The sequence below is a fragment of the Flavobacterium sp. LHD-85 genome (genome assembly GCF_030929595.1).
Lineage (GTDB): Bacteria > Bacteroidota > Bacteroidia > Flavobacteriales > Flavobacteriaceae > Flavobacterium.
In genome coordinates, this window is the sequence record NZ_JAVFVR010000005.1 from 115344 (window position 1) to 173014 (window position 57671).

General features: G+C 29.4%; 58 protein-coding genes (2 of these 58 cut by a window edge). All 58 read left to right on the forward strand.

Translation table 11 applies throughout. The features are described from left to right. Positions 1-185, forward strand: partial view of a UDP-glucose 6-dehydrogenase gene (locus RB618_RS10390; protein ID WP_308068663.1) — the 3' end only. The gene continues 1207 nt to the left of window position 1, outside the view; 185 of the gene's 1392 nt are visible here — the last part of the coding sequence; its start codon lies beyond the left edge, outside the window; it ends in the stop codon at positions 183-185. 64 nt (positions 186-249) lie between these two features. After that, positions 250-714 (forward strand): UpxY family transcription antiterminator, encoded by a 465-nt coding sequence (locus tag RB618_RS10395; protein WP_308068664.1) that lies wholly within the window; start codon positions 250-252, stop codon positions 712-714. Between the two features lie 283 nt (positions 715-997). Then, positions 998-2287, forward strand: coding sequence for a nucleotide sugar dehydrogenase (locus RB618_RS10400; RefSeq protein ID WP_308068665.1), 1290 nt, complete (start codon positions 998-1000; stop codon positions 2285-2287). Between the two features lie 31 nt (positions 2288-2318). After that, positions 2319-3326: a mannose-1-phosphate guanylyltransferase gene (locus RB618_RS10405; protein WP_308068666.1), complete on the forward strand. Its 1008-nt coding sequence runs from the start codon at positions 2319-2321 to the stop codon at positions 3324-3326. A gap of 16 nt (positions 3327-3342) precedes the next feature. Beyond that, on the forward strand, positions 3343-4389 hold the full coding sequence (gene rfbB, locus RB618_RS10410) for a dTDP-glucose 4,6-dehydratase (RefSeq protein WP_202005546.1): 1047 nt from the start codon (positions 3343-3345) through the stop codon (positions 4387-4389). A 50-nt stretch (positions 4390-4439) separates the two neighbouring features. Continuing rightward, complete coding sequence (locus RB618_RS10415; protein WP_308068667.1) at positions 4440-6944, forward strand: SLBB domain-containing protein; 2505 nt, start codon at positions 4440-4442, stop codon at positions 6942-6944. A gap of 25 nt (positions 6945-6969) precedes the next feature. Continuing rightward, entirely contained in the window at positions 6970-8025 is a 1056-nt protein-coding gene (locus tag RB618_RS10420) for a Wzz/FepE/Etk N-terminal domain-containing protein (RefSeq protein WP_308068668.1), read from the forward strand. Between the two features lie 143 nt (positions 8026-8168). After that, the gene (locus RB618_RS10425) at positions 8169-9602 is read left to right on the forward strand and encodes a lipopolysaccharide biosynthesis protein (protein WP_308068669.1); all 1434 of its coding nucleotides are present in this window, start codon (positions 8169-8171) and stop codon (positions 9600-9602) included. Further along, positions 9599-10681, forward strand: coding sequence for a DegT/DnrJ/EryC1/StrS family aminotransferase (locus tag RB618_RS10430; RefSeq protein ID WP_308068670.1), 1083 nt, complete (start codon positions 9599-9601; stop codon positions 10679-10681). Before RB618_RS10425 ends, RB618_RS10430 begins: the two co-directional genes overlap by 4 nt. A 10-nt stretch (positions 10682-10691) precedes the next feature. Next, a complete protein-coding gene (locus tag RB618_RS10435; protein ID WP_308068671.1) occupies positions 10692-12215 on the forward strand; it encodes an amino acid adenylation domain-containing protein in 1524 nt (507 codons plus the stop codon). Further along, entirely contained in the window at positions 12215-13039 is an 825-nt protein-coding gene (locus tag RB618_RS10440; protein WP_308068672.1) for a GNAT family N-acetyltransferase, read from the forward strand. Before RB618_RS10435 ends, RB618_RS10440 begins: the two co-directional genes overlap by 1 nt. Then, positions 13032-13262 (forward strand): phosphopantetheine-binding protein, encoded by a 231-nt coding sequence (locus tag RB618_RS10445; RefSeq protein WP_308068673.1) that lies wholly within the window; start codon positions 13032-13034, stop codon positions 13260-13262. The genes RB618_RS10440 and RB618_RS10445 overlap by 8 nt, the downstream gene beginning before the upstream one ends. Further along, complete coding sequence (locus RB618_RS10450; protein WP_308068674.1) at positions 13262-14326, forward strand: ketoacyl-ACP synthase III; 1065 nt, start codon at positions 13262-13264, stop codon at positions 14324-14326. Before RB618_RS10445 ends, RB618_RS10450 begins: the two co-directional genes overlap by 1 nt. 11 nt (positions 14327-14337) lie before the next feature. Beyond that, positions 14338-14550, forward strand: coding sequence for a phosphopantetheine-binding protein (locus RB618_RS10455; protein WP_281633904.1), 213 nt, complete (start codon positions 14338-14340; stop codon positions 14548-14550). 7 nt (positions 14551-14557) lie between these two features. After that, positions 14558-15316, forward strand: coding sequence for an SDR family oxidoreductase (locus RB618_RS10460; RefSeq protein ID WP_308068675.1), 759 nt, complete (start codon positions 14558-14560; stop codon positions 15314-15316). Positions 15317-15320: 4 nt separating this feature from the next. Further along, entirely contained in the window at positions 15321-16070 is a 750-nt protein-coding gene (locus tag RB618_RS10465) for an SDR family oxidoreductase (protein ID WP_308068676.1), read from the forward strand. 6 nt (positions 16071-16076) lie between these two features. Continuing rightward, complete coding sequence (locus RB618_RS10470; RefSeq protein WP_308068677.1) at positions 16077-16709, forward strand: MBL fold metallo-hydrolase; 633 nt, start codon at positions 16077-16079, stop codon at positions 16707-16709. Continuing rightward, the gene (locus RB618_RS10475) at positions 16706-17365 is read left to right on the forward strand and encodes an acetyltransferase (protein WP_308068678.1); all 660 of its coding nucleotides are present in this window, start codon (positions 16706-16708) and stop codon (positions 17363-17365) included. Before RB618_RS10470 ends, RB618_RS10475 begins: the two co-directional genes overlap by 4 nt. Positions 17366-17367: 2 nt before the next feature. Next, a complete protein-coding gene (locus RB618_RS10480) occupies positions 17368-18327 on the forward strand; it encodes a glycosyltransferase family 2 protein (protein WP_308068679.1) in 960 nt (319 codons plus the stop codon). Positions 18328-18482: 155 nt separating this feature from the next. Next, positions 18483-19325 (forward strand): glycosyltransferase family A protein, encoded by an 843-nt coding sequence (locus RB618_RS10485; RefSeq protein WP_308068680.1) that lies wholly within the window; start codon positions 18483-18485, stop codon positions 19323-19325. Between the two features lie 34 nt (positions 19326-19359). Continuing rightward, complete coding sequence (locus tag RB618_RS10490) at positions 19360-20196, forward strand: glycosyltransferase (RefSeq protein ID WP_308068681.1); 837 nt, start codon at positions 19360-19362, stop codon at positions 20194-20196. Positions 20197-20270: 74 nt separating this feature from the next. Beyond that, the gene (locus RB618_RS10495; protein WP_308068682.1) at positions 20271-21581 is read left to right on the forward strand and encodes an O-antigen polymerase; all 1311 of its coding nucleotides are present in this window, start codon (positions 20271-20273) and stop codon (positions 21579-21581) included. Next, positions 21578-22276 carry a glycosyltransferase gene (locus RB618_RS10500; protein WP_308068683.1) on the forward strand — a complete coding sequence of 233 codons (699 nt, stop codon included), beginning with the start codon at positions 21578-21580 and terminating at the stop codon, positions 22274-22276. Before RB618_RS10495 ends, RB618_RS10500 begins: the two co-directional genes overlap by 4 nt. After that, positions 22276-22875, forward strand: coding sequence for a DapH/DapD/GlmU-related protein (locus RB618_RS10505; protein ID WP_308068684.1), 600 nt, complete (start codon positions 22276-22278; stop codon positions 22873-22875). The genes RB618_RS10500 and RB618_RS10505 overlap by 1 nt, the downstream gene beginning before the upstream one ends. Positions 22876-22881: 6 nt before the next feature. Further along, complete coding sequence (locus tag RB618_RS10510) at positions 22882-24015, forward strand: NAD-dependent epimerase/dehydratase family protein (RefSeq protein WP_308068685.1); 1134 nt, start codon at positions 22882-22884, stop codon at positions 24013-24015. Further along, positions 24012-25052 carry a hypothetical protein gene (locus tag RB618_RS10515; RefSeq protein ID WP_308068686.1) on the forward strand — a complete coding sequence of 347 codons (1041 nt, stop codon included), beginning with the start codon at positions 24012-24014 and terminating at the stop codon, positions 25050-25052. The genes RB618_RS10510 and RB618_RS10515 overlap by 4 nt, the downstream gene beginning before the upstream one ends. A 6-nt stretch (positions 25053-25058) precedes the next feature. After that, complete coding sequence (locus tag RB618_RS10520) at positions 25059-26030, forward strand: glycosyltransferase family 4 protein (RefSeq protein ID WP_308068687.1); 972 nt, start codon at positions 25059-25061, stop codon at positions 26028-26030. Then, the gene (locus RB618_RS10525; protein ID WP_308068688.1) at positions 26020-26442 is read left to right on the forward strand and encodes a WxcM-like domain-containing protein; all 423 of its coding nucleotides are present in this window, start codon (positions 26020-26022) and stop codon (positions 26440-26442) included. The genes RB618_RS10520 and RB618_RS10525 overlap by 11 nt, the downstream gene beginning before the upstream one ends. Further along, positions 26442-27575, forward strand: a complete 1134-nt coding sequence (locus tag RB618_RS10530; RefSeq protein WP_308068689.1) for an aminotransferase class I/II-fold pyridoxal phosphate-dependent enzyme — start codon at positions 26442-26444, stop codon at positions 27573-27575. Before RB618_RS10525 ends, RB618_RS10530 begins: the two co-directional genes overlap by 1 nt. A gap of 9 nt (positions 27576-27584) precedes the next feature. Further along, positions 27585-28133 carry a dTDP-4-dehydrorhamnose 3,5-epimerase gene (gene rfbC, locus RB618_RS10535; RefSeq protein ID WP_308068690.1) on the forward strand — a complete coding sequence of 183 codons (549 nt, stop codon included), beginning with the start codon at positions 27585-27587 and terminating at the stop codon, positions 28131-28133. Further along, positions 28133-28978 (forward strand): dTDP-4-dehydrorhamnose reductase, encoded by an 846-nt coding sequence (gene rfbD, locus RB618_RS10540; protein ID WP_308068691.1) that lies wholly within the window; start codon positions 28133-28135, stop codon positions 28976-28978. Before rfbC ends, rfbD begins: the two co-directional genes overlap by 1 nt. 69 nt (positions 28979-29047) lie before the next feature. Continuing rightward, positions 29048-29932: a glucose-1-phosphate thymidylyltransferase RfbA gene (gene rfbA, locus RB618_RS10545; RefSeq protein ID WP_308068692.1), complete on the forward strand. Its 885-nt coding sequence runs from the start codon at positions 29048-29050 to the stop codon at positions 29930-29932. A gap of 84 nt (positions 29933-30016) precedes the next feature. Next, a complete protein-coding gene (locus RB618_RS10550) occupies positions 30017-31984 on the forward strand; it encodes a nucleoside-diphosphate sugar epimerase/dehydratase (protein ID WP_308068693.1) in 1968 nt (655 codons plus the stop codon). A 122-nt stretch (positions 31985-32106) separates the two neighbouring features. Continuing rightward, positions 32107-32982, forward strand: a complete 876-nt coding sequence (locus RB618_RS10555; RefSeq protein ID WP_374121114.1) for an ABC transporter permease — start codon at positions 32107-32109, stop codon at positions 32980-32982. Between the two features lie 27 nt (positions 32983-33009). Continuing rightward, the gene (locus tag RB618_RS10560; protein ID WP_308068694.1) at positions 33010-34290 is read left to right on the forward strand and encodes an ABC transporter ATP-binding protein; all 1281 of its coding nucleotides are present in this window, start codon (positions 33010-33012) and stop codon (positions 34288-34290) included. Between the two features lie 2 nt (positions 34291-34292). Then, the gene (locus RB618_RS10565) at positions 34293-35099 is read left to right on the forward strand and encodes a class I SAM-dependent methyltransferase (RefSeq protein WP_308068695.1); all 807 of its coding nucleotides are present in this window, start codon (positions 34293-34295) and stop codon (positions 35097-35099) included. 11 nt (positions 35100-35110) lie between these two features. Continuing rightward, positions 35111-36034: a glycosyltransferase family 2 protein gene (locus RB618_RS10570; protein ID WP_308068696.1), complete on the forward strand. Its 924-nt coding sequence runs from the start codon at positions 35111-35113 to the stop codon at positions 36032-36034. 3 nt (positions 36035-36037) lie between these two features. Then, complete coding sequence (locus tag RB618_RS10575) at positions 36038-36859, forward strand: hypothetical protein (RefSeq protein WP_308068697.1); 822 nt, start codon at positions 36038-36040, stop codon at positions 36857-36859. Positions 36860-36868: 9 nt separating this feature from the next. Then, positions 36869-37771, forward strand: a complete 903-nt coding sequence (locus RB618_RS10580; RefSeq protein ID WP_308068698.1) for a glycosyltransferase — start codon at positions 36869-36871, stop codon at positions 37769-37771. Next, positions 37768-38709 carry a glycosyltransferase gene (locus RB618_RS10585; protein ID WP_308068699.1) on the forward strand — a complete coding sequence of 314 codons (942 nt, stop codon included), beginning with the start codon at positions 37768-37770 and terminating at the stop codon, positions 38707-38709. The genes RB618_RS10580 and RB618_RS10585 overlap by 4 nt, the downstream gene beginning before the upstream one ends. After that, positions 38706-39842: a glycosyltransferase family 4 protein gene (locus tag RB618_RS10590; RefSeq protein ID WP_308068700.1), complete on the forward strand. Its 1137-nt coding sequence runs from the start codon at positions 38706-38708 to the stop codon at positions 39840-39842. The genes RB618_RS10585 and RB618_RS10590 overlap by 4 nt, the downstream gene beginning before the upstream one ends. 40 nt (positions 39843-39882) lie before the next feature. After that, positions 39883-40752, forward strand: a complete 870-nt coding sequence (locus RB618_RS10595; protein WP_308068701.1) for a hypothetical protein — start codon at positions 39883-39885, stop codon at positions 40750-40752. 4 nt (positions 40753-40756) lie between these two features. After that, a complete protein-coding gene (locus RB618_RS10600) occupies positions 40757-41602 on the forward strand; it encodes a glycosyltransferase (RefSeq protein WP_308068702.1) in 846 nt (281 codons plus the stop codon). A gap of 62 nt (positions 41603-41664) precedes the next feature. Next, complete coding sequence (locus RB618_RS10605; protein WP_308068703.1) at positions 41665-42801, forward strand: glycosyltransferase; 1137 nt, start codon at positions 41665-41667, stop codon at positions 42799-42801. Next, complete coding sequence (locus tag RB618_RS10610) at positions 42798-43820, forward strand: glycosyltransferase family A protein (RefSeq protein WP_308068704.1); 1023 nt, start codon at positions 42798-42800, stop codon at positions 43818-43820. Before RB618_RS10605 ends, RB618_RS10610 begins: the two co-directional genes overlap by 4 nt. After that, positions 43817-44617, forward strand: a complete 801-nt coding sequence (locus RB618_RS10615) for a hypothetical protein (protein ID WP_308068705.1) — start codon at positions 43817-43819, stop codon at positions 44615-44617. Before RB618_RS10610 ends, RB618_RS10615 begins: the two co-directional genes overlap by 4 nt. Then, positions 44614-45690, forward strand: a complete 1077-nt coding sequence (locus RB618_RS10620; RefSeq protein WP_308068706.1) for a glycosyltransferase — start codon at positions 44614-44616, stop codon at positions 45688-45690. The genes RB618_RS10615 and RB618_RS10620 overlap by 4 nt, the downstream gene beginning before the upstream one ends. Before the next feature lie 29 nt (positions 45691-45719). After that, on the forward strand, positions 45720-46814 hold the full coding sequence (locus RB618_RS10625; protein ID WP_308068707.1) for a glycosyltransferase family 4 protein: 1095 nt from the start codon (positions 45720-45722) through the stop codon (positions 46812-46814). Continuing rightward, positions 46814-47473 carry an acylneuraminate cytidylyltransferase family protein gene (locus RB618_RS10630; protein ID WP_308068708.1) on the forward strand — a complete coding sequence of 220 codons (660 nt, stop codon included), beginning with the start codon at positions 46814-46816 and terminating at the stop codon, positions 47471-47473. The genes RB618_RS10625 and RB618_RS10630 overlap by 1 nt, the downstream gene beginning before the upstream one ends. A 2-nt stretch (positions 47474-47475) precedes the next feature. Next, positions 47476-48516 carry an N-acetylneuraminate synthase gene (gene neuB / locus RB618_RS10635; protein WP_308068709.1) on the forward strand — a complete coding sequence of 347 codons (1041 nt, stop codon included), beginning with the start codon at positions 47476-47478 and terminating at the stop codon, positions 48514-48516. A gap of 5 nt (positions 48517-48521) precedes the next feature. Beyond that, complete coding sequence (neuC, locus tag RB618_RS10640) at positions 48522-49643, forward strand: UDP-N-acetylglucosamine 2-epimerase (RefSeq protein WP_308068710.1); 1122 nt, start codon at positions 48522-48524, stop codon at positions 49641-49643. Next, positions 49643-51040 carry a UDP-glycosyltransferase gene (locus RB618_RS10645; RefSeq protein ID WP_308068711.1) on the forward strand — a complete coding sequence of 466 codons (1398 nt, stop codon included), beginning with the start codon at positions 49643-49645 and terminating at the stop codon, positions 51038-51040. Before neuC ends, RB618_RS10645 begins: the two co-directional genes overlap by 1 nt. 34 nt (positions 51041-51074) lie before the next feature. Beyond that, on the forward strand, positions 51075-52508 hold the full coding sequence (locus RB618_RS10650) for an MBOAT family O-acyltransferase (protein WP_308068712.1): 1434 nt from the start codon (positions 51075-51077) through the stop codon (positions 52506-52508). Next, the gene (locus RB618_RS10655; RefSeq protein WP_308068713.1) at positions 52508-53383 is read left to right on the forward strand and encodes a hypothetical protein; all 876 of its coding nucleotides are present in this window, start codon (positions 52508-52510) and stop codon (positions 53381-53383) included. Before RB618_RS10650 ends, RB618_RS10655 begins: the two co-directional genes overlap by 1 nt. Positions 53384-53422: 39 nt before the next feature. Next, entirely contained in the window at positions 53423-54304 is an 882-nt protein-coding gene (locus RB618_RS10660) for a hypothetical protein (RefSeq protein WP_308068714.1), read from the forward strand. A 2-nt stretch (positions 54305-54306) separates the two neighbouring features. After that, positions 54307-55470 carry a glycosyltransferase family 4 protein gene (locus RB618_RS10665; protein ID WP_308068715.1) on the forward strand — a complete coding sequence of 388 codons (1164 nt, stop codon included), beginning with the start codon at positions 54307-54309 and terminating at the stop codon, positions 55468-55470. Beyond that, positions 55467-57005, forward strand: a complete 1539-nt coding sequence (locus RB618_RS10670) for a glycosyltransferase family A protein (RefSeq protein ID WP_308068716.1) — start codon at positions 55467-55469, stop codon at positions 57003-57005. Before RB618_RS10665 ends, RB618_RS10670 begins: the two co-directional genes overlap by 4 nt. Before the next feature lie 3 nt (positions 57006-57008). Continuing rightward, positions 57009-57671 carry the 5' portion of a glycosyltransferase gene (locus RB618_RS10675; RefSeq protein ID WP_308068717.1) on the forward strand. The gene runs 342 nt beyond the window's last position, so only the first 663 of its 1005 coding nucleotides appear in the window; the start codon lies at positions 57009-57011; the stop codon falls past the right edge of the window.

A 57671-nucleotide genomic window follows, 5' to 3' on the forward strand; every position in this document is an offset into this window, starting at 1 on the left:
ATAAAGCATGTAAAGATGCTCATGCAATTGCAGTCTTAACAGAATGGGATGAATTTACGACTTACGATTGGAAAAAGATTTATGATTCTATGCATAAGCCAGCTTTTATTTTTGATGGAAGAAATATTCTAAATGCTAAACAATTAGAAACAATCGGATTCGTTTATAGAGGTATTGGATCATAAACAGATTTTTGTGTTTATAAATAAAATGGAGCAAAATGCCTTGTTTCATGCTAAATGAAAAAGAATGAATTGGTACGTAGTTTATACAAAACCTAAATGGGAGAAGAAAGTTGCAGATAAACTTAATCAGTTGGGAATAGAATGCTATTGTCCATTGATTACTCAGATAAAACAGTGGTCAGATCGAAAAAAGAAAGTTGAAACGCCTCTTTTTAATTCTTATGTTTTTGTTCATTTGTCAGATTCCGATCGTAATTTGGTTTTTCAAGCGCAAGGAGTAGTAAGGTATTTGTTTTGGTTGGGAAAGGCTGCAATTGTAAAGGATCAAGAAATTGAAATTATTAGAACAAGTTTAAAAGATCCCAATTTGAGTGATGTTTCAGTTGCGGCTATTCAGGTTGGAGATAAAATTAAATTAGAGTCTGGTGCGTTTATCAATCAAAATGCAATTGTTCAGGAAGTCTCTAATAATTATTATGTGCTAGTGCTGGAAGCTTTAGGGTGTGTCTTGAAAATAAAATATAAATAACAGCGTTATTCAATAAAAAGTAAACAGAAGGGAAGTCTTTTTTTAGATATTTTTCTTCTGTTTTTTTTATAAAGTAATTATTTACAGCCTGATTAATAACGTATTGTGGTTAAGTGTTTTTTTATTAACAATTTGTTTTTGAGTATTACGGGAAACCGTATTGATTAACTAGAGTTATTATACTATATTTGCGCGAAAATGATTAATTTAGGCATCTGAGTCAGATATTGTGACTTGGAACGGCGAAGCCGTGAATTTTTAAAAGCCTAAAGAAATTAAGAAGATGAAGTTAGAAAAAAATATTAAAATTGCAGTTATTGGTTTAGGTTATGTCGGATTGCCATTAGCACGACTGTTTGCAACAAAATATTCTGTAATTGGTTTTGATATAAATGAATCGAGAGTTAGTTCTCTGAAATCAGGAACAGACACTACTTTAGAAGTAGAGGATGATGTTTTACAAAGCGTTTTAGTAAATAAAACTGATGTAAAAGAAGGATTATATTGTACTACCTCTATAGCTGACATTGCTGAATGTAATTATTATATAGTTACAGTTCCTACACCAGTAGACAAAAACAATAGGCCAGATTTAACGCCTCTTTATAAATCTAGTGAAACCGTTGGTAAAGTTTTAAAAAGAGGAGATATAGTTATTTACGAATCTACAGTTTATCCTGGAGTTACGGAAGAACAATGTGTTCCGGTTTTAGAGCAGGTTTCAGGATTGAAATTTAATGAAGATTTTTTTGCAGGATATTCGCCAGAAAGGATTAACCCAGGCGATAAAGAGCATACAGTTGAAAAAATCTTAAAAGTAACATCAGGATCAACACCAGAAATAGGTTTAAAAGTTGATGCTTTATATAAGTCTGTAATTACTGCCGGAACTCATTTGGCTCCAACAATAAAAGTAGCGGAGGCAGCGAAAGTTATTGAGAACTCTCAGCGAGACATTAATATTGCTTTTGTTAACGAATTAGCCAAGATATTCAACTTAATGAATATTGATACCCAAGAAGTATTGGCTGCAGCTTCGACAAAATGGAATTTTTTGCCTTTCAAACCAGGTCTTGTTGGAGGACATTGCATTGGTGTAGATCCATATTATTTAGCACAAAGAGCACAAGAATTTGGATATCATCCAGAAATAATTTTAGCAGGAAGACGTCTAAATGACAGCATGGGTGAGTATGTAGCTTCACAAATAGTGAAGTTAATGATTAAAAAAGGTATTTCTGTTAATGGTGCTGAATTGCTAATGCTTGGAATTACTTTCAAAGAGAACTGTCCGGACGTTAGAAACACTAAGATTGTAGATGTTGTAAAGGCTTTAAAGGAATATGGAATTTTAGTAACCATATTTGATCCCCTTGCAGATGCACATGATGTAATAAAAGAATATAATTTAGTAACATTAAACTCTATTCCAAACAATAAATTTGATGCAATAGTTCTTGGAGTTTCACATGCTGAATTCTTAGAGCTAGATTTTGCTAAATTGCAAAAATCAAATAGTTTATTATATGATGTAAAAGGAGTTTTAGGGACTATAGCAGATAATAGGCTATAGAACTAAAAGTCTTTTTTTATTTTTAGAGAAAATGGAAACAAAAAAATCAATAGTACATGTAGTTTTGACAGGTGGAGTAGGAAGTAGATTATGGCCACTTTCTCGTAAAAGTCAACCTAAACAATATTTAGAGATATTTGAAGGAAAATCTTTATTTGAAATGACTATAGAACGAAATAGTCATTTGGCCGATAAAGTAATGGTAGTAGGGAATGTAGATAATCATCATTTAAGTGGAAAAGTGATGGATAAAACTAAAACTTCTTACACAAATATTGTTGAAGCGACACCTAGAAATACGGCAGCGGCGATTGCTTTTGCGGCTTTTGCTTCAAATCCAGATGATATATTAATTGTTACGCCTTCAGATCATATAATAGATAAAATGGAGGGATATAATAATGCGATCCAAGAAGCTATTTCTAAAGCTCAAGAAGATTATATTGTTACTTTCGGAATTATTCCAACGAAACCAGAAACAGGTTACGGTTATATTGAATCTAAAGGAGATGAAGTTTTGTCATTTCGGGAAAAACCAAATGAAACTACTGCAAAAGAATTTATTGCAAAAGGAAATTTTTTATGGAATAGTGGTATGTTTTGTTTCAAAGCAAGTGTACTATTAGATGAATTAAAACAATTTCAACCAGATGTTTACGAAAAATCTAAAATAGTTTGGGAAGCTTCTAAAGAAGGATTTTTAGATTTAGATTTATCAATGCAAATCCCGTCAATAAGTATTGATTATGCTGTGATGGAAAGGAGCAAAAAAATTAAAGTAGTTCCAGCATCTTTTTCTTGGTCTGATCTCGGTTCTTTTGAATCAGTATACGAATACTTAGTTTCAAAAGGACATCCTGTAGATTCTAATGGCAATATGGTAATAGGTTGTGATAGTCATACAACTTTCTTAGGCTTAAGAAATACTATTTTTGTACATACAGATAATGCTAATTTGATTTTACAAAAAGAAAACTCGCAGGATGTAAAGGATATATACAACGAATTGGAAAAACAAAACTCGGATTTATTAAATTAATAAAAAGCATTTTAAAATGAAAAAAATTCTAATAACTGGCGGAGCTGGTTTTATTGGTTCTCATGTGGTAAGACGTTTCGTAAACAAGTATCCGCAATATCAGATTTTTAATTTAGACGCTTTAACATATGCAGGAAATCTGGAAAACATAAAAGATATTGAAAATAATTCAAATTATACCTTTGTAAAAGGAGATATAGTAGATGAAAGTTTTATAAATGATCTTTTTAAACTTCACGATTTTGATGGAGTTTTACATTTAGCGGCAGAATCACATGTTGATCGTTCAATTGAAGATCCATTAGCATTTGTAAAAACAAATGTTATTGGAACAATGAATTTGTTAAATGCAGCTAAAAATCAATGGAAAGATAATTTTGCGGGTAAAAGATTTTATCATATAAGTACTGACGAGGTTTATGGCTCATTAGGAGCAACAGGATTATTTACAGAGGAAACGCCTTATGATCCAAATTCACCATATTCAGCTTCAAAAGCAAGTTCTGATCATTTTGTTAGAGCTTATGGAGAAACTTATGGACTTCCATATGTTTTAACTAATTGTTCAAACAATTACGGATCATATCATTTTCCTGAAAAGCTTATTCCTCTTTTTATTAATAATATTATAAACAATAAGTCATTACCTGTTTATGGAGATGGAAATTACACGCGTGATTGGCTTTTTGTGGAAGACCATGCAATAGCGATAGATTTAGTTTTTCATGAAGGAAAGAATCATGAGACGTATAATATTGGCGGATTTAATGAATGGAAAAATATAGATCTGGTTAAGTTACTATGTAAAATAATGGATGGAAAATTAGGACGAGAACAAGGTACTTCGGAAAAACTAATTACTTATGTAAAAGATAGACCAGGTCATGATTTACGTTATGCGATTGATGCTTCAAAAATTAATAGAGAACTAGGTTGGAAACCTTCAGTTACTTTTGAAGAAGGGTTAGAAAGAACTATCAATTGGTACCTGAATAACCAAGAATGGCTTCAAAATGTTACTTCAGGAGCTTATAAGGATTACTATCAAAAACAATACTCATAAAAGAAGATATTAAAATAATAAAAATTCTTTTAAATAATTTTCTCATAAACATGAAAAAAATAATATACGTTCTTGCTCTATTTTTTACTTTATTAATTTCTTTTAATGCAAATGCTCAGGATATTATAAAATCTAAAGACCTTAGTACTGTAAAAGTAGATTATTTATCAGATGATGAAATTGGAAAAATTGTTTCTCAACTAAAAAGTAATAAAGCAACAATTAATGATGTTGAATCGATGGCTCTATCAAAGGGAATGAGTCAAGTGGAATTTGATAAGTTAAGAGCTCGTGTTAATGAATACGAAAGAAAGAATACTTCAGATAAGGATAAAGATAAAAGTAAAAAGGATCAAGATAAATTAAAAAAGACAGATAAGGAATCGGAGTTTGGAAGAAAGCAAGAAAAAATAAAAAATGAAAAAATAAAAGATTCTTTAAATGCTTTAATTTTTGGTTCAGAACTATTTGATAATCCTACATTAAATTTTGAACCAGATTTAAACTTAGCCACTCCTATGAACTACGTTTTAGGCCCTGGTGATGAATTGCAGATAAGTATATATGGTGTCCAAGAATATAATGCCAATATACCAGTAAGCGTTGAAGGGAAAGTAAGTATTGATTATGTGGGACAAATATCCGTTTCAGGAATGTCTATTGAAGCAGCAACGCAGAAAATAAAAGCTGCTATTGCTAAAGTGTATAGCACTGTTCGCTCTGGACAATCTCAGGTGAGTATCAGTTTAGGAAAGATACGTACCATAAAAGTAACAATCGTTGGGGGGAAACAACCTGGTAATTATTCAATATCTTCTTTGGCAACTGTTTACAATGCGTTGCACTTAGCAGGTGGACCTGGAAAGAATGGCAGTTATAGAAATATTGAATTGATACGAAATAACAAGGTTTACAAGAATATTGATATTTATCGATTTTTAGTTAAAGGAGATCAGTCTGATAATGTCAGTTTAAAAGAAAATGATGTAATTAGAATCCCAGCATATACTCAAAGAGTTACTGTTGAAGGTGAAGTAAAAAGACCAGGGATTTTTGAAATGAGAAAAGGGGAGAAATTTTCTGACTTATTGAATTTTGCATCTGGGTTTAATGAATTTGCTTATACTGCTTCGGTTAATGTTCTTCAAAAAACAGGAAAAGAGTTTAAAGTTCACGATATAAACGAAAGTGAATACAGTTCTTATGAGCCTCAATCGGGAGATGTCTTTAAAGTTACAAAAATTTTGAACCGATTTGAAAATCGTATTAAGATTGAAGGTGCCGTTTTTAGACCAGATTATTATTCTTTTACTGAGGGAATGAGAATTTCAGATCTTATTATTAGAGCAGAAGGATTAAAAGAAGACGCTTATAGCAAACGAGCAAGGGTTATTCGTTTAAAAACAGATCTAACAACAGAAATTGTTAATGTAGATTTAGGTGTTGCCTTATCAGGTGATTTAAATGCAGATATTGAATTAAAAAGAGAAGATATAGTAACTGTATATTCTATTTTAGAATTTAGAGAGGAGTATAAAGTTACGATAGATGGTGAGGTAAAAAATCCTGGAGAATATGAATATTTCGAAAATCTTACTTTAAATGATTTAGTAGTTCAAGTAGGAGGCTTAACAGGTTCTGCTTCAAAAAGAGTTGAAATTGCAAGGATGATTAAATCTGATGCTATTGATGATGCTGATCCTAAACGTATAGAATTAGTTGAACTAGAGATAACAGCAGATAATAATGAGCAAATAAAGAATTTTGTCTTAAAACCTTTTGACGTTATTAATATTCGTAGAATGGCAGTTTATGAAAAACCTGAAATGGTTAAAGTAAGCGGAGCTGTTACATATCCAGGAAAATATGTTCTAGCAAATAAGAAGGAGAGAGTTTACAATGTAGTAATGAGAGCGGGTGGATTAACATCTATTGCAAATTTGGATGGTATGAAAATTAAAAGGCCGATCAAAGAAGAACAATTAGAACAATTGGAAAGCATAAATCTTAATTTGGAGAAAAAAGAAACATCAGATAAAAAAGAGGGAATTGAAGAAGAATCAAATTTTAAAACTAAAGATACGCTTAAATCTAAGTTGTCAAAAAAATTAAGAGATGAATTGAAATACACAACGATTCCTGTTAATTGGGAAAAAATTGTAAAAGATAAAAATCACTATTCTAATGTTACTTTATTTCCTGGTGACGAGATTGAAGTTGCCGTATATAACGAAGGAGTAAAAGTTACAGGGAATGTGTTGCTAACTTCTGAAATTCCATATAGAAGTGGGAAAGGATTTAAATACTATATCAACTCGGTGGGAGGTGCTGATAATAAAGGATGGACGAGAAAAGCTTATATAATATATCCTAATGGTAAAGCAGCGGTAACAACTTCATTTTTGTTTTTTAGATCTTATCCGAAAGTAGAACCTGATTCACAAATCGTTGTACCTGAAAAGCCTGAAAAGAAAAAGATGAGTGCTGGAGAATGGGCTGGGCTTGGGACTGCATTTGCTAGTTTGGCATTGTTAATTGTGACAGCTTTTAAATAAATAGTTTTTATACATAATATATTCAATGGAAAACGACGAAATTTCATTAAAAGAATTAATTAATAAGGCAAAAGAATGGTATTGGTTTTTGCTTAGCAAATGGAAGATTATTATTTTGGTAGGAATGATTGGTGCTTCCATAGGGGTGGTGTACTCCTTAGTCAAGAAGCCTACTTATAAAGCAACGTTGTCGTTTGCCTTAGAAGATGAAAAAAATGGTGGGGGTATAGGTGGTGCACTTGGTTTGGCAAGCTCATTTGGATTAGATTTAGGGAGTAGTGGCGGAGGAATATTTACAGCTTCTAATTTAACAGAATTGTTTAAGTCTCGTACCATGGTTGAAAAAACCTTATTAAGATCAGTATCTGTAAATGGGAAAAATATTTCATTAGCAGAAATGTTTATTCAAAATAATAAATGGCGAGAACATTGGAAGGATAATCTAAAAGTCGCTTCAATAGAATTTTTGCCAGCGAGCGATCGTAAAAACTTTACTCGAGTTCAGGATAGTGTATTGGGATTGATTTATAATAAATTGTTGAAAGAAGAACTATCTGTTGGACAAAAAGATAAAAAAATTTCTATTATTAGTATAGACGTTTCTTCTGCAAATGAATTGTTTGCAAAATATTTTTGTGAGGAATTAGCAAAAGAAGTTGGTAAATTTTATATAGAAACCAAAAGTAAAAAGGCTAGAATAAATATGAATATACTTGAGCGACAAGTAGATTCTATTAGGAGGGAGTTGAATGGTTCCATCACAGGAGTGGCAATTGCAAATGATAATACTTTTAATCTAAATCCTGCGCTTAATGTTAAAAGAGCTCCTTCTGCTAGAAGACAAGTGGATGTTCAGGCAAATACCGCTATTTTAACGGAATTGGTTAAGCAGGCAGAATTGGCTAAGGTAACTCTTAGAAAAGAAACGCCTCTAATTCAAGTGATAGATAGACCAATTTTACCACTCGCAAAAGAAAGGTTTGGTAAAGCGAAAGGAATTATTATCGGTGGTTTTTTTGGTGTTTTTTTTACGGTCATATATTTGATTGTAAAACGGATTTTGCGTAGTTTGAATGCCTAAATTGTGTATTAAACTTTCTCTTAAAGTTTATTTTAGAATTTTAGTAGAAATCAAGTAAAGTTTAAATTAAATAAAGGCTTACTATGATGAAGCAAATGTGCGCAACTTTAAAATAATAATAATGTGCTTACTTTTAGTTTGATATGTCATTAAAAAAAGAGACTATAAAAGGTTTTGTTTGGTCATTTTTACAGCAATTTTCCACGCAATTGATCACGTTTTTAGTTCAAATAGTTTTGGCAAGAGTTCTTCTTCCTTCAGAATTTGGCTTGATAGGAATGCTAACTGTATTTATTGGAATTGCCACGGCATTTTTTGAAGGTGGAATGACAAGTTCTTTAATCAGAGTTTCAAAAACAGACACGAGAGATTATTCAACTGTTTTTTTTTTTAATTTAGGAGTTAGTTTATTAGTATATCTTCTGTTTTTTGCGTTTGCTCCTTATATAGCGCTGTTTTATAAACAACCTTTACTTACAGATATAGCTAGGATATATGGGCTTTCCTTTGTTTTTTTAGCATTCGGAACTGTTCAAAATACTATTTTAATTAGAGAAATGAAATTTAAAAAGCAGGCAGTCATTACATTTCCTGCATTATTAAGTGGAAGTTTTTTAGGTGTTGTTCTGGCTTACAATAATTTTGGGGTATGGTCTTTAGTATATTCAATGCTTTTGACTAACCTATTGACATCTGTTTTTTTGTGGTTTTCATCCGATTGGCGTCCAGAATTTATTTTTGACATAGATAAATTTAAATTGCATTTCCATTTCGGATACAAGATGACTATTTCTTCGCTTTTAGATACTGTTTTTACCAATATTTATCAGATAATTATTGGTAGAATTTATTCACCAGTTACGGTAGGATATTACACTAGAGCTAATTCATTAATGATGTTGCCCGTAGGTAATATTTCAGTTGCTTTAAATAAAGTAGTTTTCCCTTTATTTGCTAAAGTGCAAGATGATATATCAGCTTTGAGAGAAGCATACAAGAAGATTATGTTGATTGTTCTTTTTATTGTAACTCCAATCATTGTACTGATGGCATTGTTAGGAAATGAGTTAGTTGTTTTTTTATTTACAGAAAAATGGTTGCCAGTTGTACCAATATTTCAGATTATTTGTTTTTCAGGTATTTTATATCCCTTGCATATGTATAATTTGTTGATACTTCAAGTAAAAGGCAGAAGTGATTTGTTTTTAAGATTAGAGGTTATAAAAAAAATAATTTTAATTTTCATAATTTTAATTTCTGTTTTTTATGGTTTTACTGCATTGTTGTTTGGATATGTTATTGCATCAATAATTGCACTTTTTATAAATACTCATTATGCAGGCTCTATTATTGATTATACAATGAAAAGGCAATTATTTGATATCTTCCCTATTTTTGCTATTTCTATTTGTATGGGCTTAATCGTTTTTTTAGTTAATAATAATTTAATTGCTTACAATAATATATCGCGACTTGTAATTAGTAGCATTGTAGGAACAATAATTTATATTTTTTTGGCTTTTGTATTTAAATTTCAAACTCTAAGTGATATTAGAAACATAATAAAAAAACAATGATACCAGTTACTAAACCATTTTTACCCCCACAAGAAGATTATAAACAATTGGTTGACGGGATTTGGAAGAGACAGTGGTTGACCAATATGGGGCCATTAGCTAGTGAACTCGAAATGAATCTTAAAGAATATCTTAAAGTAGATCATCTATTATTTGTTACTAATGGAACTGTAGCATTGCAGATGGCTATTAAAGCTCTTGATTTGAAAGGAGAAATAATTACGACTCCTTTTTCATTTGTAGCAACAACTTCTTGTGTTGTTTGGGAAGGATGCACTCCAGTTTTTGTTGATATAGATGAGAATACATTAAATATTGATGCTTCAAAAATCGAAAATGGAATAACTGAAAAAACGGAAGCAATTTTAGCTACTCACGTTTATGGTAATCCTTGTGATGTGGTTGCTATTGAAAATATTGCAAAAAAGCACAACTTGAAAGTAATTTACGATGGTGCCCATGCTTTTGGAGTACAAGTTAATGGAAAATCTATTTTCGAATATGGTGATATTACGACATGTTCTCTTCATGCTACGAAATTGTATCATTCAATTGAGGGGGGGCTAATTGTAACAAAATGTGCTGATTTACTCAAGAAACTTGCCTATATCCGTAATTTTGGGATCTCAGGTTTTGATCGTTTTTCTGAATTAGGTATAAATGGAAAAAATTCCGAATTTCATGCAGCGATGGGACTCGTGAATCTAAATCATATTGAAAGTATACATAATAACAGAAAATCGATAGTGTCAAGATATGACGAAAAACTAAAAACATTAAAAGCTTATCGACCAGTTTGGCATAAAGATTCTGAGCAAAATTTTGCATATTATTGCGTGGTACTAGAGAGTGAAGAATTGTTGTTAAAAATTAAATCAACACTTGATAGTAGTGAAATTTTTACAAGACGTTACTTCTATCCTTCGTTAGCAAGTGCTTTGCCATATCTTGAACCGAAAAAATTTAGCGTGACCGATGCTATTTCTAAACGAGTTTTGTGTTTACCATTATATTATGATTTAACCTTAGAAGAGGTAGATTTGATTTGTAGATTAATTTTAAGAGTTCAAAATAATTAAAGTAATAAAGATGATTAAAAATGTAATAGAATATTTTGTCGAAACTGTAAAGAAATGTGGTGATAAAATTGCGGTAGTCGAAGGAGAAAAAAAAATAACTTTTTCAGACCTAGATAAAAAAGGACAGATTTTAGGGCATCAAATAGTAAATTTGGTAAACGATGTAAATAAACCAATTGCAGTATTTCTTCCGAAAACTATTGATAGTGTTATTTCTGATATGGCAATTACATTTAGTGGAAATATCTATATGAATTTAGATATTAAAACTCCAATGGAAAGAATAAACAATATTATTTCATTGATAGAACCACAACTTATTATTACAAATTCTACATATGTTAAAAATTTAGAAAATCTTGGACTTTCTCAAAAAATAGTAAATATAGATGCAATCGATTTTGATGCAAATATTAATGATAGTAATTTTTTATTAAATAGGCTTTCAACCTTAATAGATACTGATCCATATTGCATAATTAATACATCTGGATCTACAGGTACTCCAAAAGGAGTAGTTCTTAATCATAAAAGTTTCGTTGATTTTACAGAATGGTCTATTGATACTTTTAAATTTACAAATGATGAAATAATAGGATCTTTATCGCCACTTGTTTTTGATATCTATAGTTATGAATTATGTATGCTAATGTCAAAAGGTAGTACAATAGTATTGATACCTGATAGTTTAGCAGCTTTTCCAATCAAAATTTTAGAAATTTTAGAAAAAGAGAAAACGACATTTCTTTTTTGGGTTCCTACAATTATGGTCAATATTGCTAACATGTCGCTTTTAGAAAATATTAAACTACCATCTTTAAAGACTGTATGGTTTGCTGGCGAAGTATTCCCAACAAAACAGTTTAATTATTGGAAAAACAATTTGAAGAACTGTTTGTTTGCCAATTTATATGGTCCTATAGAAATTACATTAGATTGTACTTATTTTATTGTTGATCGTGATGTTCCGGATAATGAACCTTTGCCAATTGGTTTTGCGTGCAGGAATACAGATGTTTTGATTCTTGATGAGGATAGGTTGGTTACAAAAGGAGAAGAAGGAGAATTATGTGTTAGAGGTACATCACTTGCAATGGGATACTATAATAATCCTGAAAAAACAGCATTAGCTTTTGTTCAAAATCCTCTTAATAAATCCTATCCAGAAATTATTTACAGAACTGGAGATATCGTTTCTGTAAACGAAAGAGATGAAATTATTTTTAAAGGACGTAAAGATAGCCTTATTAAGCATTTAGGGTATAGAATAGAATTAGGAGAAATTGAGCATGTTATTGTTAACACTTTGAAAATAGCTAAGAACGGTTGTGTTGTATATAATGTAAATAAAAAGGAAATTACTCTTTTTTATGAAGCAGATAAAGAAATTTCGGTAGTAGAATTTAGAAAATTACTTTCAAATGAAATTCCTAAATATATGATTCCTACAGTATATATATTTATGGAAGAGTTGCCTAGAAATACTAATGGAAAAATTGATCGTCTTTTATTAAAAAATAAGATTAATGAGTAATGAAAAGGATAGATAATTTTAATGAAATTAATAATGCTTTGATTAAAATTAAAAATTACAAGAAAAAGCTTATAACTAATTTCTATCCAAATCGAGAAAAAAATGATATATGGATATCTAAAGGTAATTTCTATATAATAGATAAAGGAGAAGTTGTCTATTTTATTAATAAAAAAGCCAGGCATTGTACTTTGTTCTTTATAGCTTCTTCAAATGAAGAATTAAGCAAATCGCTTCCTAATCTTATTGTAGAATTTCAAGATGAAATTTTGATTTTAGATATTGTTCAACGTGAAGAAACTTCAGAATTATTGGATATTTTCTATAATCATTCATTCTATTATTACACCTCACTTGTTAGAATGAATAGACTAAGTGGTGGGAAGGATTTTTTATTAGATCAACCTGAGGGAATTAAAGAAGCGTCAAGTAGTCATTTAGTTTCAATTCAAAATTTGTTTAATACTTTTTTTGATGAAAAAGCAGAACAATTGCCGGAGAGGGATGAATTGATAAGATGGATTGAAAATAAAAATATCTTGGTATATGAGGAAAATAATGCTTTAGGAGGTTTCTTAATATATGAAATTATTGGAAATACTTTGTATTTAAGATATTGGTTTGTTCATCCTGATTTCAGAGAAAAAAAAATTGGCTCTAAACTTTTCAATTTTTTTGAAAGTAAAGGAAAAGATACAAATAGGCATATTTTTTGGGTGATTAAGAGTAACGAAAATGCAATAAAGAGATACAAACATTATGGGTTTGTTGAAGAAAAAATGTATAATTTTATACTAAGTAATAAAATGATTAGCTATGAATAATAAAATAATTTCAATACTAAATGATATAAGACCAGAGTTTGATTTTAATGAACCTGTAGATAATTTTATTGAAGCAGGAATGTTAGATTCATTTGATTTGGTAACTTTGGTAACAAGTTTAGATGAAACTTTTGATATATCAATAGATGGAGTAGATATATTGCCAGAAAATTTTTCAAATATTGATAGTATTTCAAGTCTATTAAGTAAATACATCAAGTAATGAATCTGTACTTCAAAGACAAAGAAATTACAGGAATGTTAGTGGTAATGCCTTCAAAAGAAATTCATTTTGAAGAAGAGATGGAAAATTATAATTTTTCTACAGCAAAATCATTAAAATTAAAAGCTGCACTTGGGTTAAATAAAAGAAGAATTGCACCAGAAGGAATCTGTTCATCTGATTTAGCTATTAAAGGCTTGGATTATCTTTTTTCTACAGAAAAATTGAAAAAGGAAGATATTGATGCATTGATTTTTGTCACACAGTCACCAGATTATATAATGCCTCCAACAAGTAATGTTGTTCAGGGACATTTTAACTTAAAACAGGATATGATTTGTTTAGATATAAATCAAGGATGTGCTGGTTTTATTATTGGGCTGAATCAAGCGTTTATGCTATTAGAACAACCTTCAATTTCCAAAGTAGTTTTAGTAAATGCGGATGTGTTAAGTGCAAAAGTTTCAAAAAGAGACCGAAACAGTAATCCGCTAATAGGTGATGCTGCTTCTATTACAATAGTAGAAAAATCGTCTCAAAAAACTGAAATTTTTGGAACAATAAAAATGGATGGATCTGGAGCATTTGCTTTGCAAATTCCAGCTGGAGGAGCAAAACTTCCAATTTCGAGTGAAACTTCAGTATTATATGAAGACGCTAGTGGTAATTTTAGAAGCAAAGAAAATCTTGTAATGAAAGGTGATGATGTTTTTAATTTTGTGCAAGCTGAGGTCCCACCTATGATAGAGTCTTTATTGCAAATTGCAAAAACAGACAAGAATGCTGTTGATTACTATTTATTTCATCAGCCAAATAAATTTATGCTTAATAAAGTTGCTGATAAAATTGGGGTCGCTAGAGAGAAAATGCCTGCTAATGTGGTGGAAAATTTTGGTAATTCTAGCGGTGTAACAGTTCCAGTAGTAACATGTTTTAATATATCGGAACAGATTAAAGGAAATAGATTGAAAGTTTGTTTTTCTGGATTCGGTGTAGGCTTAACTTGGGCCTCTCTTTTAATGGATGTAGGACCCTTATCTTTTTGTGAAATAATAGAATATTAAAAAAAAACAGAATGGAAGATTTTTTAGAAAAAATGGCTGAATTGTTAGAAGAAGATACTGTACAGTTGACTGATACAATTGTAGATTTTGATGCATGGGATTCGTTAACGAGCTTGTCAATAATTGCTTATTCAGGGGAAGAATTTCAAAAAACTATCACAGCTGCTGAAATTGTTGAGGCTAAAACTATTGGTGGCTTATACGAATTACTAACTAATAATTAAATTAATAGTGTATAATCCAATCTCATTAGTAGGTAAAAAGTATGTTGTTACAGGAGCTTCATCGGGAATTGGTAAAGCAACAAGTATATTATTATCTAAGTTAGGGGCAACTTTAATTTTGATAGATTTGAATGAAAAAGGCCTATTGGAAACGGCTGAAATTTGTGAGAGTACTACAAAAATCCTAGCTCTTGATTTGTTGGATTCAAATGAGTTAAAAGCAAAAATTCTTAATGCGGTATCAGAAGTAGGTAAAGTTAATGGTTTTGTACATTTGGCAGGTAGACCCTATTTGTCTCCGTTAAAATCACTTAATGACAAAGTACTATTTGATGTTTTAAAACTTAATTCAATTGCTGGTTTAGAATTAGCTAAAATTTGTAGCAATAAGTCAGTTTTTAGTGGGGAATCAGGATCATTCGTTTTTATCTCATCTGTATATGGCTGTGTTGGATCTGCTGCTAATGTTGGATATGCAATGTCAAAATCGGCGTTACACGGAATAACTAAATCCCTTGCGATTGAGCTAGCTCCTAAAGGAATTCGAGTAAATTGTGTAGCACCAGGATTTGTGAAAACAAATATGTTAGATTCAATTAGTGGTTCTTTTAATTCTGAATATGATGAATTAATTAATAAACTTCATCCTTTAGGCCTTGGAAACGCAGAGGATGTGGCAGATGCTATTGCTTTTTTAGTGTCAGACATGGCTAAATGGATTACAGGCTCGATAATAAATGTAGATGGCGGATTTACCGCTCAATAGAAATATGGAAAAAAAACAATTTGTTCTAATAACAGGTGCAACGTCTGGAATTGGTAAAGAGATTGCAATTAAACTTTCTGATGATTATAATGTAGTTTTGCATGGTAGAAATTTAGAAAAATTAAATGAAGTAGAAAGTTTATGTGCAAAAAAAAACTCTATCCTTACGTGGTTATGTAATTTGGAAGAAATTGAAGAAGTTGAAGATTCATTAAAACTTTTTTTGCTAAATAATTCTATTGAGGTTGCGAAGTTTGTACATTGTGCAGGAGTAATGAAAATGGCTCCATTAAAAATGTCAAATTTAAACATTTTGAAAAGCACCTTTAATGTTAACATATTTGCGGCAAGTCTTATCTCTACAATACTTATAAATAAGAAATTGAATAATAGCTCTTTAAATAGTGCTGTTTTTATATCAAGTAATATTAGCAATCATGGTGCTAAAGCAATGGGAGCTTATGGAGCTTCAAAATCAGCATTAGATGGTTTAATGAGGTCATTAGCTGTTGAATTAGCGCCAAAAGTACGTGTTAATTCTGTGCTCCCAGGTGCCGTAGAAACTGAGATGACAAAAGATATTTTAGGAAATGAAGAATTAAAACAAAGAATGTTATCTGTTTATCCATTAGGAATTGGTTCAACGAATGATATTTTTCAAGCAGTTTCATTTCTACTTTCAGACAATGCTAGATGGATTACAGGACAACAATTAACGGTTGATGGGGGAAGAACAATAAATATATCGGGTTAAATTAAAATGAAGGTACTGATTAAAATGATTAAGAATCATCCTATTGATTCTAATTGTTTTGTAATTTATAGTGGTTTAAATTCAAATTGTATTATTGTTGACCCAGGGACAGAAGACTGTGAAGAATTGTTGTCTTTTTTACATGAGAATAATTTAATTCCCCAAAATATAATATTAACTCACGAACATTTCGATCACATTTGGGGAGTTAATAAATTATTGGAGATATTTGATTGTACAATCATCAGTACAAAAAAATGTTTAGACAATATAATTAATAAAAAGAAAAACCTATCTATCTTTTATGATCAGGTAGGATTCGAGATTCTTAGAACAAATAAGATTATCCAAGTTTCTAATAATGATCTAAATCTCGGAAACTTTGAGATGAAGTTTAAAGAGACACCAGGGCATTCAGAAGGCTCTGTTTCTTTTTGGATCAATAAAAATCTTTTTGTGGGAGATGTTTTTATTAAAGGCGTTAAAACGGTTACAAAATTACCTGGAGGGAGTAAAAAGCAATTAGTTGAAACAATTTCAGAGCTTAGTGAATTGTTTCGTGATGATAATATGATGGTATATCCAGGTCATGGAGAAGTAATGGCTTTTAATGAAATTGATTTTAGTAAAGTTATATGAAAAAAATTGTAATTATTGGTACAGGGGCGGTTGCCGCTGAATTAAGTTCTTATATAGTAGATAATAATAAAAATGTTGATTCTCAATCTCAGATTGATTTGCTAGGATATATTGATTATGAGTATAATATTGAAAAATATTGGAAAAAATATAATCTTCAAAAACCTGTTCTTGCAGATATTGATACTTACAATTTTGAGAATGGAATTGAAGTTTTGATAGGAATATCAGATATTAAGTTTAGAAATGAAATTATCTCGAAATTAAAAACAAAGGGAGTTGTTTTTTTTCAGTTTATACATCATTCAGTAATTATACCCAATAATATTGAATTAGGAGAAGGAAATATTATTTATCCTTTTTGCATTATTGGACCTAATACAAAAATTGGAGATTTTAATATGATTACTTCATATAGCTTCATTAGTCATGATTGTGTAATTGGTAATAGTAATTTTTTCTCTACGGCTGGAATTGCTGGACGAGTTACAATTGGAGACAATAATTTTTTTGGAATCAGATCTACAGTAATACCACATATTACGATAGGAAACGAAAACACGATACAGGCCGGTATGATGGTAGATAAATCGATTAAAGATGAAACTACAGTTTTTTACAGATATAAAGAAAGTGTAATAGCGATTCCAAAATAGAAATGAAGCAGGATAATAAACCTCTGGTAAGTATCATTTGTACATCATTTAATCACCAAAAGTATATTAAAGAATGTTTGGATGGATTTATAATACAACAAACTAATTTTTTATTTGAGATAATTGTGCATGATGATGCCTCAACAGATGCTACTCAGCAAATCTTGCGGGAATATGAATCTATCTATCCCTCTTTATTTAATAATATTTATCAAACGGAAAATCAATTCTCTAATAAGGAAATTAATATTTGGTATGATATTATGCTTCCCAAAGCAAGAGGAAAATATATAGCAATATGTGAAGGGGATGATTATTGGTCAGACCCTATGAAATTGCAGAAACAAGTAAACTTTTTAGAAGCAAATAGTGATTATGTATTTTGTACTCATAGGTATAGAGTATATTTAGAGAATATACATGAATTTCAGAATGAAGTTTTACCAATAAATTATAGTACTTATAAAGAACGACAAGGAGGTGTTGAAATAGATGAAAAAATATTTTCAAAAGATTGGTTCACACAACCACTAACTGCTCTTGTTATCAAAGAAGACTTGAATAAAGTCTTATCTAAATACTCGAATTTCAAATATTTTAGAGATTATCACATCTTTTATCTTTTATTACAACGAGGTAAAGGAGCTTGTTTGAAAATTTGCTCAGGAGTTTATAGAGTAAATGATGGCGGGATTGCGAGTAGTAAGACGTTTTATGAAAAAATTAAAATAGCTTTTTTAATTTATGAGGAAATGTATTTATACACTAGAGATTCTAGTATTTTGTTTAATTACTGGAAGTTTTCTTTTGTACTTATTAGAAAAATTGAAGGTCTCAAAATTTTATCAAAATCTTTTTTTTATAACTTCTCATTAAATGATAAACTTATTTTAAGCAAGTATTTTTTTGTTGCATTTTTTGATTCATTTTTTGGAAAAATTAAAAGGATTGCAAGTTTTTAAATATGTCTATTTTAGTAATTTTAAGTATATATAGAAACTATAAAAGTTACTACTAGTATAAAATTAGCTTAGTTTTTATATTGAAAAGTCTTATAGATTAGACAGCTTCAATTTTAAAATCAATTAAAGCATTAAGCATAACTTAAATTTTTTTTATGACAATTAAAAAACCTAAAGTTTCCATTATAATTCCATGTTACAATAATGGTAGATTCATCGAGGAAACTTTAAATAGTGTTTTTTTGCAAACTTTTTCATCATGGGAATGTATTATAATTAATGATGGGTCTGTTGATAATAGTGAAGAAGTTATCCTTAAAAAGATTTGTAAAGATGATCGTTTCAAATATATTTATCAAAACAATGCAGGTGTTTGCGTAGCTAGAAATATTGCGATTGAAGCTTCTCAAGGAGAATATGTTTTATGTTTAGATGGAGATGATTTAATTTCTAAGAATTTTCTTGAAGAAACAGTAAAATTATTAGATTCAAAACCTAATTTAACAATTGCAACATCTGTGGTTAAATTTTTTGGGAGAAGTAGTGGGGTTTTAAATGTTGTTTCGTATGACATGGCTGTTTTGTTAGCTGAAAATCAACTAGTTGTTACTTCTTTGTTTCGTAGGTTAGATTTTGATAGAGTTGGAGGGTTTAATATAAACATGAAGGATGGTTTTGAAGATTGGGACTTTTGGATTTCAATTCTTAAGCAAAATGGCTCAGTTGAATGTACTACTAAAGCAACTTTTTATTATCGTTTATTAAATATTTCTAGAAATAATCAGATTTCGCAAGAAAGAGAAAAGAAATTGAGGTTTCAGATGTGGAAAAATCATAAAGAGCTTTTCTTGGAATATTTCGTAGATCCAACATCTTACTTTGAATACAAGCGATATGCTGATTCAATGGAATATAAAATTGGTCGTTTACTTTTAAATCCTATAAGAAAGGCTAGATTTTGGTTCGTTTTTTTGAAAGAAAAAGCATTTTTTAAGTAAATCTTTCTTTAAAAGAGTAAAAAAGTTATCTGGCATGGATGTGAATGAAATATATTTAGTTTTAGTTCTTTACAAAACGAGTCTTGAAGATTCTAAAACGATAAATTCTTTAGAAAATATTCTAGAAGAGAGGGTTAATTTACTCGTTTTTGATAATAGCCCAGAAAGGCAATATGAAAGTGAAAAATTTAATTATAAAAAATTTAATATTGAATACTATCATGATCTAACAAATCCAGGTTTAAGCACGGCATATAATCACGCCCTTGATATAGCTTATAAAAGTAGATATTCGTGGTTGTTGCTATTAGATCAGGACACTACTTTTACAAAAATGTTTTTTGACGATATTAAGGAATTACGAGTAGAAAAACTTCCAAGTTCAGTGGTTGCTATAATACCAAGAGTTGTATCGCAGAGTGAAAGTAAAAGTATATCGCCTGTAAAAATCTACCCAGGTGGAGTTTGTCGACCTTTAAATCCTTTAGTAGGTGAGATTAGTGCTCCCATAAGTGGTATAAATTCAGGAACGATGTTAAGAGTCTCGTATATGAACTCTATAAATGGTTTTTCCAAAGAATATTCTTTAGATATGTTAGATCACTGGTATTTTAGAAGAATATTTCAAGATCGAAAAAGTATTTATATTCTTGAGAGTAATATTTTACAAGATTTGTCAGTTTTTGGGAATTTTGAGGAAAATGTTTCATTTGTTAGATATCAACAAATGTTAAAATCAGAATTACTTTTTATTAAAGAAGAAGGTTTTATTAGTCAAATGATTTTTAAATTTAGATTAATAAGTAGAATTATAAAACAGCTCAAGTATAAAAATAAAGAATACTATAAATTTACAATATCTCAACTTTAGATTAATATTTCCTTAGTGATTTTGTAAGAAACGAGTTGTATTGTTGTTGCTTTTGAGTTTTCATGTAAAGAGTTATGAATATTAGTATTAATTTGTTAAAACAAATTTTTTTTATTTTAATCGTTGGAGTGCTTTTGTGTTATAGATACTTAAGCATAGGTGTTGATAGTATACAAGTTTTATATTTTTCAGTTTATTATTGCTTTGCTACTTTCGCAGTGATTCTATCGGGTTGGAGATTTAAAAGTCTAATTAATCCAATATCTATTTTTGTACCTTTTCTATATCTTCTTTCATATAGTTTTTTGCAATTGTCCGTAGATCAAGTAAATTATTCTTCAATGACTTTTTTAATAATTAATTGTTCAATTGTAATTTATCTATTATTTGCTTCATTAAATTATCCTTACAAACCTGTTAAAATTTTTGCTTTAGACGAAAAGTTAAAAAGGAAATTACTATATTTTATTAGTTTAATGGCTTTTTTAACATTTATAATAGAATGCATTGTTTTTGGATATATACCAATTTTAAATATAACTAGTGTAGATGTTTATGGTGAGACGAATGAAAAGTTAGTGCCATTTCTTCATTATTTTATTATTTTAAATTCATTACTTCCTACTTGGGCTTATGTTTTCTTTAAAGAAAAAATTATTTCAAAGAAAGAGTTTAGGCTTGTTTTAGCACTTTCAATATTTATTTTGTTAAATTATCTTAGTAAGCAATTGTATTTATTATTTGGAATGTCACTTTTTGTGTCCTATACTTATTATAATGATATTAATATAAAAAAAATACTAAAAGCTTTGGGGGTAATGTTTTTAGTTTTTGGTTTAGTTGGTTTTTTAAGGTTTGATTCTGATTTGAGCATGTCTGTTAGTGAATTTTACAGAGCGATTTCAGGAATCGAAAATGAGAAAGTCTCCCTATTTGAAGCAGTTTTTGTAGAATATAGCTCAAAAAGATTTTCTATTTTAGATGATATGGTTAATTACAGTGACCGTATTGCTTTTTTAGGTTACGGAATGTATACATTTAGACCATTTACTTCTTTTTTTTTATTGGAAAAAACAGGCTTTATAATTCGAATACCAGAATTAAATTCCGAACAAAGAGTAGGTACTTTTTTGATTGATCCTTATTTAGATTTTGGACTTGTTGGAGTATTTATTTTAAATGGTTTGTATGGATATCTTGCTGTTCGATATTATAATCAATTTAGAAAAAGATATCCGGAAGCAATTGTCAAATTTACTATTATTGTTTTTTGTATTTTAATGGGAATGTTTGTAAATTATTTTAATTCGATGCTTATTTGGTTAGGCTTAATAATAAATAAAATATTAGTGGGAGGTTTAAAATCAAAAAAAATGTATTTATGATTTCAGTTTGCATAGCAACTTACAACGGAGAAAAATATATTGTCGAGCAATTAGAGTCCATTTTACCACAATTAGATGCAAAAGATGAAATTATAATTTCAGATGACCATTCTAAAGACAATACTTTAGAAGTTATAGGTAATTTAAAAGACAATAGGATAAAAATTTTCTTGAATGAAAAAGAAAATGGATACTCCAAAAATTTTGAAAATGCAATAAACAAATCTTCTGGAGATATTATTTTTATTAGTGATCAAGATGATGTTTGGATGTGCAACAAAGTACAAATTATGATTAAAGCGTTGTCGAAGTCTTCTTTGGCAATACATAACGCATCAATAGTCGATGGAGATTTAAATTTAATTCATGATTCTCATTTTGATTTATATAGTGTAAAGAGTGGTTTCTTTGTTAATTTTCTTAAAACTAGGTATATTGGTGCTTGTATGGCTTTTAAAAGAGAAGTTTTAGAAAAATATTTACCAGTTCCAGAAAATCAAAAACTTTGCGCATACGATTATTGGCTGAGTTTAATTGCAGAATATTATTACAAAGTAGAACTTGTTTATGAGCCTTTAATAAAATACAGAAGACATGGAAATAATGCTTCTACAGGAGGAAAAAAGAGTTCAAACTCTTTTATAAAAAAAATCAATATGAGAATTTATTGTTTATTTCATTTGTTTAATCGTTAATGAATAGTTTATTTAAAAGATATTCGTTTTTTCAATTGATAACCATCAGCCTTAATGTAATTAGGACTAAGTTTTTATTTAAAAAAGCTAGAATAATAAGGTTTCCTTTTGATGTAAGAGGGAAAAAATATATTTCAGTCGGAAAAGGCTTTACGACAGGGGTGGGGTGTAGATTAGAAGCATATCCCATTGATGCAAATAATGTTCTTCTTATCGGAGAAAATGTTCAGATAAATGATTATGTCCATATTACTGCAATGGAAAAAGTTTCTATTGGTAATAATGTTTTATTGGCAAGTAAAATTTATATTTCAGATTGTAGCCATGGAAGTTATTCGGGTGATAGTAACGATAGCAATCCAAAAATAAATCCATCTGATAGACCTCTTTTTTCATCTCCTGTGATAATTAAAGATAATGTTTGGATTGGTGAGTCAGTTTCTATATTACCAGGAGTTACCATAGGAGAAGGAACAATTATTGGTGCAAATTCAGTAGTCACTAAAAGTTTACCCGATTTCGTAATAGCTGTTGGAATTCCAGCAAAAACAATAAAAAAATTTAATTTTCAATCTCAGAGATGGGAAAAATATCTATAGTATGTCATGAAAAAAATTTTAATTACAGGTGGAGCAGGTTTTATAGGCAGTAATTTGGCTCTTAAACTTATAGAAAAAGGGTATGAAATTACGGTTTTAGATAATCTTTCAAAACAAATACATGGACACAATCCTGAAGTTACTTCTCCATTATTTAATAGTATAAAAGATAAAGTTACTTTTATCGAAGGTACTGTTACTTCAAAAGAAGATTGGATAAAAGCCTTGGAAAATCAAAATGTCATAGTGCATTTTGCGGCAGAAACAGGTACTGGTCAATCTATGTATTGTATAGAAAAATATACTGAAGTTAATATCCAAGGAACTGCTATAATGCTTGATATCTTAGCAAATAATGAAAATTCAGTCGAAAAAATTGTTATTGCTTCTTCGCGGTCTATTTATGGAGAAGGAAAATATAAGCATCCTCAATTAGGAATTGTTTATCCTTCTCATAGAAAAGAAGAAGATATGCTGGCTGGAAATTTTGAGTTAACATATAAAGACAATCAACTACTTGATTTATTGGCTACCGATGAAGAATCGAAAATTCATCCTTCTTCTGTTTATGGTATTACAAAGCAAAATCAAGAGCAAATGATTATGACTGTTTGCCCTACATTAGGTATAGCCCCAGTGGCATTTAGATATCAGAATGTATATGGTCCAGGACAATCACTATCTAATCCATATACTGGAATTTTATCTATATTTTCTACTCAGATTAGAAATAATAATCCTATTCAAATTTTTGAAGATGGAAAAGAAACAAGAGATTTTGTTTTTATTGATGATGTAGTAGATGCAACAATTTTAGGAATTGAAAAAGAAGAAGCAAATGGACATGTTTTTAATGTAGGTACAGGTGTTGCAACAGATGTGCTTGAAGTAGCTAACTCATTGATTAAAGCTTACGATATTAATGTTCCTGTAGCTATAACTGGAAGATTTAGGTTGGGAGACATCCGTCATAATTATGCAGATTTAACTAAAATTAAAAGTATTTTAGGATTTGAGCCAAAAGTCTATTTTAAAGAAGGTATTGATAGATTTTCTTCATGGGTGCTTCAACAAGAAATTCAAGAGGATAAATTAAGTAAATCATTAGAAGAAATGAAGAATAAAGGTCTTTTAAAATGATAATAGAAGAAGTTATTAAAAATAAAAAGATATTATTCTTTTCTGTTCAAACTTTTAATCTTGAAAAAGAGATTGTAAAAAAATTAGAGGAATTAGGTGCAAATGTTGATTATTATGATGAAAGACCTTCAAATAATAATTTTACCAAAGGAATTATTAGGTTAAAAAGAAGTTTACTTCAAGTAACAATTAATAAGTATTATTCTAAAATTTTAAGAGATACTACCAATAAACAATATGACTTTCTATTTGTAAATAAAGGTGAAGTTGTTCCTGAATTTTTTTTAAAAGAATTTAAAAAAAAACATAATAGCTGTCAATGTATTTTCTATACATGGGATTCTTTTCTGAATAATAAAAATGCGCTAACTATTTTAAACTATTTTGATAAAAAGTTTTCTTTTGATTCTAGTGATGCTGTTAAATATGGTTTAGAATTTAGACCGCTTTTTTATTTAGATTTTTACAAAAATATTGGTTCAATTTCAAATTCTGATATTTCGAACGATTTACTTTTTTTAGGAACAGCCCACTCCGATAGATATAAGATAAGTAATTCTGTTGCAAATTGGTGTACAGAAAATAAACTAAAATCATTCTGTTATTATTATATGCAAGGAAAATTAGTTTATTTCTATAAAAAAATGTTTGATAAAACATTTAAAGAGTTTGATTATAAAAAACTGAGTTTTAGTAGTTTGACTCCTGTCGATCTTTCTGAATATTATAAAAAATCAAAAGTTGTTTTAGATATAAATCATCCAGGACAGAAAGGTCTTACTATGCGAACATTTGAAGCCATTGGAGCTAAAAGAAAAATAATCACTACAAATGCTGAAGTTCAAAAATACACATTTTACAATTCTAACAATATTTTAATCATAGATAGGGAAAATAGTCAGCTTGAAAAAGATTTCTTTGAGTCAGATTATATTGATGTCGACGTGGATCTATATGAGCGAATGTCATTAAAGGGATGGTTGACTTGTTTATTTGTGAGCAATGAGCCAAATGTTTGGATAAAAGGAATAAATTAAAAAATAATGGAATACATAATATTAGGAATTATTTTAATGAGTATTATGTTGCTTTATTTCAAAGTAGCAGATCGTTTCAATATAATTGATAAGCCTAATCAAAGAAGTTCTCATACAGAAATAACTTTAAGGGGTGGAGGAATTATTTTTTGGTTTTCTGCGTTGCTTTATTTTGTCCAGCATATTGAGAATAATTATTTTTTCTTTGCTGGTATAACTTTAGTTAGCTTAGTAAGTTTTTGGGACGATATTCAGAGTTTATCAAATAAAATTAGAATTGGGATTCATTTTCTTTCGATCACTTTGGTTTTTTATGATTTAAATTTATTCCATTTAATGCCTATTTGCGGAGTTGCAGTGTCTTACATTTTGGCCATCGGACTAATAAATGCTTATAATTTCATGGACGGAATTAATGGTATTACAGGACTATATACTTTAGTTGTAATGGGATCATTATTGTATGTCAATACAAAAATTCAGCTTTTTACTGATGCAATGTTTATAAAATATGCAGTGCTTGCGAGTTTAGTATTTCTCTTTTTTAATTACAGGAAAAGAGCAAAATGTTTTGCAGGTGATGTAGGAAGTATCGCCATAGCTTTTTGGGTAATTTATTTGGTTGTAAAACTAATTCTTGTAACTGAATCGCTAATTTGGCTATTGTTTTTAGCTGTATATGGTGTCGACGCTGTTTGCACCATCCTGCATAGAATTTATCTGAAGCAAAATATTTTTGAAGCACATAGATTGCACTTGTATCAGATATTAAGTAATGAATATAAAATACAGCATAGATTAGTATCTCTTCTTTACGCTTTAGCTCAGACAGGAATTTCTTTAGTAGTGATTTTTCTTTATCAAAAAGTTCAAGATTCACTTGTATTCTTAATTGTAATTTTGCCCTTATTGTTACTTTACTCTTCAAAATTTTATTTGTTAAACAAAAGTAATTTACGATTAAATCATGGAGCCTAAAATAATTAAGGGGGGAAAATTTTCTGATCATCGAGGAAATATATCATATGTAAACGATTTTAGTTTTGCCGATATCGAAAGGTTTTATATTATAAGTAATTCGAAGGAAAATCCAATCCGAGCTTGGCAGGGGCATAAATTAGATACTAAAAATTTTTATTGTCTTTCGGGTTCTTTCAATATTCACTTTATAAAAATTGATAATTGGGAGAATCCTTCAAAAGATTTAATTATTGAGACTGTTTTCGTTTCTGAATCTGAAAGCAAAATTGTTCATATACCTGCGGGCTATGCAAATGCAATAGAATCTCTGGAAGAAAATTCAAAACTAATATCCTTTTCTACATTGCCATTAGCAAATGTAAGTGGTGACGATGTTCGTTATCCATTAGATTATTGGCTTTTCAAATAATGAAAGACGAGAGAATTTATTTATCGTTATCTCAAGAAAGCGGGTTTGAGGAAGGATATATTCAGAAAGCTCTAAAGTCAAATTGGATTACTTCAGGAGGGCCAAATGTAGATGAATTTGAAAATGAACTTCAGAAGTATTTTGAAAACGAAAATTTTGTTGTCGCATCAAATTCCGGCACATCTGCTATACATTTAGCATTAATTTTGTTAGGTGTAAAAGCTGGTGATGAGGTTATTTGTCAAAGCATGACTTTTTCAGCTTCGGCAAATCCAATTTTATATCAGAATGCGTGTCCAATATTTGTAGATAGCGAAGTTGATACTTGGAATATTTGTCCAGAATATCTAGAAATTGCTATAAAAGACCGAATAAAAAAAGGAAAAAAACCAAAAGCAATTATAGCGGTTCATTTGTATGGGATGCCTTATAAAATTGATCAAATTCATGCGATTGCGGATAAATACGAAATACCAATTATCGAGGATAGTGCAGAAGCTCTAGGAAGTAATTATAAAGGGAAAAAATGCGGAAGTTTTGGTGCTTTTGGTGTGCTTTCCTTTAACGGAAATAAAATCATAACAACATCTAGTGGAGGAGCACTAATTTCAAATTCTAAAGAAACAAAAGATAAAGCCATTTTTTATGCGACTCAATCAAAAGATTTGGCGGTACATTATCAACATAGTAAAATAGGTTATAATTATAGAATGAGTAATATTTGTGCAGGAATTGGTCTTGGACAAATGAAAATCTTAGAAAAGAATATTGGTTTTAGACAAGCTAATCATTCATTTTATAGAGATATTTTTAAAGAGTTAGAAAATGTAAAGCTCTTTGATAATGTAAACGATGAATTTTTCTCTAATTATTGGTTAAATGCAATATTGCTTGAAACAGTAGAAGAAAGGGAAAGTTTAAGACTTGCTTTTGAAGAAGCTAACATAGAGAGTCGTCCATTATGGAAACCAATGCATTTGCAACCAATTTTTGAAAAATATCCATTTTATGGCAATAGGATTTCTGAACAGTTATTTGAAAAAGGATTATGTTTGCCATCAGGATCAAATTTAACTGATAAAGATAAAAGCAGAATAAAAGAAGTTGTTATTAATTTCTTTAAATCAATATAAAATTTAAAAATGAAAATTGAAGAAACATTTATAAAAGACTTAGTAGTTGTAGAACCAACAGTATTTGGAGACGAAAGAGGCTACTTTTTTGAATCTTATAGTAAAACTAAATTTGAAGATTTAGGAATTAATATTGAATTTGTTCAAGATAATCAATCATTCTCAAAAAAAGGAACTTTAAGAGGGTTGCATTACCAAAATCCTCCATTCGCACAGACAAAATTAGTTCGCGTTTTAGAAGGGGAAATTATTGATGTTGCGGTAGATTTAAGAAAAGATTCTCCTACTTATGGAAAAGCATTTAGTGTTTTATTATCAGCAGAGAATAAAAAACAATTATTAGTACCTCAAGGATTTGCTCACGGATTTTCTGTTATTAGTGAAAAGGCTTCGGTTATGTATAAATGTGATCAATTTTATAACAAAGCTTCTGAAGGAGGAATCAAATATGACGATCCATCTTTGAACATTGACTGGGGAATGAATCTCGAGGAGGCTATTGTTTCAGAAAAAGATCAAATTCTTCCTTTTATTGAAAATTGTAACAGCTTATTTTAATGAAGAAAATTTTAGTAACCGGTGCAACAGGACAATTAGGATCTGAACTTTCAGTTTTAGCGTCTTCTTATCCTCAATATGAGTGGGTATTTGCAGATCGAACTCAAATTGCATTAGATAACTTAGAAATGCTTCAATCTCAATTAGAAATAATTCGTCCTGATATTATATTTAATTGCGGCGCTTATACTGCTGTTGATAAAGCTGAATCAGAAAAAGATTTAGCTTTTAAAGTAAATCATTTGGCGGTAAAGTTAATAGCAAAATATGCTAAAGAAAATAATGCGAAATTAATTCATATTTCGACAGATTATGTTTTTGATGGGGATTCGTCTATCGCTTTAAATGAAGATGCTGAAACTAATCCTATAAATGTTTATGGAGAAAGTAAATTGGCAGGTGAAATTGCTTGTTTGAAAGAAAATCCAGAATCGGTTATAATTAGAACTTCATGGGTTTATAGCAAATTTGGAAATAATTTTGTAAAAACCATGCAGCGACTAATGCAGGAAAGAGATGAAATCAATGTGGTAAATGATCAGATAGGCTCACCAACTTATGCTCCTGATTTGGCACAAGCAATGATTGACATTGTCGAATTTCCAAAATGGATTTCTGGAATTTATAATTATTCAAATGAAGGAGAAATTAGTTGGTATGAATTTGCATTAAGTATTAAAGAACTTGGAGGTTATAATTGCAAAGTAGGAGGAATTCCATCGATATCTTACCCAACTCCAGCAAAAAGGCCAAGTTACTCCTTATTAAATAAGGAAAAAATAAAAGCAGTCTATAATCTGAATATTCCGGATTATAAGAAAAGTTTAAAAAAAATGTTTGTTTAAAATCGACGATAGAATTTTAGAGATTTGAAAAATCAGATATCTAAAATCTAAAATCTAAAATTAGGATTTATGAAAGGAATTATATTAGCTGGAGGTTCTGGCACGAGATTGCACCCATTGACATTAGCAGTAAGTAAGCAGCTAATGCCGGTTTATGACAAACCTATGATTTATTACCCGTTATCAACATTAATGATGGCAGGGATTAATGAGATTTTGATTATATCTACTCCTCACGATTTACCTCATTTCAAGAAACTTTTAGGAGATGGGAGTGCAATTGGTTGTAAGTTTAGTTACGCTGAACAACCAAATCCGAATGGATTAGCTCAAGCTTTTGTAATTGGAGCTGAGTTTATAGGTAATGACAAAGTTGCTTTAGTTTTAGGAGATAATATTTTTTTTGGAACCAATATGCAACAACTTTTAAAAGAGAATGCTGATCCAGAAGGAGGAGTTGTTTTTGCTTACCATGTTTCAGATCCTGAAAGATATGGAGTAGTTGAATTTGATGAAAATAAAAATGCTGTTTCTATTGAAGAGAAGCCGTTGGAGCCAAAATCTAATTACGCAGTTCCAGGACTTTATTTCTATGATAATTCTGTTGTTGAAATTGCCAAAAATATTAAGCCTAGTGCTCGTGGTGAATATGAAATTACAGACGTAAATAAAGTGTATCTCGAAAAAGGAAAATTAAAAGTAGGTATCTTAAGTAGAGGGACAGCTTGGTTAGACACAGGAACTTTTAACAGTTTGATGCAAGCTGGGCAGTTTGTACAAGTTCTTGAAGAAAGGCAAGGTCTAAAAGTGGGATGTATTGAAGAAATAGCTTGGAGACAAGGATTTATTAATGATGCTCAACTTGAAGATTTAGCTCAACCATTACTTAAATCAGGTTATGGAACCTATCTGTTAGACTTTTTAAAGCAAAAGAAAAAAGGTGTTAAAATTTAATTTGCACCACCAAGTAATTGTTTAAAACCTTTAATTTGTATTTTTGTATAAAGTTCAAAATTTACTGACTTAAAAAATGCTAAATTGAATACAGAAAAACCAAATAATATAACTTCCTTGTTATATAAAACCTTTTCCCCAAGAAATCTAAGGGCAAATATCAATAATTTGAGCTACCTGCCTAGGTGGATTATTATTGCTATTGACGTAATGGTTCTGTTTTTTTCATTTTCCTTTACTTATTTGCTTTTTGATGGAACCGCAATAGGTTATATTATAACATCACACGATTTTTATTTTGTAGCAGGATTATTAACGGTTAATATATTTTTCTTTTGGCTCTTTAGAACCTATTCTGGAATTATTAGACACTCATCATATATTGATGCTATAAAACTGCTTTTTTCTCAAATGTCAGTTTTAGTTTTCTTTCTGTTTATAAATTTAATATTTGAACTATATACAGGACATAAAGCGTTTTTGAATACGGCTCTTTTTATAAATTTAGTTTTATCTTTTTGCGGGCTATTTTTATATCGTGTTATTGTAAAACAAACATTTGAGATGTACTTTTCAGAAAAAGCGACAACCAAGCTTGTACGAACAGTTATTTATGGTACAGATGCAAATGCTATATCGGTGGCAAACGCCTTAAAATTTGAAACGCCATCACGATTTAAAATTGTTGGTTTTGTCGATAAAAATAATCAGAATGCGTCTAAGCGTATGTTGGATCTTCCTATTTTAATTTTAAGAAAGAAACTTCCAGCTTTAATGCGTTCTGTTGCTGCAGAAGGGGTAATTATTGCTGATAAAAGTTTGACAAAAGACGAACAACTTATAATTGTTGATCAATGCTTAGAGTTTAATTATAGAGTATACACCGTTCCATTGATTTCTGATTGGGAAAATCAGAAAGAAATTTCTCAAAAAGTAAAAAATATCCAAATTGAAGACTTATTAGAAAGAAAGCCTATAGTTCTAGATAGTAAGTCAATTTCTAAACAATTAAAAGACAAAACTATTTTAATTACTGGTGCGGCTGGATCAATTGGTAGCGAAATTGTAAGACAGGTTTTGAATTTTAATCCAAAAAATGTAATTGTTTTAGATCATGCAGAAACGCCATTGCACAATTTATGCTTAGAAACTCAGGCAATGAATTTCAATACGAAAATTGTTGCAGTAATTGCTGATGTAAGAAGCAAGAAAGCACTTGAGAAAGTCTTTAAAAATTATAATCCTCATGTTGTTTTCCATGCGGCGGCATATAAACACGTGCCTTTGATGGAAGAGAATCCTTCTCAGGCAATTCAAACGAATATAAAAGGAACAAAAAACCTTGCCGATCTAGCGTGCAAATATCATGTGAAGAAATTCGTAATGGTTTCGACAGATAAGGCTGTAAACCCAAGTAATGTAATGGGAGCCAGTAAACGCATTGCAGAAAAATATGTGCAGTCTTTATTCTTAAAAAATCAAAGGCAAAACGTTGAAGGCGGGACAAAATTTATTACAACACGTTTTGGAAATGTTCTAGGATCAAATGGTTCTGTTGTGCCATTGTTTACTAAACAAATTGCAGAAGGAGGTCCAGTAACTATTACACATCAAGATATTATACGTTACTTTATGACAATTCCAGAAGCTTGTCAACTTGTATTAGAAGCTGGAGCTATGGGTAATGGTGGCGAGATCTATATTTTTGATATGGGTAAACCCGTTAGAATTATTGATTTAGCAAGAAAAATGATTAAGTTGGCTGGTTTCATTCCAGATAAGGAAATTAAAATTAAAATTGTTGGGTTAAGGCCTGGAGAAAAACTTTATGAAGAATTATTAAATGATACTTCTAAGACTCTTCCAACATATCACAATAAGATTATGATTGCTCAAGAAATTCAAGACGAGTATGAAAATCTTCATAATGAGGTTGATGAATTAATTGGTATCGCAGATTTTTATGAAAACGATGATATTGTTGCTAAGATGAAAAAAATTGTCCCAGAATTTAAGAGTATGAATTCGACTTTCGAAATTTTAGATAAATAATTAGAGATAAAAATATAAATCAAATATAATCAAAAGGTGTTTTTTTAAACGCCTTTTGGCATTTTTAAACAAATTTTAAAATGTTAAAAATCTTGTTAAAATTACAAAAAAACAAGGTTTTTATGTTCTTTCCAATGGATTCTAAAAATATAAACGATTGGCTGTTTGAAATAACGCCAAAAAATAAATTATTTACGCTTAATTTCAAGGAAATTTGGCAGTATCGAGATTTATTAATGCTTTTTGTAAAAAGAGATATAATTACAGTGTACAAACAGACGGTTTTAGGACCGCTTTGGTATCTTATTCAGCCTTTATTTACTTCTATAACCTTTACTATTATATTTAATAATGTTGCTGGAATCAAGACAGGCTCCATTCCTCCATTTTTATTTAATCTTGCAGGAATTATGGTTTGGAATTATTTTACTGCTTGTTTAAATGGAACTTCGGATACTTTTAAATCCAATGCAGGAATATTTGGAAAAGTATATTTTCCGCGAATTATTACTCCGCTCTCGATAGTAATTTCCAATTTGATTAAGTTTGGAATCCAGTTTGGGATATTTGTTTTCTTTTATATTTTCTTTTATGTGAAAGGAGCAAATTTAAGCTTAAATAGCTCGATTGTGTTCTTTCCAATATTAATTGCGTTTATGGGAATTTTAGGATTAGGATTAGGAATGGTAATCTCTTCTATGGTTACAAAGTATCGTGATCTAAATAATTTAGTTGGTTTTGGAGTTCAATTACTAATGTATATATCTGCAGTAATGTATCCAATGGAACTAATAAAACAAAAATTACCTAATTTAGGATGGGTTGTTGAATACAATCCATTGGCTTATGTCATAGAAACTTCTCGTTATATGCTTTTAAATGTGGGTGATGTTTCTGTCTTAGGTCTAACCTATGCTACAATAGTAACTATAGTAATTTTCTTTATTGGATTGTTGGTTTTTAATCGAACAGAAAAAAGTTTCATAGATACGGTATAAATTATTTATGAAAAAGATTTTATAAAAATGAAAGACATCATATTAAAGGTTGAAAATATTTCTAAGCAGTATCGTCTAGGTCAGGTTGGAACGGGGACTTTGAGTCATGATTTAAACAGATGGTGGCATAAAATTCGTGGAAAGGAAAATCCATATTTAAAAATTGGAGATACCAACGATCGGTCTACAAAAGGTACTTCTGATTATGTTTGGGCTTTACAAGATATTGGTTTTGAAGTCGAAAGAGGAGAAGTTTTAGGAATTATTGGAAAGAATGGAGCAGGAAAATCTACACTTCTGAAAATTCTTTCAAAAGTTACAGCTCCTACGACGGGAAGTATTAAATCTCGAGGACGTATAGCTTCTTTATTAGAAGTTGGAACGGGGTTTAATGGAGAAATGACGGGTCGCGAGAATATATTTTTAAATGGGGCCATTTTAGGAATGACTAAGAAGGAAATCACTTCAAAACTTGACGAAATTATTGAGTTTTCTGGTTGTGAACGTTACATTGACACTCCTGTAAAGAGATATAGCTCTGGAATGACAGTTCGTTTAGCATTTGCAGTTGCGGCCTTTTTGGAACCTGAAATTTTAGTAGTTGATGAAGTTTTAGCAGTGGGTGATGCTGAGTTTCAGAAGAAGGCAATTGGAAAAATGCAAGATATCTCTAAAGGGGAAGGAAGAACTGTTTTGTTTGTTAGCCATAATATGGCAGCAGTGAAAAGTTTGTGTACGAGAGGGATAGTTTTAGAACATGGCAAAGTAATTTTTGAGGGTCATGTTGAAGAAGCTGTTAACAAATATTTTAGTGATCAAGAACAATTTGCAAATAAGAAATGGGATCTGGAATCATGTCCTAAAACTAATTTTTTACGCTTATTAGCTGCAAGGATCCTAAATGAAAATAATGAAGTGGCATTAAATCACTCAATATCAAATTCAATAGCAGTAGAATTTACGTACGAAATTTTAGAAGAAGGAAATGTTTTTACACATGGATTTAATTTATTTAATAATGAGAACGTTCATATTTTAAGTTCTCATGATAAAGATTCTTTAACACTAGAGAAAGAATTACCAAAAGGCATTTATTCAAAAAAAATAATAATCCCAGGAAATTTATTAGCAGAAGGAACTTATTCATGTAGTTTTGCGATCATGAAATATAATCCATTTGTTGTGGAATTTCACGAAATGGATATAGTAGGATTTAATATAGTGGATGAATTTGGTAGTAATACAGCAAGAGGAAATTATAATGGTAATTTCCCAGGAGTTATTAGGCCAATTTTAAAATGGAAATAAATATGAAAAATTGGACTGGAGAGCGATTAGAAACATTTGTTTATAATAGGATTGCGATAGAACACTTGCATCGATATGCAATTACTAATAATTATATAAAAGATAAAATTGTTTTAGATATAGCCAGTGGAGAAGGTTATGGTACTGCTTTAATGAGCAAGGAAGCTTCATTTGTATATGGAGTGGATATTGATAAAGAATCAATTTCGAAGGCTAAATTAAAATATACACAAAAAAATATTGAATTTTTAGAAGGTAGCACAAGTGCAATACCACTAGATAATGATGCTATAGATGTAGTAATTAGCTTTGAAACAATTGAACATCATGATCAGCATGAAAAAATGATGCTTGAAATAAAAAGAGTTTTAAAGCCTGGTGGAATAGTATTAATATCTACTCCAGACAAATTATATTATTCTGAACAACGAAATTTAATAAATGAATTTCATGTCAAAGAATTGTATAAACATGAATTTAAAAACTTAATTAATAATTATTTTAAATATCAGCAATTATTGACACAATTACATAATAACGGAAATTCAATAATTCAGAATGATACAGAGAAAAATAATTTAGACTTATATTATGGAAATTATCTCGCTATTAAAAATAGAGAGGTAAAACCAATGTTTTTAATATCAATTGCATCAGACTTAGAATTTGAAAAACATGATTTGTCTATTTTTGATGGAGGGTATTTTGTTAAAAATGAATTAATGGCTGAATTTAGAGGTAGTTATTCGTATAAAATTGGTCATTTAGCTCTACTACCACTAAAATATCTTAAAAAAATTTTTAAGTAATAAATTAAAATGTGGATATAGACAAAAAAATATTTATCATTATTGTAACTTATAATGGAATGCAATGGATCGAGAATTGTTTAAAAAGTGTGTTAAGCAGCTCGGTTGCAGTGGAAATTATTATTGTTGATAATGGTAGCAAAGACGGAACAGTTGAATTTATTAAGTCAAATTTTAAAGATGTTTTATTATTTGAGCAAGATCAAAATTTAGGTTTCGGAAAAGCTAACAATGTTGGATTAGATATTGCTCTTAAAAATAATGGAGAATATTTTGTTTTATTAAATCAAGATGCTTACTTAGAAAAAGATACAATTAGTTTGTTGCTTGAGGAAATGAGACTTAATCCAGAATATGGAATTTTGAGTCCGGTACATTTAAATGGCAATGGGGATAAAATTGATTTATATTTTCAATTCTATATCTCACCAAATAATTGCCCAGATTTCTTTTCTGATCTTTTCTTAAGTAAAGTAGTGAAGAATGTTTACGATGTCAATTTTGTTAATGCAGCAATATGGATGTTGTCAAAAGAAACCTTAAAAAATGTTGGAGGTTTTAATCCTTATTTTTTTCATTATGCAGAAGATAATGATTATGTAAATAGATGTAATTTCAAAAAAATGAATGTTGGAATTGTTCCAAAAGCAATAGCATATCATGATAGAAATGTACCGAATAGAAAATTTGATCTAAAAACTTTTATCAATTTAAAAGATCTTGATCTTCTCAACCCGAATAGATCATGTTCGGCCAAGAAAATGATTATTCAGACTATTAAAAAAAGTATTATCTCAATGATAAAACTTAAAAAAACGGATGTCTTTTATAACTATCAGTATTTAAAGAAAATGATAAAGAATTATCATTTAATAAAAAGAATTCAGATCACAACATGTGAAGACAATTATTCCTTTCTTACTTATAGAGATTAAATAATGAGCAATAATTTATTAAAACTTTTAGTAGTACTAGTTAACTATGGTGATGAACAACTTATCTTTTTGAAAAAAGTTGTTCAAGAGTTAAAAGCGTTCAAAAAATTTGATGTTACAATTATTGTAAATTCAAATATCGAATTAAATATTGAAGGAATTAATTTCGTTAATGTATTGACTTTATCAGATTATCAACTGTTACCATTAACATGTAGAAAAGTAATATGGGATAATAGAAATGATTATGATCTATTTATATATGGAGAAAATGACCATTTATTTTTAGAAGAACATATAGAAAAACATATTGAATATTCTACGATACTTCCTAAAAATAGAATTTCGGGATTAATACAATATGAAGAAGATCTAACAGGCAAATACTATCCAGGATTTCATGCTGATTTTGATTGGAATTATAGATCAGTAGAATCTTACAAAGGGAAAAAATTTGCTCATTTTAATAATGTACATCAGGCTTCATTTATTTTAACACAAAAACAGTTGTTGCGTGTTGGTAAAAAAATTAATTTCTTAGAATTGGTAAATGAGCAAACGATCACTTATCGAATAATTAAAAAAATAAGAAAGAAATTTGGTTTAAAATTGCCACGAGAAAATAAATATAGCGTTAAATGTAAAGTCAATACAGATATTTACTTGTTTGGTGGCATGAAAAAAATGATCTGTATTTCAGAATTTGAGGATAATTTAATTCATCATCTCCCTAATTTATATATTGAAGGTAAAGAAGGACGAAATAAATTGCGATCCGATTCTGTAAGAATGGACCAATCTGTGAATAAATTATTGAAGAGCTAAATTTTTTATATGCTTGCTATAATTATTCCATACTATAAATTAACATTTTTTGAGCAAACATTAGAATCTTTGAAAGATCAGACAGATCAAAGATTCAAAGTGTATATTGGCGATGATGCTAGTTCAGAAAATCCGTTTTTTTTATTAGAAAAGTTTAAAGGAAAATTAGATTTTACATATCATAGATTTGAAGAAAATTTAGGTGGAACTTCATTAGTAAAACAATGGCAACGTTGCATTGATCTGTCAAATGAAGAAGAATGGTTAATGGTTTTGGGGGATGATGATTTGTTATCTAATACCGTTGTAGAAAAATTTTACTCAAACTTGTCTAAATTCGAAAATGAAAGTAATGTTGTAAGATTTGCTTCTAAAACACTTACCGAGGAAAACGGAAAAACTTCGGAAAAATTTAAACATCAAAAATGGGACACAGCTTTAAATTTTTATTATAAAAGATTTAAAGGACTTACTAGAAGCTCATTATCAGAACATATTTTTACTAGAAAATCTTATTTCAAACATGGATTTAGAGAATATCCTTTAGCTTGGCACAGTGACGATATGGCTTGGATAGATTTTAGTGAAAATAAGAAGGTATATTCAGTAAATACTAGCCATGTTATCGTTAGACTTTCTAAAATAAATATTACAGGTAAAAAAGATAATTTTGAACCTAAAAATAAGGCAGAGCAGATGTTTTTTACAGATTTAGTTCGAGAAAAATTACATTTTTTTACGCCTAGCCAAAGAAATGAGTTCTTAATGACGTATGAAATTGCTATAAAAAAGAATAGAAAAGTAACTCCTGAAGAATGGAAGTTTTTACTTAAAAACTATCTGAAAAATGGTAAAGTCATTCCTTTTCTAAAATGTATTCGTAGATTTTTTAACAATATAACAACTGCGTGAAGCCTTTAGTTTCAATTATAATTCCAACATATAATAGAGGACATTTAATAGGTGAAACTCTTGAAAGTATTTTATCCCAAACATATAAAAGCTGGGAATGCATTGTTGTAGACGACGGATCTACAGATAATACAGAGGATTTGCTTAAAGATTTTATGAGTAAGGATAATCGAATCCAATATCATAAAAGACCAGTCGAAATTTTAAAAGGGCCAAATGCTTGCAGAAATTTTGGTTATCAAATAAGCAAAGGAGAGTACATAAAGTGGTTTGATAGTGACGATTTAATGTATGATGATCTTCTTGAAAAACATTTTTTTTCAATCAATAATAATTTTGATTGCAGTGTTTGTAAAATAGTGCATAGTGATTTAGAAACTAATGTACTTTTGGGAGAGAATAATATTATACCGAACAATTTAGTTGAAGATTATTTAGTAGGCAATATTACTTTTTATGTCTCAGGGCCTCTCTGGAAACGTACTTTTTTAGAGCAGCAAAAAAAAATGTTTGATGAAAAAATATCAAATTTAGATGATTGGGACTTTAATTTAAGAATGCTTTATCAAGAGCCCAAAATTAATTATGTTAATGAGGTCTTAATCAGTTATCGTATACATAACGATTCACTTTCTAGAGAAATTGTAAAATGTAATTTTGAAGAAATTATATCTGAATTTAAAGCACGAAGAAAACATTTGTTAATTCTGATTTGGAAGAAGAAAATTCAAACCGTTGCTTTTAAAGAATTTATAATTTCCAGAAATAAGTTTTATTTGCGAGAAGCTTTACTGCAAAAAAGTAAATATGATTTTTATCTATTTAAGAATTTACTATTTACTCAGATTTTATTATTTGATATAAATGGAATGTTCAAAAGTTTTGCAGGTTATTTTGGTCTAAAGTTCTTTAATAAGGGATATAATCTATTTAAATGAGAATATTAATTACAACGCCTTTTTTTCAATTTTCGGGTGGCAGTGAGTTAGAAACAATTCATACGGCTAATACTTTTGCATCACTTTCTAAGGTTGAAGAAGTGCATGTTTTTGTGGCAGGAGAGTTTGATTTAAATTTTACGAAAAACATATATATTGATAGAAAAATAAAGTTTTTTACTAGACCTTCCTTTTTCAATAATATCTTTTTTTATAAGATAAATAAGAGTATAAAGAGGAAGTTAAGGTTGGAATCACTACCATTTGATTTTCTTTACTGGAGATTCAAAAAACTATCAAGATTTGATAAAATATATATCATAACCAAAACATCCCTGGTAAATGATTATATTCCGTTAATTAAACTATATGGGTTAAAAAAAGATATAGTAATAAAATATACCACAGTATTTTTTAATCCTCTGGAAAATAATACTATAAAATATTTATTACAAATAAGACACAATATTGTAACCTCTCAAAAACAAAAAGATTTCTTTGTAAAAAATTTAGACCTTAAAAATACGATTGCCCAAGAAATTTTGCTTTTTAATGAAAGCGTTGCGATTAATAAAGTAAGGAACCAAAGAAAAAAGGGCCTTTACGATTTTGGAATTTTAGGTAGATATTCGGAAGAGAAACAATTCGAACATGCAATAAACTTGATAGCAGATCTTAGGGATAAAGGATTTAAAGCAAGATTAATTATTAAAGGAGGCTGCGATGAAAATTATTATAAAAATCTTGAGAATCTAGTTAAAGAAAAAAAACTAGAAAAATTAATTACGATTAGTTTTGAAGAAGTTCAATATGATGAAGTGTATAATTTTTTTGATCTTTTTAATTGTTTTTTAATTACTTCTAAATATGAAGGAGGACCAAATGTAGCATTAGAAATTATGGCTTATGGCTTGCCAATTTTATCTTATGATGTTGGAGCAATGAAAGATCGATTAAACAAATTTCCAGAGTTGATTGCAATAAACGAAGAAGATTTGAGTAAGAAAGCCATAGAAATCTTGAATTATGATGAATCTCTTTTTTTGCAAAAATGCATGGATATAAAGAAAACCTATATTGATGACTTTTCAAACGATAAAAAAGTAGCCTTCTTAAGAGATTTTTTGAATTAGGAAAAAGCTTGTCAAATTAAAATAGTTAATTTAATAAAAGATGAAAATAAAGGTAGGATATCTTCTGTCTTATGATTACAATATGTTTTTTACATCAGTTAAACAAGTGTATGATTATGTTGATACAATTTTTTTAGCGATTGATAAAAATTATCTAACCTGGAGCGGAAATTCATTCGAAATTGAAGAGAGCTTTTTTGAAAGAGTTAAGAGTTTTGATGCTAAAAACAAAATAGAGTTTTATTATGATGACTTTTATGTTTCTGGATTGACTCCAATGGAATGTGAGGTTCGAGAGCGAAACATGCTTTTAAATAGAATGGGTGATGGATGGCTAATTCAACTAGATGTTGATGAATATATGTATGATTTTAAAAAAATTAGAAAATTTTTAAAGCAGCATTGGTATTTAATGGTATTTCCAAAATTTACGCCAGTCATCTTTAAAGGAATTTGGATAACACTATTTAAAAAACTTCCAGAGGGATATCTTTATATAGAAAACAATGAGCGATTTCCATTTATTACTAATTGCAAAAAATATGATGGGCCAAGAACAAATTACAGTATTAGTAATCATCTTATAAATGCAAAAGCTATTCATCAATCTTGGGCAAGATCTGAGGAAGAAATATATTTTAAGATTACAAATTGGGGACATAGAGATGATTTTGATACGCAAAAGCATTTCGAATTTTGGCGAGATCTAGATTTAAATAATTATGATAATTATAAAAATATACATCCGTTAAAACCTGAATTATGGGATAAATTGAATTATATTCCATCTACTTCAATCGATGATTTTATAGAACAGTATGCCGAGAAAAATAAGCAAGTATTGACTAACGTTGGTTTTTTTAAGATGTTAAAAGCTTTTTTCAGAAAAATACAAAAAAGAATAAAGTAATTATATGCAATTGTCAGTAGTAATATTATCGTACACAACAACAGAAGGATTATTTAATATGACTTCTAATTGTATCACCTCTTTAATTGAATCTGAAAAAGATATTGACTTAGAGATTATTTTAGTTGAGTCAAATAAAAACTATAATGAGTCTGGATTTATATATCCCGAATTTGTAAAAGTTATTGTTCCTGATTCAGATTTTAATTTTCATAAATTTTTGAATATAGGAATAAAAGAAGCTAAAGGTCAATTTGTGGCATTGTGCAACAACGACCTAATTTTTTATAAAAATTGGTTCAGCGCAATCCGTAGGATAAGTCAAAATAATAAGAGAGTAAAATCGTTTTCTCCTAGTGGTAATATCAATGATATGAGCTTTGTGAATGAATTTGAACTGGGATATAAAGTTAGGACACACATTCAAGGATGGTGTTTAGTAATTTATAAAGATGTTTTGAAGCGAATAGGTTATTTAGACGAGACATTCAATTTTGGATATGCAGACAATGATTATGCAATGACCTTGAAAAAGTACAATATTAAACACGCTTTGGTTAATTCTTCTAAAGTTGAACATTTAGAAAGAGAAAAAGTTAAAAAAAATAGAGAAAATCTAAGTGAAGGATATAAAAAACTTCTAGAAAATGTGGATTTAGATACAAGCAAACTACCAAGTTATGTACTAACAGAAGGTAATAAATACCTATTAGAAGATAAAAAAGTTCTTGATGATTATGTAAAGTATCATACGAAATGGGGAGCGCCAAATTTTTTATATCGAAAAAATAAAATTGCTGATTTACTTATATCTTTTAATTTAGGTTTTCTAAATAGAATAATCTTATAGTTTTTTATTTTGAGTTATAATTGATGATTGTAGAATTAACCTAAAGTAAAAAAAATATCACAATGAAAATCCTCTTAGTTTCGATGCCTTCTCTTCATGTAATTAGATGGATAGAAAACCTTAAAGACACAAACTTTGAGCTATTTTGGTTTGATGTTTTAGGAAGGGGAAAACTTGAGACTTTAAACTCAGTTACACAATTCACAGGATGGAAAAAAAGGAAGACAAGACATATAAAAGGGGAAAGTTTTCTACGAAAAAAATACCCTGATTTATATGAAAAAATTCTTCCATATCTTGAAGTGACAGCAAATGAAGCTTTAGAAAAAATAATTTTAGAAATAAACCCAGATGTAGTTCATAGTTTTGAAATGCAGAATTGTTCGTATCCTATTTTGAAAACAATGCGTAAGTTTCCGAAAGTGAAATGGCTGTATTCTTGCTGGGGGAGTGATCTCTTTTACTATAAGGATTTTAAGAGGCATAATGATAAAATAAAAAACGTTTTAGAAAGAGTTGATTTTCTGCATACTGACTGCAAAAGAGATTTTGATTTAGCTGTTCAATTAAACTTTTTAGGTAAATTTTTAGGGGTAATTCCTGGTGGTACAGGCCATAAATTAAAAGAAATGGAACCTTTAAAACTGCCAGTTTCCCAAAGAAAAATTATATTAGTCAAAGGATATGAACATGATCTAGGAAGAGGTCTAAATATTGTAAAGGCGTTACACTCAATAGAAAAAGAAATAAACGAATACCAAGTAATAATCTTTGGCTCACATTCTAAAGTGAAAGATTATATAAAAAGCAATCAGTTAAACTTTATTATTTTTGATAGACATGAGCTTTCGCATAGTGGATTGGCTGAGCTAATGGGAAAATCTTTAGTTTATATTGGAAACAGTATTTCAGATGGAATGCCAAATACTTTATTAGAGGCAATCGTTATGGGGGCTTTTCCAATACAATCAAATCCAGGCGGAGTTACAGAAGAAATAATTACCAACAATGAAAATGGTCTTTTAATTCAAAATCCAGAATCAATTCAAGAGATCAAAGATAATATTCTAAAAGCAATTTCAGACTTAAATTTAATCGAAAAGGCATTATTAAAAAACCAAAAAATAGCGAGCGAAAGATTAGATTATTTTGAGAATAAAAAGAAAGTGATTGAAATGTATAAAACTATTATGAAATGAGATTAGGTTTAAATCCAAACAAAGATCAGGAAACGGCTAGTTTAACATATTCTCATCAAATTATTATTCCGGTTTATATTCCAAACCAAAATGATTATTTTAAAAATAGTTTAGCGATTCTTAAACTATGCTTAGAGTCATTATTTATTACCGTTCATAAAAAAACTTTTATAACTGTTGTAAATAATGGAAGTTGTGATGAGGTGAAGAATTATCTGCAGGAATTGTATTTGGAGAAAAAAATTCATGAAATCTTAGAAACAACAAACATTGGAAAATTAAATGCAATTTTAAAGGGTATAGTTGGATATAATTTCCCATTAATTACAATTACAGATTCAGACGTATTATTTCTAAATGGCTGGCAAAAAGCCACATATTCTATTTTTGAAAATTTTCCTAAAGCTGGAGTAGTTTGTCCAGTACCATCATCGCGCTCATTAAGGACTTATACTTCTAATATATATTGGGATAGTTTTTTTTCGAAGAAGCTTGCTTTTTCAAAAGTTAAAAATCCTTTGGCTTTAAAAAAATTTGCTGTTAGTGTAGGAAATCCAGATTTTTACAATAGGGCTCATTTAGAAAATTATTTTACAGTATCAAATGAAAATGAAAAAGCGGTTATTGGAGCTGGACATTTTGTAGGAACATACAGAGGTGAGATTTTTAATAGTCTAGAAGCAAAATACTCTAATTATAAAATGGGAGGAAACAGCGAAAATGAGATCCTAGATATTCCAGTAGTAAAAAAAGGCTTTTGGCGTTTATCTACAGAAGATAATTACGCTTATCACATGGGAAATGTGTTGGAGGATTGGATGAATGATGAGGTTTCAAAATTAGAAAAAAATATTTCAGAAGTTGATTTTAATATTAAATCAATAAACGCTAGTTCAAAATGGCTTTACATGGTTAAAAGCAAATTTTTTGGAAAAATTATTCTAAACAAAAAAATAATGAAGTACTTTTTAGTTTGTAAAGGATTACCATCGAAAGATTCCGAAAAATATTTAATATGATTGATAAAAAGAAGATTGCTATTCTCACTACTGTGGCAAATTTTGAATTGTATAAAAAGACGGCAACAATTTTTCCAGATAACATTGATAAGATAGTTATTGATGGTACTAATGGGATGTATGGTCTAAACAGTATTGATTTTATGTTTCAAAAACTTAAAAATAAAAAATACGAATGGATTATTATGGCAGATGAAGATGTGTTTTTTTACGATTCAAATCTTATTTTTGATTTAATTGATCATATGGATAAAAATGATTATCAGATATGTGGCGTTAGGGACGGAGGAGTAATTAAACATAGATTTCATAATCCTGAAGTGATTAATACTTTTTTCTCCATAATAAATTTAAAAAAATTGGCTAAAGAGTATAATTTTGATTTGGTTAAAGGACATCAAAAAATTATTCCTGAAATTTATAATAATAAGGATTATTCTTTTTTAAAATATAATTACGACATACAAAGTCTTAAAGAACCATATTATTGCTTTTATTTTTGGGCTCTTCTAAATAATTTTAAAATTCTATATCTCGATACTATAAATCCAGTTAAAGATGATCAGACTGGAAACATAATTCTTGATGCGAATGGAAACAAAATTGCTTTTCATAGTTGGTATGCTCGAGCTTATCAAGTTTATGAGGATCAAACAATAAGGATAGATTCTTTTTTAAATGAATTTCAGATCCAAGCCGCATCTCTAAACATGAAAAATGTGATTGTTTTTAAGAAAAGATTTTTCAATTGGAAAAAAAGACTTTTGGGAATTATCAAAAAAAGTATCAAAAAATGATAACCATAATTTTTCCTTATCGAGACAGAGATCTTATTAGAATTAAAAAATCACTGGACTCTTTGAAAAATCAAACAAATCAAAACTTTAAGGTGTTGTTTGTTGATTACGGATCTAAAATTCAATTTTCAAATAAGGTTCGTAGTTTAGTTGATTCATATAGTTTTACAGAATACTTTTATAGTTACAATAGTAAACAGCCTTGGTCTCGTTCTAAAGCAATAAATATAGGTTTAAAATTAACTCAGACTCCTTTTGTTTTTATCGCAGATATCGATCTTATTTTTAGAAATGATTTTATAGATATTCTTTTCAAATTGCAGAATCCTAAAAAAGCTTATTATTTTAAGGTAGGTTTACTAAGTAAAGAAGAGACCGATCTTACTAAGGATTTTTTAGATTACCAAATTTCATTTTCCAGTGGGGCTGGAGCTCAAGGATTATCAATGTTTCCAATGAAAGAGATAAATGATGTTCAAGCCTTTGATGAATTTTTGCATTTTTGGGGAGCAGAAGACAATGATATTCATTGCAGATTAATAAGAGCTGGAATTGAAAGTGTTTTTTATGATAAGGAGATCATGCTTTTACATCAATGGCATGAAAGTTATCGAAAAAGCGAAAGAAATACTTTAACAAAAGAGCTTCAACTGAAAGGAGTTATCAAATTAAACCAACAGCATTTAATCAATAGCCGAAATAATGAAGTGATTAAAGTTAATAGTGAAAATTGGGGGATGCCTATTTCAGAAAAAGACTATTATGAATTAGAAAGCTATGACTCTTCAATAATTCTGACTAATAAGATAGAAGTGGTTAATCATTTTTTATTTGTAGAATTACCTAGATATGAAAAAAGAATCTTGTCAATTCAATTTGTAGAAGACCCATTTCAAAGTACCTTAAAATATAAAGTAAAAAAAATAGTAGGTAAAACAGTTCCTAAATACTATTCTTTAAAAGAAATTAACGATAAATTGTTGCTTCATATCATTTCCTTCTATCATGTTTTTCCTTATTCTTATGAAATAAGTAGTGATTTAAAAAGCATTAATTTCAGAATCAAAAAGTAAAAGATTTATAATTACTCAAATCCCACTAAATGTCTAAAGTTATTCTAATCTCGCAAATACCTTTACCGTATTCAGGTATAGGAAGTTGGACGACACTATATCATAACTATTTAAGTGATGATCATAAAGTGGATTATATAATTTGCGGGAAGCCAGAAATGACTTATCCTCAAATAGAATATGGAATTGTTATGAATACTAATTGGTTAAAATTTCAAAAGAAAGTTTTAAAAAATAAGTATATCAGCTTTTTTAATGAACTTAAAAAGATTCTTGAAAAAGACGAAAAATTTATAATTCAAATCATCGATAATTTCGGAATTGTAAAACCATTAATTGAGTTTTTAGAAAAACAAAAGAAAAGAGAGAAGTGCTATCTTCAGTTTTTTTATCATGGTTTTTCTCCTTTTCATGAAAATTTTTACGGTAGATGGTTTTTTGAGGGCATAGACGAAATGGTTTTGTTGACTAATGACTCCTACAAAGCGCATAAAGAATATTATACAATTCTGCCAACAAAGTTTTCAGTTTTGCATAATGGAATTGACATTTCTAAATTTTACAAAGTTACTTTAGAAGAAAAAGAAAATATAAGGAAACAGTTAGGCATTACAAACAAAAAAGTATTTATCTGGTGTTCTCAGGATCGTCCTAAAAAAGGATTAGATTTTATTTTAAACGTCTGGAAAAGAATTAAAGCGATCGAGAATGACGCCATTCTTTTAGTAATTGGCGCAAATCGGGATATAAAAATAGAAGGTGTGTCTTTTTTAGGAAGAATACCCAATAATGATTTACCAAAGTATTATCAAATGGCAGATTGTTATTTGTTTCCAACACTTTGGCATGAAGGTTTTGGATTGAGTTTAATTGAAGCGTTACATTGTGGCTGTTATTGCATTGCTTCTTCAAATGGAGGAGTTCCAGAAGTTTTACAATACGGAAAACTAGGTAAACTGATTGAAAATCCTAATTTTATTGGAGAATGGGTAAAGGCTATTGAATTATTTCTGGATGAAAACGAAACTCACAATATTTTGATTCCTGAAAATTTATACTCTACAAAAAGCTGGAATGAAGGAATGAATACCATTATTGAAAACGCAAAATTGAATGTTAGTTAATGAAAACTATTGCAATAATTCCCGCGAGAGGAGGCTCTAAACGATTGCCAGAAAAAAACACCAAATTACTTGGTGAAATTCCTCTTTTGGCTCATTCAATTTTGTATGCAAAACAAAATAACGCAATAATTGATGAAATTTATGTTTCGACAAACGATGATAAAATCAAGAAAATTGCATTAGAATATGGTGTAAAAGTAATCGATCGCCCAGAATCATTATCAGGAGATTTGGAACCAACAGTGACAGCATTAAAACATGTGTTAGAATCAATAGAGTATGATGTTGAAAATGTAATTTTATTGCAACCTACAAATCCGTTGCGTCCAGAAAACTTACTTAAAGATGGGTTTGATTTTTATTTAAAAGGAAATCACGATAGCTTATTTACAGTTTCTCGAAATCATCAGAAATTTGGAAAAATAATTGATGGGAAGTTTGTTCCTTTTAATTACGAAATAGGCCAAAGGAGCCAAGATCTCGAACCTCTTTTTTTTGAAAATGGCTTGCTTTATATCACAAAATCTGAAAAAATTTTAAGTGATATAATTATATCAAAAGATGCTTACCCATTTGAGATAAATCATATTTTTGCTAGCGTTGATATCGATACACAAGAAGATTTTGACTACGCTCAATACATATATAAAAACAAATAAAAATGAATTCATATATCGAAATAGCAGGCCGCAAAATTGGTCTAGATTACCCGCCATTAGTGATTGCTGAAATTGGAATTAATCACGAGGGATCCCTTCAAGTTGCCAAAGAAATGGTAGATGCAGCTAGTAGAGCAGGTGTAGAAGTTGTAAAACATCAAACGCATATTGTTGAAGACGAAATGACTGGTGCTGCCAAAAAAGTTATTCCAGGAAATGCAGATGTTTCAATATATGAAATTATGGAACGCTGTTCGCTTAATGAAGAAGAAGAATTAGAACTTAAAAATTATGTAGAAAGCAAAGGCATGATTTTTATTTCAACGCCATTTTCTCGTGCGGCAGCTGAAAGGTTAAAAAAGTTTGATATTCCTGCTTACAAAATAGGATCTGGCGAATGTAATAATTATCCGCTTTTAGAGCATATTGCTTCTTTTGGAAAACCTGTTATTTTGAGTACAGGAATGAATACGATTGAAAGTATACAAAAAGCAGTAGCGGTATTTGATAAGTATAATGTTCCAGTTGCTTTATTGCATACTACAAATTTATATCCAACACCAATTCACTTAGTTCGTTTTGGCGCGATGGTCGAATTGAATCAGGCTTTTCCAAACAAAGTTTTTGGACTAAGTGATCACACTTTAAATAATAATGCTTGTTTAGGAGCCGTAGCTTTAGGAGCTAGTATTCTTGAAAGACATTTTACAGATCATATGCAGCGAACAGGTCCAGATATTGTATGCAGTATGGATGAAAATGCTTGTAGTGAACTAATTGTTTCAAGTGCAGAAATTGCTCAAATGCGTGGAGGATCAAAAAAACCGGCAGATGAAGAACAAGTAACAATTGATTTTGCTTTTGCAACACTTTGTTCTATTGCTTCAATTAAGAAAGGAGAAATTTTTACCAAAGAGAATATTTGGGTAAAGAGGCCTGGAACAGGAAAGATTTTAGCTGAAAATTTTAATGACATAATAGGTAAAACAGCAAAAAGAGATATTGAGAATGATGAGCAATTAACTTGGGAAGATATTCAATAATATCAATGAGAAAAATCCTTTTTTTAACGGGTACTAGAGCCGATTTTGGAAAAATAAAATCATTAATCACAATTCTTGAAAAACATCAAGAGTTTGAAGTTTTTGTTTTCGTGACTGGCATGCATCTGCACGAAGAATATGGGTATACCCTTATTGAAATTGAACGATGCAATTTTAAAAACATCCATACTTTCGTGAATCATACTCACGAAACCACAATGGATCTTACTCTTGCAAAAACTATCGAAGGATTTTCTAGTTATTGTAATACTATAAAACCAGACATGATTGTTGTTCATGGTGATCGTGTTGAAACTCTTGCTGGCGCAATAGTTGGTTCTCTAAATAATATTCTTGTAGCACATATTGAGGGGGGTGAAGTTTCAGGAACTGTTGATGAGTTGATAAGACACAGTGTAAGCAAACTAAGCCATATACATTTTGCATCTAATATAGAAGCCGAAAAAAGATTGATTCAAATGGGTGAGATCAAAGAATCTGTCTTTACAATTGGTTCTCCAGATATTGATATTATGTTTTCTGAACAACTGCCAGATTTAGCAACCGTAAAAGAATATTATAATATTTTATTCGAAGAATTTTCAATTGTTATGTTTCATCCTGTTACAACTGAAATTAATGCAATGAAACAATATGCAGAAAATTTTGTTTCTGCCTTGCTTAATGATAGCCACAATTATGTGGTCATTTATCCAAATAATGATTTAGGGAGCCAATTTGTTTTGGATAGTTATGATAAGTTAAAAAATAATGAAAGATTTAAAATTTTCCCTTCCCTTCGTTTTGAATACTTTTTGACTCTTTTAAAAAATAGCAAATTCATTATCGGAAACAGTAGTGCTGGTATACGTGAGGCACCTTATTATGGTATCCCGATTATCAATATTGGTACTAGACAGCAAAATAGGGCAATACACGCTGACATAATAAATGTGGATTATTCTGAAAGCGAAATCGAGCAAGCTCTTTCAGTTATAGACTCTCATAACGTACAAAAATCTGATAATGATTTTGGACAAGGAAATAGTGCAGAATTATTTCTTAATTGTCTACAGAAATCGGATATTTGGCAGCTCAATCACCAAAAACAATTTAGAGATAGTTAATGTCTAATAACAAGATTTTTATCCTCCTGCCAGATGGAGTCGGACTTCGAAATTTTGCCTTTTCTAATTTTTATAAAATAGGATTGGACAAAAAGTTTGATATAACGTACTGGAATAATACTCCATTTAATTTGACAAGTTTAGGTTTTAATGAAATTAAAATTAAAAACGCTAAAACAAATCCTCTAACAGACAGTTATAAAAATGCTCGAAAGCACATCGAGCTGAATCTTAACATAAAAAGAGCGATGGATACTGTTTATGATTCTTATCGTTTTCCTTTTTTCTTTAAAAGTGTAAAAGGAGCAGTTAAAAGTTGTGCTGCAAAACTCTTTATTACAATAAATAATTCAGAAAGAGGTTTAGAAAAGGTTAGAGAAAAAATAAAACTCCAAGAAAAGAAAACTGAGTTTTATAAGAATTGTTTAGAAACACTTCAGAAGGAGAAACCTGATTTTGTGTTTTGTACTAACCAGCGTCCTGTTTTAGCAATAGCTCCAATATTAGCTGCAAAAGAACTAAAAATACCAACAGGAACTTTTATTTTTTCATGGGATAATCTGCCCAAAGCGACGATGGTTATCGAAACAGATTACTATTTTGTATGGAGTGAGCACATGAAGAAAGAACTTCTGAAATATTATCCATACATAATAGAAAAACAGATTTTTGTTGTTGGAACCCCACAATTTGAAAGTCATTTTAATTTGGATGATATTATAGACAGAATTAAATTTTTTAATGATTATAATCTCGATTTAAGTAAAAAATACATTTGTTATTCGGGTGATGATTTTACTACCTGTCCAGACGATCCTAAATATTTATCGGATGTTGCAGATGGGGTAAGAAGGTTAAATGAGCAAAGTAATGACTTATTAGGTATTATATTTAGGCGTTGTCCAGTTGATTTTTCTACTAGATACGATGAAGTTCTTAAAAGAAATGAGGATTTGATCGTACCTATTGATCCGATATGGGAAAAAAATGGAACTGAATGGAATACCATTTTACCAACTCGAGAAGATGTTAAATTGCTAACTAATACAATATTTCATACTGAAATGGTGGTAAATTTAGGGTCTTCAATGGTATTTGATTATGCTTGTTTTAAAAAGCCATGCGCGTTTTTAAATTATGATATTCCAAATAAAATAGATATGAATTGGTCAGTATCTAAAATTTACAATTACATACATTTTCGTTCGATGCCAGATCAGAATGCAGTTATTTGGTTAAATTCAGCAGATGAAATTACAGATAAAATTCGACACGGATTGAATACAAATGGAACATTAGAAAGTGCTCAAAATTGGTTTAAGATTATTAATCAGGAACCGCCAGAAATTTCCTCAGCTAGAATATGGAAATCAATTGAAACAATTCTAAACCGCTAAAGAATTTTTGATTTAGATAAAATTATTTTAATTTATGTTTTTTAACTCATTGGCTTTTGCCATCTTTCTACCAATCGTTTTTTTGCTTTATTGGTTTGTTTTCAATAAAAATAAAAATACACAAAATGCTTTATTAATTGTAGCAAGTTATTATTTCTATTCTTGTTGGGATTGGAGGTTTCTTTTCTTATTAGTTTTTTCTACATTTTTAGATTATTTCACTGGAATTCAAATTGAGAAAAGCAACTCCGAAAAGGGGCGAAAATTTTGGTTTTGGCTTAGTGTTTTAGTGAATTTAGGATTTTTAGGAATTTTTAAATACTATAACTTCTTTGCGGCTTCATTTGCAGAAATGTTTACTTCTTTTGGTTTTAAGGTAAGTCCAATGCTATTGAATGTAATTTTACCTGTTGGAATTTCATTTTACACTTTCCATGGATTATCTTATGTAATTGATATTTACTATAAAAGAATTAAAGCAGAATATAATTTTGTAGACTATTCGCTTTTCGTGAGTTATTTTCCTCTTTTGGTAGCAGGACCAATAGAAAGGGCAACACATTTATTGCCTGAGTTAAAGGAAAAACGCGAGTTTAATTTAGAAAAAGCAAAAGAAGGTGTTTATCAAATTGTTTGGGGACTGGTAAAAAAAGTTGTCATTGCAGATACTTGTGCTGTTTATGCAAATGCTATTTTTGATAATTATCCTTCAATGAACTCGTTTTCTTTGATTTTAGGAGCAATTTATTTTGCTTTTCAGATTTATGGAGATTTTTCTGGGTATTCAGACATAGCGCTTGGCGTTTCCAAATTATTTGGTTTAGAGTTATTAAGGAATTTCAATTATCCTTATTTTTCACGAGATATAGCAGAGTTTTGGCGTCGTTGGCATATTTCGCTTTCTTCTTGGTTTCGCGATTATTTATACATTCCATTAGGAGGAAGCAAAGGTGGTCTTTGGATGAAAATCAGAAATACTTTTATCATCTTTATTGTTAGCGGATTTTGGCATGGTGCCAATTGGACATACATTGTTTGGGGATTTATAAATGCGGTCTATTTCCTTCCTTTATTATTGTCCAATAGCAATAGAAATAATATGGATTCTATTACTTTAAAATGGAATTTTGATTCTGTTAGAGTACTATTTAGCATTTTAACCACTTTTTTATTGACTTGTGTAGCTTGGATATTTTTTAGAGCAAAAACAATCACTGATGCCATTTTATATCTAAAAAAGATATTCACTAATGGAGGGTTTAGTGCTCAATATTTAGATAACCAACGGTATAATTATGAATTATTACTAATGATTGGCTTGTTCGTTCTGGTTGAATGGAATAATAAAACCAAAGTTGAGCCAATTTCTGGAAAAAGAAGTATGCTAAAAATAGCTTTAGCTATTATGGCTATCATTGCTTTCGGAACTTATTCTGATTATAAAGAATTTATTTATTTCCAATTTTAATGAAGAAGTTTTTATTATATATATTAGGAATTTTTATTTTAACAGTTTTGGTAGCGGTTACTTTAGATGGATTATATACCTATATCTTTATGCAGTCAAGAAACCGCGGAAAAATCCAAACCGTTTTCAATTCTACTGCAAAAAAATATGATGTTGTGATTTTAGGTTCTTCAAGAGCTAATAATCATTTTGTTTCGCAAATGTTTGAAGACAAAGGACTAAAAACATTTAACTATGGAATGAGTGGCGGACACTTATTTGAAGCTTCATTAATGTTGAAATTGATGATAGAAAGAAAGTACGAAATTAAAAATGTAATTCTTGAAGCTGATTTAAATCTTGCGAATGATCATCAAGCAGAAGGAATTGCAGCTTTGTTTTTACCTTTTATTCATAATTCAGAAGTCATTAAAGATCACTATGAAAATGAAAATGATTTTAAGGAATTGTATTATCTTCCGTTTTATAGGTATGTGAAATATGACAGTAAAATAGGTTTTCGGGAAATATTTTTTACAGCAGTACACAAAAAAACAAATGCTTTAGACAATTTAGGTTTTTACCCGTTAGAAAAACATAAAAACGGCAATATGAAAAACAATATTGTCAATTTAAACCCGCTTCCTCATAATAGATATTATGAAGAGATTAAAGACATATGTAAAAAGAATAACATCAAATTTATTGCTATTATGACGCCTATGTGTGAAAATGTTGTGGGAATGAATTATTTTGATAAAGTCAAGAAAGCTTATCCTGAAATTTATAATTATGAAAATGTAGTGATTGAGGACAGATATTTTTCTTCTTGCGGTCATATGACAAAAGATGGAGCTAAATTATTTACAGCAAGAATAATCAAAGATTTTTTTTAGAAATAGCAATACAATCCACCTATCCCATTGAATGCTTATATGTCTTTAAAGAAATTTTTATTTTATATTTTAAAAATTTTGATATTAACTCTTATTTTGATGTTAGTAATGGATAAAATTTATTCCTATTTTTTTCTGCAATCAAATAAAAGAGATAAAATAGGTTTTGTTTATAACTCTCCACCAACAGAATATGATGTTGTAATATTAGGTTCGTCAAGAGCAAATAATCATTTTGTGACACAAATGTTTACAGATAAAGGCTTAAAAGCATTTAATTTTGGAATGCAAGGGTCGAAGTTATTTGAATCTGATCTGATTTTAAAATTGCTTTTAGAGAAAAACAATAAAATTAAAACTGTAATAATTGATGTTGATGTGACATTAAGAACTGAAGAAAAGTCAGATGGAACATCTTTAAAATTTTTGCCGTATTTGCATGATTCATCATTGATTAAAGAACATTTTGAAAACCAAAATGATTTTAATATTCTTTATTATGTCCCTTTTTACAGATATTTAAAATTTGACACAAAAATTGGTTTTAGAGAAATGCTTTTTAATGTCCTAAATAGAAAAAGCAAAGAACTTGATAATGGGGGTTATAATTCATTGCCTGATAATAATGGGAATTTGAAAGCTGAAATTCTAGATTTTCAACCTAAAAGAAATAGATATTATGAGGAAATTAGAAAAATATGCAAATTAAATAGTATTAAACTTATCGCAGTCATGACTCCAATGTGTGAAAATGCTGTTGGAAAAGATTATTTTAAAAAAGTGAATCAACTGTATCCAGAAATTTATAACTATGAAAATACAGTTGTAGAAGACAAGTATTTTTCTTCTTGTGGTCATATGTCAAATGATGGGGCTAGATTATTTACAGCAAGAATTATTAAAGATTTTTTTTATAAATAGTTATGCATATAGCTTTTCTTACTCCAGAATACCCCCATCCTAATATTGCACAATCAGCAGGAATTGGGACCAGTATTAAAAATTTGGCTACATCATTACATAATTCTGGAAACACAATTACTATTTTTATTTATGATCAGCCTATACAGGATATATTTGATGATAGTGGCATTAGAATTTATTGTATAAAAAAGAAAAAATATAAATTTTTAGGATGGTATTTGTATCGTAAACATATTGAGAAATTCTGTAATCAAATCATAAAACAAGAGAGTATTGATGTAATTGAAGCTGCAGATTGGACTGGAACCACCGCATTTATGCGTTTTGAAATTCCTTTAGTAATTCGTTTTCATGGAAGCGACACCTATTTCTGTCACTTAGAAAATAGAAAACAAAAACTTAAAAATTTCTGGTTTGAAAAATTGGCTATAAATCAAGCAAATGGGTTTATTGCACCTACAAACTTCGCGGGTGAACTTTCGGAAAAGCTTTTTAGAATAAAGAAAAAAGAAATCTTGACAATTCATAATGGTTTAGATCTTGAGAAGTTTGAAAACAATTGTCCAGAAAAGTTCACAAAAAATACGATTCTTTATATTGGCACTTTAATCAGGAAAAAAGGAGTTTTAGAACTACCCGATATTTTTAATAAGGTACGTCAAGCTTTTCCTGAGGCAAAACTGCTTTTAATTGGGAGTGATTCTTTTGATGTAAAAACCAATTCTAAATCGACTTGGAATTTAATGCAAGATCTATTCACTAAAGATGATTTAGGTAATGTAAACTATCTTGGGAAAATTTCATACAACGAGATTCAGGATTATATAAAATGCGCGAATGTATGTGTGTTTCCAACTTATGCAGAAACTTTAGGAATGGTGACCATAGAAGCTATGGCAATGCAAAAAGCAATTGTAAATAGTAATATTGGCTGGTCACAAGAACTTATAATAGATGGAGAAAGCGGTTATCTTGTACATCCTTCAAATCATAATTTATATGCTGAAAGAATTACGCAATTATTTAAAGATGATTCTTTGGTCTTACAATTAGGAAAAAATGCTAGAGAACGAGTAGAAGAAAAATTTAATATAAATAACCTTGTTTTTGAAAACATTAGTTTTTATCAAAATATTATAAACTCCAATAAAAAGGCGCAGTGATTATTGTTTATCATCAAAATAATAAAATAGTTAAAGTTGGAGCAAAAACAAAAAATGTTTTCTCTGAAAAGAAAAGTATTGCTAAAAATTTAATTGAAATCGCAGAGGAATTTCCGCAAGATTTAATTATCTGGAGTCATATCTCATTAGAATTTTATCTTAATGTTGAAAAAATTGATGAAATTTTTCATCAAGAAAAGATAATGGCTTCCTATAATTTATCTCCAAATAATTTTATTTCTGATACTATTGGATATGTAGATTCGTCGCCTTTTTTAAAAATAAATAAAGAAGTAAGCTACCCAACCTGGATGATGAGCAGCAATGTAGGAGGAATTCATGCTTCTATTTTATTGCTTTTAAAGAACCAGATAAAGATAGATCCAAATTTTGACTATTTTTTAAACTCAATAGCAAGGTTAGGAATGTCAAAAGGGTTATTATGTTATTCTGACCCTAAATTATTAAAAGACTGTCCGCAAATATTCCCAAAGTATAAAGAGGATAAAAATCTTCTTTTTAGATTTGTAAAACAGCATTATAAAACCCGTTGGATATTTTTACTTTTTTTGGATCTGTTTCTTTATAAAAGAATATTGGCTGTTTTTCCTTTTTTAATGTGTTTTTTTTACAAGAAAAGATATCTCAAAACGGATACATTCCATAATATTAAAACAGAATCTAAAAATAAAGTAATTAAAGAAGGAACTATAGATGTGATTATTCCGACAATTGGACGAAAGAAATATTTATATGATACTCTAAAAGACTTTTCCTTGCAAACATTTTTGCCTATAAATATTGTTATTGTGGAGCAAAATCCTGTTCCAGAGACTATCACAGAACTTGATTATATTTTGAATGAAAATTGGCCATTTAAAATTATACATATTTTTACGCATCAAACTGGAGCATGTAACGCAAGAAATTTGGCACTGAAAGAAGTGAAAAGTGAATGGGTATTTATGGCAGATGATGATATTCGAATAGAAGCAGACTTTTTGGAAGAAACATTTCAGGTAATTAAAAAAGAAGGGTTTGAACAAATTACTTTAGGATGCTATCAACCTGATTATTCTTCACATAAAAAAATAAAACAGAAATTTCAATGGGGTAGTTTCGGTTCGGGGTGCAGTATTGTAAAGACCGAGAATATAAAAACACTTTCTTATAATATGAGTTTTGAATTTGGCTATGGAGAAGACGGTGATTTTGGAATGCAGCTAAGAAATTTAGGGTATGATATTATCTATTCTCCGCAACCAGAAATTCTTCATTTAAAGGCACCAATTGGTGGTTTTAGAACAAAACATATTTTGGCTTGGGCAAATGAAAAAATTCAGCCTAAACCGTCTCCTACAGTAATGTTATACAAGGTTTTGCATTTAACTCAAGAACAAATTGATGGCTATCGCACTGTTTTGTTCTTTAAGTATTACAGAGTTCAAAAAACTAAAAATCCAATCCAATATTATTTTAATTACAAAAAACAGTGGTTACAAAGTTTATATTGGGCTAACAAACTAAATAGCTAGAAAATGAAATTTTCATTGATTATTTGTACATATATGCGCCCAGAGTCTTTAGTTAAATTGTTGAACTCAGTAAATATTCAAAGTAAATATCCAGATGAAATTTTAATCATTGATGGATCATTAAATGAAGAAACAAAAATAGCTTTAGATAAAAATGATTTTAAGAATTTAAAATATTTTTTAGTTTCAGAACAAGAAAGAGGATTAACCAAACAGCGTAATTTTGGAATTTCTAAGGTCGGATATGATATAGAAATTGTATGTTTTTTAGACGATGATACAGTATTGGAGTCTGATTACTTTGAAAAATTACTGCAGACGTATGTTTTGTTTCCAGAAGCTTTAGGTGTTGGTGGTTATACTTCGAATGAAATTAAATGGGAAAAAGTTCCTGAGAACTATGTGACTAACATTGCAGAATTTTATTATGATGGATGGAAACGTAAAGATGGAAGTCGTTTTATACTTAGAAAAAAGTTGCATTTAGATAGTGATTGCCCTCCAGGTTTTTCTCCTAATTTTTCTCATGGAAGAAGTGTTGGCTTCTTGCCTCCGAGTGGAAAAATTTATCAGACAGAGCAGTTAATGGGAGGAATATCGTCTTTTAGAAAAGCTGTTTTTTCGCAATTTTCATTTTCAACTTATTTTGAAGGTTATGGCTTGTAT

Excerpts from the sequence above, each read along its gene's own strand:
- RB618_RS10415 (WP_308068667.1), top strand. The coding sequence starts at position 4,440 with ATGAAAAAAATAATATACGTTCTTGCTCTATTTTTTACTTTATTAATT.
- RB618_RS10485 (WP_308068680.1), top strand. The coding sequence starts at position 18,483 with ATGACAATTAAAAAACCTAAAGTTTCCATTATAATTCCATGTTACAAT.
- RB618_RS10435 (WP_308068671.1), top strand. The coding sequence starts at position 10,692 with ATGATTAAAAATGTAATAGAATATTTTGTCGAAACTGTAAAGAAATGT.
- RB618_RS10450 (WP_308068674.1), top strand. The coding sequence starts at position 13,262 with ATGAATCTGTACTTCAAAGACAAAGAAATTACAGGAATGTTAGTGGTA.
- RB618_RS10490 (WP_308068681.1), top strand. The coding sequence starts at position 19,360 with ATGGATGTGAATGAAATATATTTAGTTTTAGTTCTTTACAAAACGAGT.
- RB618_RS10625 (WP_308068707.1), top strand. The coding sequence starts at position 45,720 with ATGTCTAAAGTTATTCTAATCTCGCAAATACCTTTACCGTATTCAGGT.
- RB618_RS10605 (WP_308068703.1), top strand. The coding sequence starts at position 41,665 with ATGAAAATCCTCTTAGTTTCGATGCCTTCTCTTCATGTAATTAGATGG.
- RB618_RS10665 (WP_308068715.1), top strand. The coding sequence starts at position 54,307 with ATGCATATAGCTTTTCTTACTCCAGAATACCCCCATCCTAATATTGCA.
- RB618_RS10500 (WP_308068683.1), top strand. The coding sequence starts at position 21,578 with ATGATTTCAGTTTGCATAGCAACTTACAACGGAGAAAAATATATTGTC.
- RB618_RS10620 (WP_308068706.1), top strand. The coding sequence starts at position 44,614 with ATGATAACCATAATTTTTCCTTATCGAGACAGAGATCTTATTAGAATT.
- RB618_RS10610 (WP_308068704.1), top strand. The coding sequence starts at position 42,798 with ATGAGATTAGGTTTAAATCCAAACAAAGATCAGGAAACGGCTAGTTTA.
- RB618_RS10645 (WP_308068711.1), top strand. The coding sequence starts at position 49,643 with ATGTCTAATAACAAGATTTTTATCCTCCTGCCAGATGGAGTCGGACTT.
- RB618_RS10515 (WP_308068686.1), top strand. The coding sequence starts at position 24,012 with ATGATAATAGAAGAAGTTATTAAAAATAAAAAGATATTATTCTTTTCT.
- RB618_RS10530 (WP_308068689.1), top strand. The coding sequence starts at position 26,442 with ATGAAAGACGAGAGAATTTATTTATCGTTATCTCAAGAAAGCGGGTTT.
- RB618_RS10630 (WP_308068708.1), top strand. The coding sequence starts at position 46,814 with ATGAAAACTATTGCAATAATTCCCGCGAGAGGAGGCTCTAAACGATTG.
- RB618_RS10395 (WP_308068664.1), top strand. The coding sequence starts at position 250 with ATGAATTGGTACGTAGTTTATACAAAACCTAAATGGGAGAAGAAAGTT.
- rfbC (WP_308068690.1), top strand. The coding sequence starts at position 27,585 with ATGAAAATTGAAGAAACATTTATAAAAGACTTAGTAGTTGTAGAACCA.
- RB618_RS10440 (WP_308068672.1), top strand. The coding sequence starts at position 12,215 with ATGAAAAGGATAGATAATTTTAATGAAATTAATAATGCTTTGATTAAA.
- RB618_RS10470 (WP_308068677.1), top strand. The coding sequence starts at position 16,077 with ATGAAGGTACTGATTAAAATGATTAAGAATCATCCTATTGATTCTAAT.
- RB618_RS10600 (WP_308068702.1), top strand. The coding sequence starts at position 40,757 with ATGCAATTGTCAGTAGTAATATTATCGTACACAACAACAGAAGGATTA.
- RB618_RS10480 (WP_308068679.1), top strand. The coding sequence starts at position 17,368 with ATGAAGCAGGATAATAAACCTCTGGTAAGTATCATTTGTACATCATTT.
- neuC (WP_308068710.1), top strand. The coding sequence starts at position 48,522 with ATGAGAAAAATCCTTTTTTTAACGGGTACTAGAGCCGATTTTGGAAAA.
- RB618_RS10455 (WP_281633904.1), top strand. The coding sequence starts at position 14,338 with ATGGAAGATTTTTTAGAAAAAATGGCTGAATTGTTAGAAGAAGATACT.
- rfbB (WP_202005546.1), top strand. The coding sequence starts at position 3,343 with ATGAAAAAAATTCTAATAACTGGCGGAGCTGGTTTTATTGGTTCTCAT.
- neuB (WP_308068709.1), top strand. The coding sequence starts at position 47,476 with ATGAATTCATATATCGAAATAGCAGGCCGCAAAATTGGTCTAGATTAC.
- RB618_RS10525 (WP_308068688.1), top strand. The coding sequence starts at position 26,020 with ATGGAGCCTAAAATAATTAAGGGGGGAAAATTTTCTGATCATCGAGGA.
- RB618_RS10430 (WP_308068670.1), top strand. The coding sequence starts at position 9,599 with ATGATACCAGTTACTAAACCATTTTTACCCCCACAAGAAGATTATAAA.
- RB618_RS10445 (WP_308068673.1), top strand. The coding sequence starts at position 13,032 with ATGAATAATAAAATAATTTCAATACTAAATGATATAAGACCAGAGTTT.
- RB618_RS10575 (WP_308068697.1), top strand. The coding sequence starts at position 36,038 with ATGAGCAATAATTTATTAAAACTTTTAGTAGTACTAGTTAACTATGGT.
- RB618_RS10520 (WP_308068687.1), top strand. The coding sequence starts at position 25,059 with ATGGAATACATAATATTAGGAATTATTTTAATGAGTATTATGTTGCTT.
- RB618_RS10580 (WP_308068698.1), top strand. The coding sequence starts at position 36,869 with ATGCTTGCTATAATTATTCCATACTATAAATTAACATTTTTTGAGCAA.
- RB618_RS10425 (WP_308068669.1), top strand. The coding sequence starts at position 8,169 with ATGTCATTAAAAAAAGAGACTATAAAAGGTTTTGTTTGGTCATTTTTA.
- RB618_RS10465 (WP_308068676.1), top strand. The coding sequence starts at position 15,321 with ATGGAAAAAAAACAATTTGTTCTAATAACAGGTGCAACGTCTGGAATT.
- RB618_RS10420 (WP_308068668.1), top strand. The coding sequence starts at position 6,970 with ATGGAAAACGACGAAATTTCATTAAAAGAATTAATTAATAAGGCAAAA.
- RB618_RS10475 (WP_308068678.1), top strand. The coding sequence starts at position 16,706 with ATGAAAAAAATTGTAATTATTGGTACAGGGGCGGTTGCCGCTGAATTA.
- RB618_RS10495 (WP_308068682.1), top strand. The coding sequence starts at position 20,271 with ATGAATATTAGTATTAATTTGTTAAAACAAATTTTTTTTATTTTAATC.
- RB618_RS10560 (WP_308068694.1), top strand. The coding sequence starts at position 33,010 with ATGAAAGACATCATATTAAAGGTTGAAAATATTTCTAAGCAGTATCGT.
- RB618_RS10505 (WP_308068684.1), top strand. The coding sequence starts at position 22,276 with ATGAATAGTTTATTTAAAAGATATTCGTTTTTTCAATTGATAACCATC.
- RB618_RS10555 (WP_374121114.1), top strand. The coding sequence starts at position 32,107 with ATGTTCTTTCCAATGGATTCTAAAAATATAAACGATTGGCTGTTTGAA.
- RB618_RS10650 (WP_308068712.1), top strand. The coding sequence starts at position 51,075 with ATGTTTTTTAACTCATTGGCTTTTGCCATCTTTCTACCAATCGTTTTT.
- RB618_RS10655 (WP_308068713.1), top strand. The coding sequence starts at position 52,508 with ATGAAGAAGTTTTTATTATATATATTAGGAATTTTTATTTTAACAGTT.
- RB618_RS10615 (WP_308068705.1), top strand. The coding sequence starts at position 43,817 with ATGATTGATAAAAAGAAGATTGCTATTCTCACTACTGTGGCAAATTTT.
- RB618_RS10400 (WP_308068665.1), top strand. The coding sequence starts at position 998 with ATGAAGTTAGAAAAAAATATTAAAATTGCAGTTATTGGTTTAGGTTAT.
- RB618_RS10590 (WP_308068700.1), top strand. The coding sequence starts at position 38,706 with ATGAGAATATTAATTACAACGCCTTTTTTTCAATTTTCGGGTGGCAGT.
- RB618_RS10565 (WP_308068695.1), top strand. The coding sequence starts at position 34,293 with ATGAAAAATTGGACTGGAGAGCGATTAGAAACATTTGTTTATAATAGG.
- rfbA (WP_308068692.1), top strand. The coding sequence starts at position 29,048 with ATGAAAGGAATTATATTAGCTGGAGGTTCTGGCACGAGATTGCACCCA.
- rfbD (WP_308068691.1), top strand. The coding sequence starts at position 28,133 with ATGAAGAAAATTTTAGTAACCGGTGCAACAGGACAATTAGGATCTGAA.
- RB618_RS10595 (WP_308068701.1), top strand. The coding sequence starts at position 39,883 with ATGAAAATAAAGGTAGGATATCTTCTGTCTTATGATTACAATATGTTT.
- RB618_RS10405 (WP_308068666.1), top strand. The coding sequence starts at position 2,319 with ATGGAAACAAAAAAATCAATAGTACATGTAGTTTTGACAGGTGGAGTA.
- RB618_RS10660 (WP_308068714.1), top strand. The coding sequence starts at position 53,423 with ATGTCTTTAAAGAAATTTTTATTTTATATTTTAAAAATTTTGATATTA.
- RB618_RS10510 (WP_308068685.1), top strand. The coding sequence starts at position 22,882 with ATGAAAAAAATTTTAATTACAGGTGGAGCAGGTTTTATAGGCAGTAAT.